This window comes from Pantoea pleuroti (assembly GCF_014156615.1).
Classification (GTDB): Bacteria; Pseudomonadota; Gammaproteobacteria; order Enterobacterales; family Enterobacteriaceae; genus Pantoea; species Pantoea agglomerans.
In genome coordinates this window covers 403,351-461,021 of sequence record NZ_SBFD01000002.1, presented here as the reverse complement: position 1 = coordinate 461,021, position 57,671 = coordinate 403,351, and the positions used below count along the sequence as shown (strand labels likewise).

51 protein-coding genes and 1 riboswitch (1 of these 52 running past the window's edge) are annotated in these 57,671 nt (G+C 57.4%); of the genes, 29 read left to right on the top strand and 22 right to left on the bottom strand.

Going from position 1 to position 57,671, the window contains the following annotated elements; translation table 11 throughout:
- Together modF and modE are read right to left on the bottom strand one after the other, a co-directional pair.
- Window positions 1-1,272, bottom strand: partial view of a molybdate ABC transporter ATP-binding protein ModF gene (modF, locus tag EPG66_RS06120; protein ID WP_182686256.1) — the 5' portion only. The gene continues 201 nt to the left of window position 1, outside the view; 1,272 of the gene's 1,473 nt are visible here — the first part of the coding sequence; it begins with the start codon at window positions 1,270-1,272; its stop codon lies beyond the left edge, outside the window.
- 69 nt (window positions 1,273-1,341) lie between these two features.
- Window positions 1,342-2,124 carry a molybdenum-dependent transcriptional regulator gene (modE, locus tag EPG66_RS06115; RefSeq protein ID WP_022626025.1) on the bottom strand — a complete coding sequence of 261 codons (783 nt, stop codon included), beginning with the start codon at window positions 2,122-2,124 and terminating at the stop codon, window positions 1,342-1,344.
- A gap of 136 nt (window positions 2,125-2,260) precedes the next feature.
- Here modE and EPG66_RS06110 point away from each other — a divergent pair, with 136 nt between their 5' ends.
- From EPG66_RS06110 to modC, 4 genes are all read left to right on the top strand, one after another.
- A complete protein-coding gene (locus EPG66_RS06110) occupies window positions 2,261-2,416 on the top strand; it encodes an AcrZ family multidrug efflux pump-associated protein (RefSeq protein ID WP_010260183.1) in 156 nt (51 codons plus the stop codon).
- Window positions 2,417-2,560: 144 nt separating this feature from the next.
- Window positions 2,561-3,334, top strand: a complete 774-nt coding sequence (gene modA / locus EPG66_RS06105; protein ID WP_182686254.1) for a molybdate ABC transporter substrate-binding protein — start codon at window positions 2,561-2,563, stop codon at window positions 3,332-3,334.
- Window positions 3,331-4,020, top strand: a complete 690-nt coding sequence (modB, locus tag EPG66_RS06100) for a molybdate ABC transporter permease subunit (protein ID WP_031593830.1) — start codon at window positions 3,331-3,333, stop codon at window positions 4,018-4,020. Before modA ends, modB begins: the two co-directional genes overlap by 4 nt.
- Complete coding sequence (gene modC / locus EPG66_RS06095; protein WP_031593831.1) at window positions 4,020-5,078, top strand: molybdenum ABC transporter ATP-binding protein ModC; 1,059 nt, start codon at window positions 4,020-4,022, stop codon at window positions 5,076-5,078. The genes modB and modC overlap by 1 nt, the downstream gene beginning before the upstream one ends.
- Here the strand turns inward: modC and EPG66_RS06090 are convergent, their stop codons facing one another.
- Entirely contained in the window at window positions 5,079-5,897 is an 819-nt protein-coding gene (locus EPG66_RS06090) for a pyridoxal phosphatase (RefSeq protein ID WP_182686252.1), read from the bottom strand. It lies immediately after the preceding gene.
- 155 nt (window positions 5,898-6,052) lie between these two features.
- On the opposite strand from EPG66_RS06090, the gene pgl reads away from it, so the two are divergent.
- Window positions 6,053-7,054 (top strand): 6-phosphogluconolactonase, encoded by a 1,002-nt coding sequence (pgl, locus tag EPG66_RS06085; protein ID WP_022626021.1) that lies wholly within the window; start codon window positions 6,053-6,055, stop codon window positions 7,052-7,054.
- Window positions 7,055-7,099: 45 nt separating this feature from the next.
- On the opposite strand, the gene EPG66_RS06080 is transcribed toward pgl, so the two are convergent.
- Complete coding sequence (locus tag EPG66_RS06080; RefSeq protein WP_013357177.1) at window positions 7,100-7,576, bottom strand: kinase inhibitor; 477 nt, start codon at window positions 7,574-7,576, stop codon at window positions 7,100-7,102.
- A 75-nt stretch (window positions 7,577-7,651) separates the two neighbouring features.
- Window positions 7,652-8,956 carry an adenosylmethionine--8-amino-7-oxononanoate transaminase gene (gene bioA, locus EPG66_RS06075; RefSeq protein ID WP_182686250.1) on the bottom strand — a complete coding sequence of 435 codons (1,305 nt, stop codon included), beginning with the start codon at window positions 8,954-8,956 and terminating at the stop codon, window positions 7,652-7,654.
- Window positions 8,957-9,041: 85 nt separating this feature from the next.
- On the opposite strand from bioA, the gene bioB reads away from it, so the two are divergent.
- From bioB to bioD, 4 genes are read left to right on the top strand one after another with little or no spacing between them, the layout of a single operon-like run.
- Window positions 9,042-10,073 (top strand): biotin synthase BioB, encoded by a 1,032-nt coding sequence (gene bioB, locus EPG66_RS06070; RefSeq protein ID WP_115758776.1) that lies wholly within the window; start codon window positions 9,042-9,044, stop codon window positions 10,071-10,073.
- On the top strand, window positions 10,073-11,224 hold the full coding sequence (bioF, locus tag EPG66_RS06065; RefSeq protein ID WP_182686248.1) for an 8-amino-7-oxononanoate synthase: 1,152 nt from the start codon (window positions 10,073-10,075) through the stop codon (window positions 11,222-11,224). Before bioB ends, bioF begins: the two co-directional genes overlap by 1 nt.
- Window positions 11,208-11,963 (top strand): malonyl-ACP O-methyltransferase BioC, encoded by a 756-nt coding sequence (bioC, locus tag EPG66_RS06060; RefSeq protein WP_115758775.1) that lies wholly within the window; start codon window positions 11,208-11,210, stop codon window positions 11,961-11,963. Before bioF ends, bioC begins: the two co-directional genes overlap by 17 nt.
- Window positions 11,960-12,631 (top strand): dethiobiotin synthase, encoded by a 672-nt coding sequence (bioD, locus tag EPG66_RS06055; protein WP_064704682.1) that lies wholly within the window; start codon window positions 11,960-11,962, stop codon window positions 12,629-12,631. The genes bioC and bioD overlap by 4 nt, the downstream gene beginning before the upstream one ends.
- Window positions 12,632-12,775: 144 nt before the next feature.
- Here bioD and EPG66_RS06050 read toward each other — a convergent pair whose 3' ends face one another.
- Entirely contained in the window at window positions 12,776-13,498 is a 723-nt protein-coding gene (locus tag EPG66_RS06050; protein WP_010260222.1) for an ABC transporter ATP-binding protein, read from the bottom strand.
- Window positions 13,499-13,681: 183 nt separating this feature from the next.
- Here EPG66_RS06050 and EPG66_RS06045 point away from each other — a divergent pair, with 183 nt between their 5' ends.
- Window positions 13,682-13,960, top strand: a complete 279-nt coding sequence (locus EPG66_RS06045; protein ID WP_069025960.1) for a hypothetical protein — start codon at window positions 13,682-13,684, stop codon at window positions 13,958-13,960.
- Between the two features lie 431 nt (window positions 13,961-14,391).
- Window positions 14,392-16,413 (top strand): excinuclease ABC subunit UvrB, encoded by a 2,022-nt coding sequence (gene uvrB / locus EPG66_RS06040; protein ID WP_010260230.1) that lies wholly within the window; start codon window positions 14,392-14,394, stop codon window positions 16,411-16,413.
- Here the strand turns inward: uvrB and EPG66_RS06035 are convergent.
- A complete protein-coding gene (locus EPG66_RS06035; RefSeq protein WP_010260233.1) occupies window positions 16,397-17,320 on the bottom strand; it encodes a gluconeogenesis factor YvcK family protein in 924 nt (307 codons plus the stop codon). The genes uvrB and EPG66_RS06035 overlap by 17 nt on opposite strands.
- 204 nt (window positions 17,321-17,524) lie before the next feature.
- Window positions 17,525-17,658: riboswitch (molybdenum cofactor riboswitch) on the top strand.
- Between EPG66_RS06035 and moaA the strand changes: the two genes are divergently transcribed.
- The 5 genes from moaA (at window position 17,648) to moaE (ending at window position 20,344) form a co-directional block, all read left to right on the top strand.
- On the top strand, window positions 17,648-18,634 hold the full coding sequence (moaA, locus tag EPG66_RS06030; protein WP_039391210.1) for a GTP 3',8-cyclase MoaA: 987 nt from the start codon (window positions 17,648-17,650) through the stop codon (window positions 18,632-18,634). (Overlaps the previous riboswitch by 11 nt.)
- 14 nt (window positions 18,635-18,648) lie before the next feature.
- Window positions 18,649-19,164 (top strand): molybdenum cofactor biosynthesis protein B, encoded by a 516-nt coding sequence (gene moaB / locus EPG66_RS06025; protein WP_022626013.1) that lies wholly within the window; start codon window positions 18,649-18,651, stop codon window positions 19,162-19,164.
- A gap of 2 nt (window positions 19,165-19,166) precedes the next feature.
- On the top strand, window positions 19,167-19,652 hold the full coding sequence (moaC, locus tag EPG66_RS06020; protein ID WP_182686246.1) for a cyclic pyranopterin monophosphate synthase MoaC: 486 nt from the start codon (window positions 19,167-19,169) through the stop codon (window positions 19,650-19,652).
- Window positions 19,645-19,890 carry a molybdopterin synthase sulfur carrier subunit gene (moaD, locus tag EPG66_RS06015; RefSeq protein WP_022626012.1) on the top strand — a complete coding sequence of 82 codons (246 nt, stop codon included), beginning with the start codon at window positions 19,645-19,647 and terminating at the stop codon, window positions 19,888-19,890. Before moaC ends, moaD begins: the two co-directional genes overlap by 8 nt.
- 1 nt (window position 19,891) lies before the next feature.
- A complete protein-coding gene (gene moaE / locus EPG66_RS06010; RefSeq protein ID WP_083068657.1) occupies window positions 19,892-20,344 on the top strand; it encodes a molybdopterin synthase catalytic subunit MoaE in 453 nt (150 codons plus the stop codon).
- A gap of 105 nt (window positions 20,345-20,449) precedes the next feature.
- Here the strand turns inward: moaE and EPG66_RS06005 are convergent, their stop codons facing one another.
- The gene (locus EPG66_RS06005; RefSeq protein ID WP_182686244.1) at window positions 20,450-21,235 is read right to left on the bottom strand and encodes an OBAP family protein; all 786 of its coding nucleotides are present in this window, start codon (window positions 21,233-21,235) and stop codon (window positions 20,450-20,452) included.
- Window positions 21,236-21,341: 106 nt separating this feature from the next.
- On the opposite strand from EPG66_RS06005, the gene EPG66_RS06000 reads away from it, so the two are divergent.
- Complete coding sequence (locus EPG66_RS06000; RefSeq protein ID WP_182686242.1) at window positions 21,342-22,436, top strand: DUF1615 domain-containing protein; 1,095 nt, start codon at window positions 21,342-21,344, stop codon at window positions 22,434-22,436.
- Between the two features lie 246 nt (window positions 22,437-22,682).
- The gene (locus EPG66_RS05995) at window positions 22,683-23,390 is read left to right on the top strand and encodes a Bax inhibitor-1/YccA family protein (RefSeq protein ID WP_010260256.1); all 708 of its coding nucleotides are present in this window, start codon (window positions 22,683-22,685) and stop codon (window positions 23,388-23,390) included.
- Between the two features lie 50 nt (window positions 23,391-23,440).
- Here EPG66_RS05995 and EPG66_RS05990 read toward each other — a convergent pair whose 3' ends face one another.
- From EPG66_RS05990 to EPG66_RS05980, 3 genes are read right to left on the bottom strand one after another with little or no spacing between them, the layout of a single operon-like run.
- The gene (locus tag EPG66_RS05990) at window positions 23,441-24,406 is read right to left on the bottom strand and encodes a lysylphosphatidylglycerol synthase domain-containing protein (RefSeq protein WP_115758772.1); all 966 of its coding nucleotides are present in this window, start codon (window positions 24,404-24,406) and stop codon (window positions 23,441-23,443) included.
- Complete coding sequence (gene clsB / locus EPG66_RS05985; RefSeq protein WP_031594394.1) at window positions 24,406-25,650, bottom strand: cardiolipin synthase ClsB; 1,245 nt, start codon at window positions 25,648-25,650, stop codon at window positions 24,406-24,408. The genes EPG66_RS05990 and clsB overlap by 1 nt, the downstream gene beginning before the upstream one ends.
- On the bottom strand, window positions 25,647-26,408 hold the full coding sequence (locus EPG66_RS05980) for an endonuclease/exonuclease/phosphatase family protein (RefSeq protein WP_031594395.1): 762 nt from the start codon (window positions 26,406-26,408) through the stop codon (window positions 25,647-25,649). Before EPG66_RS05980 ends, clsB begins: the two co-directional genes overlap by 4 nt.
- A 179-nt stretch (window positions 26,409-26,587) precedes the next feature.
- On the opposite strand from EPG66_RS05980, the gene EPG66_RS05975 reads away from it, so the two are divergent.
- From EPG66_RS05975 to EPG66_RS05960, 4 genes are all read left to right on the top strand, one after another.
- Window positions 26,588-26,980, top strand: coding sequence for a YbhQ family protein (locus EPG66_RS05975; RefSeq protein ID WP_031594396.1), 393 nt, complete (start codon window positions 26,588-26,590; stop codon window positions 26,978-26,980).
- 217 nt (window positions 26,981-27,197) lie between these two features.
- Entirely contained in the window at window positions 27,198-28,577 is a 1,380-nt protein-coding gene (gene rhlE, locus EPG66_RS05970) for an ATP-dependent RNA helicase RhlE (RefSeq protein ID WP_022626008.1), read from the top strand.
- 2 nt (window positions 28,578-28,579) lie between these two features.
- Window positions 28,580-29,530, top strand: a complete 951-nt coding sequence (gene dusC, locus EPG66_RS05965; RefSeq protein ID WP_182686240.1) for a tRNA dihydrouridine(16) synthase DusC — start codon at window positions 28,580-28,582, stop codon at window positions 29,528-29,530.
- 70 nt (window positions 29,531-29,600) lie between these two features.
- Complete coding sequence (locus EPG66_RS05960; RefSeq protein WP_182686239.1) at window positions 29,601-30,788, top strand: MFS transporter; 1,188 nt, start codon at window positions 29,601-29,603, stop codon at window positions 30,786-30,788.
- 21 nt (window positions 30,789-30,809) lie between these two features.
- Here EPG66_RS05960 and EPG66_RS05955 read toward each other — a convergent pair whose 3' ends face one another.
- The 4 genes from EPG66_RS05955 to EPG66_RS05940 form a co-directional block, all read right to left on the bottom strand.
- Entirely contained in the window at window positions 30,810-32,411 is a 1,602-nt protein-coding gene (locus EPG66_RS05955) for an inorganic phosphate transporter (protein WP_115758770.1), read from the bottom strand.
- 187 nt (window positions 32,412-32,598) lie between these two features.
- The gene (locus tag EPG66_RS05950) at window positions 32,599-33,720 is read right to left on the bottom strand and encodes a L,D-transpeptidase family protein (protein WP_010260287.1); all 1,122 of its coding nucleotides are present in this window, start codon (window positions 33,718-33,720) and stop codon (window positions 32,599-32,601) included.
- A 214-nt stretch (window positions 33,721-33,934) separates the two neighbouring features.
- Window positions 33,935-35,749: a glycoside hydrolase family 15 protein gene (locus EPG66_RS05945; protein ID WP_039387692.1), complete on the bottom strand. Its 1,815-nt coding sequence runs from the start codon at window positions 35,747-35,749 to the stop codon at window positions 33,935-33,937.
- Between the two features lie 231 nt (window positions 35,750-35,980).
- Window positions 35,981-36,562: a DedA family protein gene (locus EPG66_RS05940; protein ID WP_083068646.1), complete on the bottom strand. Its 582-nt coding sequence runs from the start codon at window positions 36,560-36,562 to the stop codon at window positions 35,981-35,983.
- A gap of 205 nt (window positions 36,563-36,767) precedes the next feature.
- On the opposite strand from EPG66_RS05940, the gene EPG66_RS05935 reads away from it, so the two are divergent.
- The 3 genes from EPG66_RS05935 to EPG66_RS05925 all read left to right on the top strand — a co-directional run bounded on the left by EPG66_RS05935 (window position 36,768) and on the right by EPG66_RS05925 (window position 41,155).
- Window positions 36,768-37,355 carry a Yip1 family protein gene (locus tag EPG66_RS05935; RefSeq protein ID WP_010260296.1) on the top strand — a complete coding sequence of 196 codons (588 nt, stop codon included), beginning with the start codon at window positions 36,768-36,770 and terminating at the stop codon, window positions 37,353-37,355.
- Between the two features lie 178 nt (window positions 37,356-37,533).
- Window positions 37,534-38,481 carry a D-alanyl-D-alanine endopeptidase gene (pbpG, locus tag EPG66_RS05930; RefSeq protein ID WP_010669685.1) on the top strand — a complete coding sequence of 316 codons (948 nt, stop codon included), beginning with the start codon at window positions 37,534-37,536 and terminating at the stop codon, window positions 38,479-38,481.
- Window positions 38,482-38,707: 226 nt separating this feature from the next.
- Window positions 38,708-41,155 (top strand): DUF3772 domain-containing protein, encoded by a 2,448-nt coding sequence (locus EPG66_RS05925; protein WP_182686237.1) that lies wholly within the window; start codon window positions 38,708-38,710, stop codon window positions 41,153-41,155.
- Between the two features lie 388 nt (window positions 41,156-41,543).
- Here the strand turns inward: EPG66_RS05925 and EPG66_RS05920 are convergent, their stop codons facing one another.
- From EPG66_RS05920 to dld, 3 genes are all read right to left on the bottom strand, one after another.
- The gene (locus EPG66_RS05920; protein ID WP_182686235.1) at window positions 41,544-44,195 is read right to left on the bottom strand and encodes a beta-N-acetylhexosaminidase; all 2,652 of its coding nucleotides are present in this window, start codon (window positions 44,193-44,195) and stop codon (window positions 41,544-41,546) included.
- 48 nt (window positions 44,196-44,243) lie between these two features.
- Window positions 44,244-45,641, bottom strand: coding sequence for a chitoporin ChiP (chiP, locus tag EPG66_RS05915; protein ID WP_182686232.1), 1,398 nt, complete (start codon window positions 45,639-45,641; stop codon window positions 44,244-44,246).
- A 290-nt stretch (window positions 45,642-45,931) separates the two neighbouring features.
- Entirely contained in the window at window positions 45,932-47,635 is a 1,704-nt protein-coding gene (dld, locus tag EPG66_RS05910) for a D-lactate dehydrogenase (RefSeq protein ID WP_010260312.1), read from the bottom strand.
- 155 nt (window positions 47,636-47,790) lie between these two features.
- Between dld and bglX the strand changes: the two genes are divergently transcribed.
- Both bglX and EPG66_RS05900 read left to right on the top strand, forming a co-directional pair.
- Entirely contained in the window at window positions 47,791-50,088 is a 2,298-nt protein-coding gene (bglX, locus tag EPG66_RS05905; RefSeq protein WP_033779533.1) for a beta-glucosidase BglX, read from the top strand.
- Between the two features lie 96 nt (window positions 50,089-50,184).
- The gene (locus EPG66_RS05900) at window positions 50,185-51,057 is read left to right on the top strand and encodes an oxygenase MpaB family protein (RefSeq protein ID WP_182686230.1); all 873 of its coding nucleotides are present in this window, start codon (window positions 50,185-50,187) and stop codon (window positions 51,055-51,057) included.
- A 219-nt stretch (window positions 51,058-51,276) separates the two neighbouring features.
- Here the strand turns inward: EPG66_RS05900 and EPG66_RS05895 are convergent, their stop codons facing one another.
- Genes EPG66_RS05895 through EPG66_RS05885 form a run of 3 tightly spaced genes read right to left on the bottom strand, consistent with a single transcriptional unit; the run spans window position 51,277 to window position 54,074 of the window.
- Window positions 51,277-52,137: an SMP-30/gluconolactonase/LRE family protein gene (locus tag EPG66_RS05895; RefSeq protein WP_182686228.1), complete on the bottom strand. Its 861-nt coding sequence runs from the start codon at window positions 52,135-52,137 to the stop codon at window positions 51,277-51,279.
- Window positions 52,138-52,194: 57 nt separating this feature from the next.
- A complete protein-coding gene (locus EPG66_RS05890) occupies window positions 52,195-52,662 on the bottom strand; it encodes a DMT family transporter (protein ID WP_182686226.1) in 468 nt (155 codons plus the stop codon).
- Window positions 52,663-52,676: 14 nt separating this feature from the next.
- Entirely contained in the window at window positions 52,677-54,074 is a 1,398-nt protein-coding gene (locus EPG66_RS05885) for an amidohydrolase family protein (RefSeq protein WP_182686224.1), read from the bottom strand.
- Between the two features lie 130 nt (window positions 54,075-54,204).
- Between EPG66_RS05885 and EPG66_RS05880 the strand changes: the two genes are divergently transcribed.
- Complete coding sequence (locus EPG66_RS05880; protein WP_010259086.1) at window positions 54,205-55,122, top strand: LysR family transcriptional regulator; 918 nt, start codon at window positions 54,205-54,207, stop codon at window positions 55,120-55,122.
- 94 nt (window positions 55,123-55,216) lie between these two features.
- Here EPG66_RS05880 and EPG66_RS05875 read toward each other — a convergent pair whose 3' ends face one another.
- Window positions 55,217-56,407 carry an MFS transporter gene (locus EPG66_RS05875; protein WP_069026582.1) on the bottom strand — a complete coding sequence of 397 codons (1,191 nt, stop codon included), beginning with the start codon at window positions 56,405-56,407 and terminating at the stop codon, window positions 55,217-55,219.
- An 87-nt stretch (window positions 56,408-56,494) separates the two neighbouring features.
- Here EPG66_RS05875 and EPG66_RS05870 point away from each other — a divergent pair, with 87 nt between their 5' ends.
- Window positions 56,495-57,289, top strand: coding sequence for an AraC family transcriptional regulator (locus tag EPG66_RS05870; protein ID WP_182686215.1), 795 nt, complete (start codon window positions 56,495-56,497; stop codon window positions 57,287-57,289).
- The last annotated feature ends 382 nt before the right edge of the window (window positions 57,290-57,671 follow it).

The window sequence follows — 57,671 nt, the reverse complement described above, 5'->3', positions numbered from 1 at the left end:
TATCAGCAGCGTCGGATGCTTAACCAGCGCGCGGGCAATCAGCACCAGCCGCTGCTGTCCCCATGAGAGCGAGTGGAACGGGGCATCGGCCTGTCCGTTATCCATCCCCAGCAGTGCCAGCCACTGCTGCGCCAGCGCTTTTTGCCGGTCAGAAGCTGCCTGATAGAGACCAATAGAGTCGAAGAAGCCCGACAGGATCACCGTGCGCACATTGGTGCTGACGCGATAATCGAGATGCAGGCTGCTGCTGACATAGCCAATATGCTGCTTGATATCCCAGATGGTTTCGCCACTGCCGCGACGGCGGCCAAACAGGGTTAAATCATTGCTGTAGCCCTGAGGATGATCGCCGGTCACCAGGCTGAGCAGGGTCGATTTTCCGGCGCCGTTCGGACCGGTGATCTGCCAGTGCTCGCCGGCGTTGACCTGCCAGTTCAGCCCCTGAATTACTGGCTTATCGTTATACGAGACGGTGCCATTGCGCAGGATAACGCGCGGCGCATCATCCGCCAGCGATGGCAGCTGATCCGGCACATCCGCCTCAGGTAACGCCATTCCCATCAGCTGTTCACTGTGTGCCAGCTGCGCCACCAGCGCTTCCGTTAAAATGGCCTGGCGTGGCCCGCTGTGGGTGAGGGTGCACTCTGCCAGCACGCCAACCTGCTGAATGAAATCGGGGATATCGTCAAAGCGATTGAGCACCAGCACCAGGGTAAATGTCGGCTGCTGCAGGCCGCGCAGCGTGTCGGTCAGGCTGGCGCGCGACGCCACATCGAGCCCGTCAAACGGCTCATCCAGAATCAGCAAATCTGGCTGGTTCATCAATGCCTGACAGAGCAGGGTTTTGCGGGTTTCGCCGGTAGAGAGATATTTGAAGCGGCGTGAAAGCAGCGCTTCGATGCCGAACTGCTGTGCCAGCTGCTCGCAGCGCTCGGGCTGCTTCACCTCCGCCTGAATCACCTCTGCCACGGTCAGCCCGGTATCCTCTTCACCTTCGCTGAGCATATCGGTGTTGTTGCGCTGCCACTCCTGCGCCACCAGGGTTTGTAGCTGCTCCAGCGACAGCCGGACCGGCCGTCTGAAATCGCTGCTGACTGAACCGGCCAGCGGCGGAAGTTCACCAGAGAGTGCGCGCGCCAGTGATGATTTGCCGCTGCCGTTGGCACCGACAAACGCCCAGCTTTCGCCGCGCTGCAGTTCCACCTGATTCAGGCTCAGTATCCGGGTATCGCTAAGACGAAACGTGCCTTGCGAAATGTGCAATGAAGCCATCTTATGTTCCATTTTTTGCATCGTGTCACTGAGTTGTAACCATTGCCCGTAATGAAGTCAAATCAACGGCTAGAGCAGGGTGGCGACGATGGCGTGTTCCGCATTGAAACTGGCGATCACGGCGTCGCCGGGCTGCAGCCTGAGTTGCTGCAGCTGATCGTTGCTCAGGGTCGCGCACAGGGTTTCGCCGCTGGCGAGCTTCATCAGCACTTCACTCATCTGCTCGCCGGGTTCGATGGCACTGACCGTCGCTGCCAGCTGATTGTCATCCTGTGCGGCGTCACGACTGATGCGGATCCACGGCGCTTTGATCAGCACCAGCACCTCTTTACCCGCGGCCAGTTGCAGGCGATCGGCGCTGCGCTGGGTCAGCGCCACATTAAGCTGCGTGACGCCATCGGCCAGTTGAATCAGCAGATGCTGGACCACCTGCTGCGCATCGTTACTGACGACGGTACCAAACAGCTGGTTACGGGCGCTGGTCTGCAGCGAGAAGCGGGCGATGGCCGCCAGCAGACTGTCGAGCGGTAACGTATCCTGCTGCAGCGCATCAAAGGCTTTCTGCTGGATCTGCTCCATCAGCTGGAACAGCTGAATCAGGCGTTCACCGTAGCGGGTCAGCGTTGCGCCACCGCCGCCTTTGCCGCCGGTGGCCCGCTCTACCAGCGTTTCATCCGCCATCTGGTTCATCTCATTAATCGCATCCCAGGCACTTTTGTAGCTGATGCCGGCCAGCTTCGCACCCTGACTGATCGACCCGGTCTGCTGTACGCGTTTCAGCAGTTCAATACGTCGCGGATCGGCAAACAGTTTCTGTTGTAAACGGATATGAAGGGACAGTTCGGCTTCCATGACAGCTCCGGCAAAGGGTTAAGGCGAAGGCCGATGATAGCGGCGTTTTGTGACCAAAGTAAAAGCACGAAAAGGGCTGCGCAAAATTTTGCTGACCCGTTACAATCTCTTTTTTGTTAGCAGAGTGAGACTCTCCATGCTGGAATTACTTAAAAGCCTCGCCGTCGCCATACTGATGGTGCCTGTGGTGATGGCGCTGATGCTGGGTATGATTTATGGCCTGGGTGAAGTGTTTAACGTCATCTCTAAAATTGGTCATCGCGAAAAATCCTCAGCCCGTTCGCACAATTAATTGCTGCCACGCCCGCCATCTGCGCGGGCGTGGTTGTTTTTAACTCACCTGATTTAACCTTTTGTTCCCCCTGCCGATAATTTACTGAACCTCACTGACATTGCGCTATATTATCCGCTACACAACGAATAGCCGGAGAAAATCATGTCATTTAAACACTATTGCTGGGGCGTCGCGGCCCTGATCACCGTTTCGCTGGCCGGACAGGCTGTGGCCGCCGACAACATTACTGTGTTTGCCGCGGCTTCACTGACCAACGCGATGCAGGATATTGCCAGCCGTTACAAGCAGGAAAAGGGGGTGACGGTGGTCTCTTCATTTGCCTCCTCTTCAACGCTGGCGCGCCAGATTGAGCAGGGTGCACCTGCCGATCTCTTTATCTCTGCCGATCAGCAGTGGATGGATGATGCGGTGGCAAAAAAAAGTGTGATTACCAGCAGCCGCTATACCCTGCTGGGCAACGATCTGGTGCTGATTGCGCCACGCAGTGCCGCAGCCAAAGCGGTGACGCTGGATCCGAAGACTGACTGGAAAACATTGCTGCACGGGGAGCGTCTGGCGGTCGGCGATCCGGACCACGTTCCTGCGGGCATCTACGCCAAAGAGGCGCTGCAAAAACTGGGTGCCTGGGAAGGCGTTGTGCCTTCGTTAGCGCCAGCCAATAATGTTCGGGCAGCGCTGGCCCTGGTCGAGCGTAATGAAACGCCCTATGGCATTGTCTACGGTTCTGACGCGGTCGCCAGCGACAAAGTGCAGGTCGTCGGGCATTTTCCGGCAACCAGCCATAAGCCGGTGGAATATCCGATGGCGATAGTTAACGATCACGACAATGCCGCCGTTAAAGCGTTTTATGATTATCTGAAAGGGCCTCAGGCCGCGGTTATCTTCAAACATTACGGATTCACACCGACGAAATGATACTCAGCGATCCCGAATGGCAGGCGGTACTGCTTAGCCTTAAAGTCTCTGGCATAGCCGTGATGGGCAGCCTGCCGTTTGGCATCCTGATGGCCTGGATTCTGGTGCGCTGCCGTTTTCCTGGTAAAGCGCTGCTCGACAGCCTGATCCACCTGCCGCTGGTGCTGCCGCCGGTGGTGGTGGGGTATCTGCTGCTGATTAGCCTGGGGCGGCGCGGCACCATAGGCGAAAAGCTTTATGACTGGTTCGGCTTCAGCTTTGCTTTCAGCTGGCGCGGTGCCGCACTGGCCTCTGCCGTGATCGCCTTTCCGTTGATGGTGCGTGCCATCCGGCTGGCGCTGGAGGCGGTGGATAACCGGCTGGAGCAGGCGGCGCGCACGCTGGGTGCCGGACGCTGGCGGGTCTTTTTCACCATCACGCTTCCGCTGACGTTGCCTGGCGTCATCGTCGGTACGGTGCTGGCGTTTGCCCGATCGCTGGGTGAGTTCGGCGCCACCATCACCTTTGTTTCCAATATTCCCGGCGAGACGCGCACGCTGCCGCTGGCGATGTTTACCCTGATAGAGACGCCCGGCGCGGAAGGGGCGGCGGCACGGCTCTGCGTCATCGCGATCGTGCTGGCGCTGGCGTCACTGCTGGCGTCGGAATGGCTGGCACGTGCAGGCCGTAAGCGGATGGGAAACTGATGCTATCACTCAACTTTATGCAGCAGCAGGGCGATCACGTGCTGGAGGTCGACCTGCAGATCCCGGCCAAAGGGATCACTGCTATTTTCGGCGTGTCAGGCGCCGGAAAAACCTCGCTGATCAACGCGATTAGCGGATTGACTCAGCCGCAAAGGGGACGGATCCAGCTACACGATCGCCTGCTGTTTGATGCGGAGCAGAAGATTGCGCTGCCGCCGGAAAAACGGCGTATCGGTTATGTCTTCCAGGATGCGCGGCTGTTCCCGCACTATCGGGTCCGAGGCAACCTGCAATATGGCATGGCCCCGGCGATGAAAGCGCAGTTCGACAGTCTGGTCTCACTGCTGGGTCTGGAGGCACTGCTGCCGCGCTTTCCGCTGTCGCTGTCGGGCGGGGAAAAGCAGCGGGTCGCGATTGGCCGTGCGCTGCTGACCGCACCGGATATGCTGCTGCTGGATGAGCCGCTGGCGTCACTGGATCTGCCACGCAAACGTGAACTGATGCCGTATCTGCAAAAGCTGGCGAAGCAGGTCGATATTCCGATGCTCTACGTTTCGCACAGTCTGGAGGAGATCCTGCAGCTGGCTGATAACGTGCTGGTGCTGGATGCGGGCAAGGTCAAAGCCTTTGGTCCGCTGGAGCGGGTCTGGAGCAGCAGCGCGATGCGGCCCTGGCTGCCAGTGAGTGAACTGACCAGCGTGCTGCGGGTGCAGGTGCTGGAGCAGCATCCCGACTATCCGATGACCGCGCTGTCGCTGGGCGATCAGCACATCTGGGTCAGCCGGGTGAATCAGCCGGTTAAAACCCCGCTGCGTATTCGCATTGCCTCGGCCGATGTCTCGCTGGCGCTGCAACCGCCGCAACACAGCTCCATCCGCAACATTTTACCGGCACAGGTGGTGGAATTGCTGGAGGTCGGGGACCAGGTTGAGGTGAAGCTGCGCATCGGCATCAGCGAACTCTGGGCGCGCATCACGCCGTGGGCGCGGGATGAGCTGGGCATCCGGCCGGATCAGTGGCTCTATGCCCAGATCAAAAGCGTCTCTGTGACGCCCTGATTACAACACGTACTGATAGAGGGTATCGGCAATACCGGTTTCAAGGTTGGTGCCGATGACCATTTTCGCCCGCGCTTTAATCGCCTCATCGGCATTGCCCATCGCCACGCCCAGTCCGGCCGTTTCCAGCATGCTGAGATCGTTATAGTTATCACCGAACGCGATCACATCGGACATACTCAGCCCCAGTGATTCAACCCACTGCGCCAGTCGTTTGCCTTTGCTGTTGCCGCCTTTGGCGATATCCACCTGATCGTGCCACGACCATTCACAGGCCAGCCCCAGTTCCGCTTCCACCCTGGTGGCGAACTGCTGCAGTTCCGGGATGTTGTTGTGCGACAGGGCAAACTTCCAGATCGAACCGGCGTCGCGTGCCGCCTGGGCCAGGTCGGGCACCTGGCGGAACAGTGGACGCTGGTGGGCAGGCAGCGATTCGGCCCATTTCAGGGTGCGCATCACGTGGCCGGTCGGGGTCTGATAGAGCATCGCATCATCCACGTAGAGCAACCCGTGAATCTGCTGCTGATTCAGCATCTCAATTACCTGCAACGCCAGTTGCGGGTCGAGAGGATCGGACGCCAGCACCTTTTTCGCCTTGTAATCATACAAATAGGTGCCATTACAGCAGATTGCGGGTGTATCCAGCTGTAACGCCTGATAAAAAGGGTGGATAGCGCAGTGATGGCGTCCGGTCACGATAGCGACATGAACGCCCGCCTGGCGTGCCTGATTTAGCGCTTCGATTGACTGCGGCAGAATCGTTTTGGCTGGGGTCAGCAGCGTGCCGTCGAGGTCGAGGGCAATTACACGGTAGCTCATTAATCCTCTCGTTTTTCCTGGTTTGCAGGGGCTGAAGTCTACACCTCACCACGGTCCGGAGACAAAAAACAGGGCACAAATGATCCCAGCGTAGGGCAATAAAACAGGCTACAGTGATTCACAGATCATGATCAGGCAGCAAAAAAGGAGAATGCATGAAACAAGTTGTCTACACCGCCAGTCCCGAGAGCCAGCAGATCCACGTCTGGCAGATGAATGATGAGGGTGGGCTGACGTTGCTTCAGGTGACCGATGTCGCCGGCCAGGTTCAGCCGATGGTGGTGAGTCCGAACCGCGATTTTCTCTATGTCGGTGTGCGTCCCAATTTCCGCGTGCTGGCGTTTCGCATTGCCGCCGATGGCACGCTGACCGAAGCGGGGCAGGCGCCGTTGCCCGGCAGCCCGACTCACATTTCCACCGATCGCCAGGGCAGGTTCCTGTTCTGCGGCTCCTACAATGATGCCTGCGTCAGCGTCAGCCCGATTGGCGATGACGGCATTCCGCAGGCCCCGCTGCAGGTGATCAGCGGACTGGATGGCTGTCACTCGGCCAACATCGATAATGACAACAAGACGCTCTACGTGCCGGCTCTGAAGCAGGACCGTATCTGTCTGTTTAAGCTGGGCGAAGACGGTCAGCTGACGCCGCGTAAACAGGCTCAGGTCACGACAGTAGAAGGCGCTGGCCCGCGTCATATGCAGTTCCATCCGGGCGGCCAGTACGCTTACTGCGTGAACGAGCTCGACAGTACGGTTGAGGTCTGGGCATTAAATACGGGCGAAGGTGAAGCAGAAAGCGTGCAGACGCTGGATATGATGCCGCCTGACTTCAGCGGTACGCGCTGGGCAGCCGATATTCATCTGACGCCGGATGGCCGTTTCCTCTATGCCTGCGATCGCACCAGCAGCACGCTGGCAGTCTTCAGCGTCAGCGACCTGGGCGATGAGCTGACCCTGGAAGGGTTCCAGCCGACGGAAACGCAGCCGCGTGGATTTAATATCGATCACAGCGGACGCTATCTGGTGGCGGCGGGACAGAAATCTCATCACATCGAAGTTTATGCGATTACCGAACCGAAAGGGCTGTTAAAGCCGCTGGGACGTTATGCGGTGGGGCAGGGCCCGATGTGGGTTGTGATTCATCAGTTACAGGCGTAACCCGCTACGAAAAACGCCTCTCCTGCTCAGGAGAGGCGTACTGAATTACTGATAATTCACGGTCAGCGAGGCGCTCGCCAGTGCGTGGAAATGCACATTAAAGCCGACCATTGCGCCACTGGCGCCTTCATCTACTTCAATCGTCTCCACATCCAGCGCATGCACGGTGAAAATGTAGCGATGGGTTTCGCCCTGTGGCGGTGCCGCGCCACCGTAGCCCGCCTGACCGAAATCGGTACGGGTCTGGATTGCGCCTGCTGGCAGTGACGCTTTGCCGGAGCCGGCACCCTGCGGCAGTGACGTCGTGCTGGCCGGAATATTCGCCACCACCCAGTGCCACCAGCCGGAACCGGTTGGGGCATCAGGATCGTAGCAGGTCACCACAAAACTTTTGGTGCCTTCCGGCGCCGCTTCCCAGGCAAGATGGGGAGAGATATTCTCGCCCTGATAACCCATGCCGTTGAAAACATGCTTTTCAGGCATCTTCTCGCCGTCATTAAAATCCTGACTAAAAACGCGCATCACATCTCCTTAATTGTCGATGAATAGCCTGCCATCATAACTAAAAGTGTCGCCAGTGCCAGCGGTCAGCCTGCTTCAGGCGGCAAAATGTTGAGAATGCTCCAGCGCGCCGCCAATCGCCTGCACCAGCCTGCTCAGCGCCTGTGGTGTGATGATGTAGGGTGGCATCAGGTAGATCAGCCGGCCAAAAGGCCGGATCCAGACGCCCTGTTCAACAAAGAACTGCTGCAGCGCCGCCATATTAACCGCCTGATGGGTTTCCACTACGCCAATCGCGCCCAGCACGCGCACATCGGCCACCTGCGGTGAACTGCGCAGCGGCAGCAGCTCAGCCCGTAACTGCTGTTCGATCGTCGCCACCTGGCGCTGCCAGTGACCTTCCGCCAGCATGGTCAGGCTCTCCGCCGCTACCGCACAGGCCAGCGGATTGCCCATAAAGGTCGGGCCATGCATAAAGCAGCCCGCCGCGCTGCGGCTGATGGTGTCCGCGACCTCGCGGGTAGTCAGGGTCGCCGCCAGCGTCATCATGCCACCGGTCAGCGCTTTGCCGACGCAGAGAATATCCGGGGTAATGCCCGCATGCTCGCAGGCAAAAAGTTTGCCGGTACGGCCAAACCCGGTGGCGATCTCATCCGCAATCAACAGCACGCCATAGCGATCACAGGCTTCCCGTACCTGCTGCAGATAGCGCGGATGGTAGAAACGCATGCCGCCCGCACCCTGCACAATCGGCTCCAGAATGACGGCTGCCAGTTGCCGGTGATGCTGTTCTATCAGCCTGGCAAAATCATCGAAATCAGGCTTGTGCCATTCATCATCAAAGCCGCAGGCCGGGGCCGCCGCAAAGTGATGCTTGGGCAGATAGCCGCGCCACAGGCTGTGCATCGAGTTCTCGGGGTCGCACACCGACATCGCTGCAAAGGTATCGCCGTGATAGCCGCGTTTCAGCGTCAGGAACTGCTGACGCGTCTCGCCACGCCCCAGCCAGTATTGCAGCGCCATCTTCATCGACACTTCCACCGCCACCGAGCCTGAGTCGGCCAGGAAGACGCACTCCAGCGCCTCAGGCGTCATCGCCACCAGCTGACGGCAGAGCGCTACCGCCGCCGGATGGGTAATGCCGCCAAACATCACGTGCGCCATCTGTGTGACCTGCTCTGTCAACGCCCGGTTCAGGCGCGGATGGTTGTAACCGTGAATCGCCGCCCACCACGAGGACATCCCATCCACCAGCTCACGGCCATCGGCTAGTTGCAACTGAAAACCCTGTGCGGCGACCACCGGATAGCAGGGCAGCGGATCCTGCATGGAGGTGTAGGGATGCCAGATATGCTGGCGGTCAAAGCGGGCATCGTCTGAGGAGAAAACGGGGATAGTCATCGGAGTTGTAAACCAAAATAAAAAAATATAGTTTACAAGTATAACCCTGCTTTTCGTCGGGATGACACCCTTTTTGGAGTAAGTAATGGCTCAACGCTGGACAATTGCACAGGCGCAAGCGCTGTTTGATCAACCTTTTCTTGAACTGATGTTTAACGCACAGCAGGTGCATCGGCAGCACTTCGATCCGCGCCAGGTGCAGGTCAGTACCCTGCTGTCGATTAAAACCGGCGCCTGTCCGGAAGATTGTAAATACTGCCCGCAGAGTGCGCGCTACAAGACCGGCCTGGAGTCGGAGCGGCTGATGGAAGTGGAAGAGGTGTTGACCTCAGCGCGTCAGGCCAAAGCCGCCGGTTCAACCCGTTTCTGCATGGGTGCCGCGTGGAAAAATCCGCACGAGCGCGATATGCCCTATCTGGAGAAGATGGTGGAAGGCGTGAAGGCGATGGGAATGGAAACCTGCATGACGCTGGGCACGCTCAGCGACGGCCAGGCGCAGCGACTGGCGGGCGCGGGTCTCGATTTCTACAACCATAACCTCGACACCTCACCGGAATTCTACGGCTCCATCATCACCACCCGCAGCTATCAGGAACGTCTGGATACGCTGGGCAAAGTGCGCGACGCCGGCATCAAAGTCTGTTCGGGTGGCATTGTCGGCCTGGGCGAAACCGTTAACGACCGCGCCGGTCTGCTGGTTCAGTTAGCCAACCTGCCAACGCCGCCGGAGAGTGTACCGATCAACATGCTGGTGAAGGTTAAAGGCACGCCGCTGGCGGATAATGATGATGTGGAACCGTTCGATTTTATCCGCACCATCGCGGTGGCGCGCATCATGATGCCGACCTCGCATGTGCGCCTCTCTGCGGGCCGTGAGCAGATGAGTGAGCAGACCCAGGCGATGTGCTTTATGGCCGGGGCGAACTCGATTTTCTACGGCTGCAAACTGCTGACCACGCCGAATCCGGAAGAGGATAAAGACCGGGTGCTGTTCCGAAAACTGGGTCTTAACCCGGAGCATACTCACACTCAGCACGGCGATCAGCAGCAGGAGCAGCAACTCAGCGAGCAGCTATTCCATGCCGACACTGAACAGTTCTACAACGCGGCGCTGTAATGAGCTGGCAGCAACGTATCCGTCAGGCGCTGACGCAGCGCCGGGCGGCCGATGGCTGGCGGCAGCGACGGGTGATCGATCAGCAATCGACCCGCACGCTGCACAGCGGCGGCCGCAGCTATCTCCACTTCTCCAGCAATGATTATCTCGGCTTAACCCAGCATCCGGCGGTGATTGCGGGCTGGCAACAGGGCGCGGCGCGGGCGGGCGCAGGTGCGGGTGCTTCAGGGCATGTCACGGGTTATCACCGTCAGCACGCCGATCTTGAGGCGCAGCTGGCCGACTGGCTCGGCTACGACCGTGCGCTGCTGTTTATCTCTGGCTTTGCGGCCAATCAGGCGGTCATTCATCTGCTGGGCGAGAAAAACGATCGCATCCTGGCCGATAAACTCAGCCACGCCTCGCTGCTCGACGCCGCCAGCCATAGTCCGGCACAGCTACGACGTTTCCATCACAACGCGCCGGAGAGCCTGGCATCCCGGCTCGCCTCTCCCTGCGAGGGCGAAACGCTTGTGGTGACGGAAGGTATTTTCAGCATGGATGGCGACAGTGCGCCGCTGGCCGCCCTGGCGCAACAGACGCGACAGGCAGAGGGCTGGCTGCTGGTGGATGATGCGCACGGCATCGGCGTGGTGGGTGAGCAGGGGCGCGGCAGCTGCTGGCAGCAGGGCGTTAAACCGGAACTGCTGGTGGTCACCTTTGGCAAAGCCTTTGGCGTCAGCGGTGCCGCGCTGCTGTGCGACGCAGTCACCGCCGACTATTTCCTGCAGTTCAGCCGACATCTGATCTACTCCACCGCGATGCCCGCGGCGCAGGCTAGCGCGCTGCAGGCGTCGCTGCGTGAAGTTCAGCAGGGCGATGCCCTGCGCCAGCAACTGCAACAGAACATTGGCCATTTCCGGCGCGGTGCGGCCTCGCTGCCGTGGCAACTGATGGACTCCGGCAGCGCGATTCAGCCGCTGCTGGTGGGCGAAAATGGCGATGCGATGGCGCTCTCACAACGGCTGGCTGAGGCGGGTTGCTGGGTCAGCGCGATCCGACCACCGACCGTGCCGCCGGGGACGGCCCGGCTGCGCATCACCCTGACCGCGGCTCATCATCCTGAGGATATTGACCGGTTACTGGAGGCGCTGCATGACGCTGCGGGTTGACAAACAGGCGGTGGCACGCGCCTTTGGCCGGGCGGCCAGCCATTACGATGCCCATGCTGCGCTGCAACGCCTCAGCGGCGATGCCCTGCTGGCACAGGCGCCCGCACAGAGCGGTCTGCAGCTGCTGGATGCCGGTTGCGGCACCGGCTGGTACAGCAGGCTGTGGCGCGAACGTGGCAAACAGGTGACGGCGCTGGATCTCTCTCCGCAGATGCTGCAACAGGCGCGGGACAATGACGCGGCGCAGCACTATCTGGCCGGTGATATCGACGCGCTGCCGCTGGCGGATAACACGATTGACCTGGTGTGGAGCAACCTGGCGGTGCAGTGGAGCGAGGATCTGCCCGGCGCGCTGAGCCAGTTCCGGCGGGTGCTGCGGCCCGATGGCACGCTGCTGTTTTCCACTCTGGGCGACGGTTCGCTGCAGGAGGTTCATGAAGCCTGGTCCCATCTGGATGCGCTGCCTCACGCCAACCGCTTTCTCAGCGAGCCACAGATTGCGGCGGCTTGCCACGCAGAGCACCTGCGCTGTACCTCAGAGGTGGTGACCCTGCATTTTCCCGATGCGCTCAGTGCCATGCGCTCCCTGAAAGGGATTGGCGCGACCCATCTGCACCAGGGGCGTGACGGGCAGGTATTAACCCGACAACGGCTCAACCAGTTAGAGGCGCACTGGCCTCGCGATCGACACGGCTATCGCCTGAGTTACCATTTAATCTATGGAGTAAGTGCATCATGAAACGCCTGTTTATCACTGGCACCGACACCGAGGTCGGTAAAACTGTTGCCAGCGGCGGGCTGCTGCAGGCCGCAGCCGCAGCGGGCTATCGCTGTGCGGGCTATAAGCCGGTTGCCTCAGGCTGTGAGATGACGCCAGAGGGCATCCGTAACAGCGATGCCCTGGCGCTGCAGCGCTACAGCAGCGTGCCGTTAACCTATCAGCAGGTCAATCCGCTGGCGTTTCTCGAGCCGACTTCGCCGCACATCGTCAGCGCCGAAGAGGGCAGGCCGATCACCCATCTGGCGCTGTCGGCGGGTCTGGCGGCGCTGCAACCGCTGGCAGACTGGATTCTGGTAGAGGGCGCGGGCGGCTGGTATACCCCGTTGTCGGAGACGCACACCTATGCGGACTGGGTAGTCAGCGAAAAGCTGCCCGTGATTCTGGTGGTGGGGATTAAGCTCGGCTGCATCAACCACGCCATGCTCACCGCTGACGCGGTGCGGGCAAGCGGACTGCCGCTGGTGGGCTGGATCGCCAACACCGTTGAACCCCCGGGTAAACGCTATCAGGAGTATCTCACCAGCCTTAAAAATAGGTTACCTGCGCCCTGTCTGGGCACCATCCCATTTCTCACTGATGCGTCGCAGCAGGCGTCCTGTGGTCAATACCTGACGCTGCCGGAGTAACCGCCTGGCCTGGCTATTTTATTTGTCACGCTGAGTCCGGGCAGTGCTCACCATCCTCGCGCTGTGTATGCGCTCCGGTGGTTCTGCGCGCTCCATCTCCAGCCTGCCTGCAACCGTTACGCCCGGTGGGGCAGGCGCCAGGTGTCAGGCTACCGTCAGCCATTTATCGACGGTGTGGTCATCAAGCTGTTCCATGCTGCCCTGCGCCACATTGCGACCGCGGTGCAGCAGCAGAAAATAGTCCGCCACGCGACGGATCAGCGACAGGCGCTGCTCGAGCAGCAGGATGGTCAGCCCGTAGTCGAGGTTAAGCCGACGGATCAGATTGCCCATCTCCTCTTCCAGCCACGGCGACATCCCGTCGGTCGGCTCATCCAGAATCAGCAGTTTGGGCTGCAGCACCAGCGCGCGCGCCAGGGCCAGCTGTTGCTGCTGATCGATCGGCAGATCGCCGCTGCGCTGCTGGCGCAGAGAGTAGAGCGCCGGGAAGAGGTCGAACACCATTTCGGGAATGGCGCGATGGCGGTCGCGCTGGCTGGCACCCGCCAGCAGGGCAATCAGCAGATTATCTTCCACGCTCATCTGAGTAAAAATATGGCGGCCCTGCGGCACATAGCCAATCCCCATCTGCGCCCGCTGTTCAGCCGGTTGCAGCAGCAGATCTTCCGGCGGCGAGCCATCCTCTTTCCAGGAGATGGAGCCGCTGTTAATCGGCAATCTGCCCATGATGCAGTTCACCAGCGTGGTTTTACCCATGCCAGGACGGCCCAGAATGCCGGTGCAGGTGCCAGGCGACAGATCCAGGTCCACATCCCATAGAATATGGTTTTGACCGTAAAATTGATTTACCGAACGTAAACTCAGCATCTGACACTCTCCTTCCCGATCATTAGCCTGATTGCTTCCGCGCTCTGTCGTCTGGCAAACAAGTCATCAGCAACGGCAGCCTCGCCATTGCAGCACAGTGCGCGTTCAGCGCGGTAACGCTACTGACTCCTGCAATTCCCAGGCCAGATCTAAAAACGGCCCTGTTTCCTGCCGGAGCGCCTCGTGTCAGGGAAGAAAGGTGAGAAAAACTTATCAATTCCCCACGGTGATAACGCGTCTGCACTTTTGCAGTGCCTCGGGGCGCTGTTTCTGGTGCAGACGTACTCTGACGTGGCAGCAAGTCCGATTAAGAATCTTAGTATGAGGCGTGAAAATTTGCGTGCGGCACCCGGTGACAGATTAAAATTGCAGAATAATCCGGCAGCAGGCGACGCGAAATTTAACGCAAAAAAAAATATTTTCACGGTGGTGAGAAGGCAGGGAAAAATTATACACAGCTGATGGCGTCGGGGCTGCCATCACTTATCCACCATTCCTGTGGATAACCTTGTGCATTAGGTAATGAAAACCAGTTGGAAGCGAGGAAATACGCGGCCTGGTAACATAATGACGAGAATCTGGCCTCATAGCCTTATTTCAATAAAATCAGTTTGTTATCAAAAAACAAGCCTGAGAATTATCTGTCAGGTAACCGTACTGTAATTTTGTGACACTCTATTGACAAATGTTAAATCAGATCTCTGCCTGGGGATAACATTGCGCAACAAGCTGAGCGATAACGCTGCCAGCCTGCAGGGACAGCAGGTGCCATCCTGCTGGCGTTAACATTGCACCAATACTGTTTTTATATCCAGTATTATTTTCTGGCAAAATCACCATAGCAGAGTAAAATGAGTGCCTGCCCGCCGACTTCTCCAGCAGGAACTGCATTCATGAGCAAAGCCTTTAAATTGAACTCCGCCTTTAAACCTTCGGGCGACCAGCCTGAGGCGATACGTCGCCTGGAAGAGGGGCTGGAGGATGGACTGGCCCATCAGACCTTATTAGGCGTAACCGGCTCTGGTAAAACGTTTACCGTCGCCAACGTGATTGCCGACCTCAACCGTCCGACCATGGTACTGGCGCCCAACAAGACGCTGGCCGCCCAGCTCTATGGCGAGATGAAAGAGTTTTTCCCGGATAACGCCGTCGAGTTTTTCGTCTCATACTACGACTATTACCAGCCAGAAGCCTATGTGCCGAGCTCCGACACCTTTATCGAAAAGGATGCGTCGGTGAACGAACATATCGAACAGATGCGTCTGTCGGCCACCAAGGCGCTGCTGGAACGGCGCGATGTCATTGTGGTGGCGTCGGTTTCGGCTATCTACGGTCTGGGCGATCCCGATCTCTATCTGAAAATGATGCTGCACCTGACCCGCGGCATGATTATCGATCAGCGCAGTATTCTGCGCCGTCTGTCAGAGTTGCAGTACACCCGCAACGACCAGGCGTTCCAGCGCGGCACCTTCCGGGTGCGCGGCGAAGTGATCGATATCTTCCCGGCGGAGTCGGACGATATTGCGCTGCGCGTCGAGCTGTTTGACGAAGAGGTTGAGCGTCTGTCGCTGTTTGACCCGCTGACCGGCCAGATCGATTCGGTCGTTCCGCGCTTTACCATCTACCCCAAGACGCACTACGTGACGCCGCGTGAGCGTATTCTGCAGGCGATGGAAGATATCAAAGTCGAGCTGGCGGACCGCCGCCGGGTGCTGCTGGAGAACAATAAGCTGCTGGAAGAGCAGCGCATTACCCAGCGTACCCAGTTTGACCTGGAGATGATGAGTGAGCTGGGCTACTGCTCCGGCATCGAGAACTACTCACGCTACCTCTCCGCACGCGGACCGGGCGAAGCGCCACCGACGCTGTTTGACTATCTGCCCGCCGATGGCCTGCTGGTGGTGGATGAGTCGCACGTGACCATTCCGCAGATTGGCGGCATGTATAAAGGCGACCGGGCGCGTAAAGAGACGCTGGTGGAGTATGGCTTCCGCCTGCCGTCGGCGCTGGATAACCGTCCGATGAAGTTTGAAGAGTTTGAGGCGCTGGCACCACAGACCATCTATGTTTCGGCGACGCCGGGCAAATATGAGCTGGAAAAGTCGGGCGACGAAGTGATCGATCAGGTGGTGCGTCCTACCGGTCTGCTGGATCCGATCATCGAAGTGCGTCCGGTCGGTACCCAGGTCGACGATCTGCTGTCAGAAATCCGTCAGCGCGTGGCGATCAACGAACGTGTACTGGTGACGGTGCTGACCAAACGCATGGCGGAAGATCTCACCGAATATCTGTCTGAGCATGGTGAGAAGGTGCGTTATCTGCACTCTGATATCGACACGGTAGAGCGTATGGAGATTATTCGCGACTTACGTCTGGGCGAGTTTGATGTGCTGGTGGGCATTAACTTACTGCGTGAGGGGTTGGATATGCCGGAAGTGTCGCTGGTGGCGATTCTCGATGCGGATAAAGAGGGCTTCCTGCGCTCCGAACGCTCGCTGATTCAGACCATTGGCCGTGCGGCGCGTAACATCAATGGTAAGGCGATTCTCTACGGCGATAAAATCACGCCGTCGATGGCGCGTGCCATTGAAGAGACCGAGCGCCGCCGTGAGAAACAGCAGCTGCACAACGAAGAGAACGGCATCGTGCCGCAGGGCCTGAATAAGAAGATCACCGATATTCTGGAACTGGGCAAAAACGTGGTGAAAACGCGCGGCAAAGCGAAACCAGCCCGCCCTGGCGAAGCCCAGGCGCTGGCCGATTTCCAGCTGTTAACGCCGCAGGCCCTGCAGAAGAAAATCCACGAGCTGGAAGGGCAGATGCAGCAGCATGCGCAGAACCTGGAGTTCGAACAGGCGGCCAACGTGCGCGATCAGCTGCATGAACTGCGAACGCTGTTTATTGCGGCCTCGTAGCGCCGTTAAAGCCCTGAATGGCGTGTTCCAGCGCCACCCGTAACAGCTGGCGGTCGTGACGATATTGGATATCGGCGGCCTCCAGCGGTTCACGGACAATCAGCCGGTTTTCAATGCCACGGGTGTCCACCGCCGGGCTGACGACCAGCGCATCAATCACCCGCTTGCCGATATAACGCTCCATCATCTGCAGCTTATCAGCCACTGAGAGACTGGCGGCGGCAGGACTCAGCTCGCGGCCCAGATTGCCAATAAACACCATGGTGGCAGGGGTGCGACGCAAGGCCTGCGCCATCTCTTCCATCAGCAGAATCGGCATCAGGCTGGTGTAAAAGCTGCCGGGTCCAATCAGGATCAGATCCGCTTCACCAACCGCCTGCAGCGCTTCCCGCGTTGGCTGGACGTTGGGATGCAGCATCAGCTCCTGCGGCGGCTGCTTCATCTCGTCAATTGCGGTTTCGCCATAAACCATGTTGCCTTCAACATCCATCGCCACCAGATCCACCGGCTGCTCCGACATCGGAATTAAAAAAGCGTCGACTTTAAGCAGGTTACGGATGATGTTGATCGCTTCAAGCGGTCGAACGCTGAGATGATCCAGCGCCCGCAGCATCAGATTACCCAGGTTGTGTCCGGCCAGTTCGCCGTTACCGGCAAAACGGTACTCAAACATCGCCGAGGCGACGCTGGGTTCAGCAATCAACTGGTTAAGGCAGTTACGCATGTCGCCCCAGGCGATGCCGCCTTCTGAGCGACGAATACGGCCGGTTGATCCGCCGTTGTCGGTGGTGGTGACGATGCCGGTGAGACGCGAGCCCAGCGGGGAAAGGGCAGACATGACGCGGCCTAAACCGTGTCCGCCTCCCAGTGCCACAACGCGATCAAGATCGGCCAGTGTGCGATTCATACTTCTCCTTAATATCTCTTCGCGTGGCGTGGCTCTAATCGCTAAGCCCGCGCGAATGACTTACGTCAAAATCTGGATCGCATTTTAACGTATCCTGTCGCGAAAATGCGGTGAAAATTCGATATGTATAAGAATATATAGCGAAAACAGCAAATGGAAGAGTGGCGAAAATCACGCTACCATCATGCTTACCGCGCTGATCAACGGGTCAGCGTACACTCAAGCCTGAATGCCTACGTCTGCGGATAGGGGGTTCAGGCCGTAGCCATTGAGCTGCCAGGGTGCAGGAAGAAATGACTGCATCTCCCAATCTGGAAAGGTGTTCTGGTGTCACAATTTACTGATGCATACGCGCGTAAGTTCTATTACCTGCGCCTGTCGGTCACGGATGTTTGTAATTTCCGCTGTACCTACTGTCTTCCTGACGGCTACAAGCCACAGGGAATTCGTAACAAAAGCTTTCTCTCGCTGGATGAAATCCGCCGCGTCACGCGGGCCTTTGCCGCTGCCGGAACGGAAAAAGTGCGGCTTACCGGCGGTGAGCCGTCGCTGCGCCGTGATTTCACCGACATCATTGCGGCGGTGCGCGAAAACGCCTCCATTCGCCAGATCGCGGTAACCACCAATGGCTACCGGCTGGCGCGCGACGTGAAGCAGTGGCGTGACGCGGGGTTAACCGCACTCAACGTCAGTGTCGACAGCCTGGATGCCCGTCAGTTTCACGCCATTACCGGTCAGGATAAATTCCATCAGGTGATGAGCGGCATTGATGCCGCGCTGGACGCTGGTTTTCGCCAGGTCAAAGTCAACAGCGTGCTGATGCGCGATCTCAACAGCCGTAATCTGGCCACGTTCCTCGACTGGATCCGTACCCGTCCGATTCAGCTGCGCTTTATCGAACTGATGGAGACCGGCGACGGTGGCACGCTGTTCCGCGATCAGCACGTTTCCGGCATGGTCATCCGCGATCAGCTGGTCGCCCAGGGCTGGCAGCGTCGTGAGAGCGGACGCAGCGACGGCCCGGCGCAGGTCTTTTACCATCCCGATTATGTCGGCGAGATTGGTCTGATCATGCCTTATGCCAAAGATTTCTGTGCCAGCTGCAACCGTCTGCGCGTTTCGGCGCACGGTAATCTGCACCTTTGCCTGTTTGGTGACGGCGGTGTGCCGCTGCGCGATCTGCTGGCGTCAGACGACCAGCAGGCCGAACTGCAGGCGCGCATCGCCAGCAGCCTGGGGCAGAAAAAGCAGACGCACTTTCTGCATCAGGGCAACACCGGCATCACACAGAATCTCTCTTACATTGGCGGCTAATTTCAGGAGGCAGTATGGGTAAACCAGCCAGCGAATTTCAGGCAGTGCAGATTGCGGTGATGACAGTGTCAGATCGTCGCGATGCCAGTGACGATACCTCCGGCGACTATCTGCGCGAAGCCGCCGCGGAAGCGGGACATGAGGTGGTCGATCACGCCATCGTGCCGGATAATCTCTATCGTATTCGCGCCACCGTGTCGCGCTGGATCGCCAGTGAAGATGTTCAGGTCGTGATTATTAATGGCGGAACCGGCTTTAACCTGAAAAACAGCACGCCGGAAGCGCTGCTGCCGCTGTTCGACCGCGAGATTGATGGATTTGGCGAACTGTTCCGGATGATCTCCTATGAAGAGATTGGCGGTTCGACATTGCAGTCGCGCGCGATTGCCGGTCTGGCTAATCAGACGCTGATCCTGGCCGTGCCGGGTTCCACCAGCGCCTGCCGCACCGCCTGGGAACGCATTATCGCTGACCAGCTTGATGCGCGAACCGCGCCCTGTAATTTTGTCTCACATCTCAAGAAACGGTAAGTATGTCTCAACTCACACACATTAACGCCGCGGGCGAAGCGCACATGGTGGATGTCTCCGCCAAGGCAGAAACCGTGCGCGAAGCACGGGCAGAAGTGCTGGTGCTGATGCAGCCGGAAACGCTGCAGATGATTATCGAAGGCAGCCACCACAAAGGGGATGTCTTTGCCACCGCGCGCATCGCCGGTATTCAGGCGGCGAAACGCACCTGGGAATTGATTCCGCTCTGTCATCCGCTGATGCTGAGCAAAGTGGAAGTGAACCTGGAGGCTGAAGCTGACCATAGCCGGGTTCGCATCACCACGCTCTGTCGCCTGACCGGCAAAACCGGCGTGGAGATGGAAGCGCTGACGGCCGCATCGGTTGCCGCGCTCACCATCTACGACATGTGCAAAGCGGTGCAGAAAGATATCGTTATCGAACAGCTGCGCTTAATCAGCAAGAGCGGTGGCAAAAGCGGCGATTTCCAGGCGGTCGCGCATGATTAAGGTGCTGTTTTTCGCCCAGGTCCGTGAGCTGACCGGCACCTCATCGCTTGAGGTCGGTGCCGATTATCCGGATGTGGCCGCGCTGCGCAGTGCGCTGGCAGAGCGCGATGACCGCTGGGCGCTGGCGCTCGAGTCAGGCAAGCTGCTGGCGGCGGTTAATCAGACGCTGGTGCCGATGAGTCACCCGCTGCACGCCGGTGATGAAGTGGCCTTTTTCCCGCCCGTGACCGGAGGCTAAGATGGAAACGCAGATTCGCGTCGGCCCCGCGCCCTTTGATATGGCGGAAGCCTATCGCTGGCTGGCGGCCTGTGATGAAGATGGTGCGGTCGTGACCTTTACCGGCAAAGTCCGTAACCACAATCTGGGCAACGACGTCGCGGCACTGACGCTGGAGCACTATCCCGGCATGACCGAAAAAGCGCTGCAGGAGATTGTTGATGCGGCGCGCGAACGCTGGCCGCTGCAGCGCGTCACGGTGATCCATCGCGTGGGCGAACTGTTTCCCGGCGATGAAATCGTGCTGGTGGGCGTGACCAGCGCCCATCGCGGCAGCGCCTTTTCCGCTGCAGAGTTCATCATGGATTACCTGAAAACCCGTGCACCGTTCTGGAAGCGAGAAGCGACAGAGCAGGGCGATCGCTGGGTGGATGCCCGCGACAGCGACCACCAGGCGGCTCAGCGCTGGGAGTAAGCTGCGTTAACGGCTTAGTGGGCAAAGGTATCTGCGCCCGCTGAGCCGTTAACCGCAGACACGCCGCTGCCCGCATCACCACGCATCACGACGCCTAGCGCGGGATTAAGGCTGCTTTAGCTGCTCAGCCGGACCAAAACCGGTCTGACCGTGGCTGTGTTCGCCGCCGCCGGCGGTGCGCTTCAGCTGAATGACCTGGCCCTGTTGCCAGGCGTTGGCACCTGCCGCGGCAGGATGCGCCACGATATCCGCACGCTGGGCGCGGATCTTTTTGCTGTCGACGTCAAAACGACGATCGCGGTCCGCCAGCAGTCGCGAGTCCATCTGACCATCCTCCGTAAAGCCCATCATCAGCGCCGGAATGCCAATCGGCAGCGTTTTGTCGCGATCGGTGTGCCAGGTGTGCCAGGTTTTCCCGTAGGTGTTCACAATGCGCTTCATCAGGGCGTGGTCGGCGGCTTCCGGTAAGCCTGGTGCAATCAGCGTGCCCGATTTCACCTCATACTGATGGCTGTGCCAGAGCTTCTTCTCTTCAGGCGGCAGGGTGTTAAACAGCCGTTCGCTGATAATGTACTCCACGCCCATCAGCCGTGCGTCGCGCGTGTTGCCGTCGTAAATCACCGCCTGCATCACATCGTCGTTCAGTACAGTGACATAGTGGTGCGCCTCCATCTGACCGTTCTTATCGCCGTTATAAAAATGGAATCCGTCGAGATAGGTATTGATGGCGTCGATGGGCGGACGTGACTGCATCACGCTGGCGCCGCTCTCCAGCACCTTAAGCGAGGAGGAGGTGGGTGCGCCCGGCGATTTTACCTGGGCAGGCGTATTATTGGCGCCGCAGCCGGTTAAGAACAGGCTGAACGCCGCAACAGGCCAGAGTTTAAACATCGTAAGTTCCTTTAACGGTAAAAAAGATAACCTTAGTTCAGTTCTCGCCTGCCTGTGAAACTCTGGCGATGGTAGAGTAGAGCTTTGGTTCATTCTGAGGACAGGCATGTCATCCACCCCGATTCTGCAACGTCTGACACTGGTCGCCGCACTGGTGCTGGCAGGTTGTAGCAGCAAGAAAACCCCTGAGGCGCCGGTGCGGCAGCCTGAAGATGTCAAAGCGCAGATCCAGCGGCTGCTGCCATCGCACGTCAGCAATAAAGCGGCGTGGAGCGACGATATCTACACCACCTTCCGCACTCAGCAGCTCGATCCCAGCGCCAGCAACCTCTGCGCGGTGATCGCCGTGGCGGATCAGGAGAGCAACTTCAGCGCAGAGGCCGCCGTACCGGGTCTGCCAAAAATCGCCTGGGGCGAGATCAACCGCCGTGCGGCGCAGGTGCACGTCCCGGCATTCCTGGTGCGTACCGCGCTGCAGATCAAATCGCCCACCGGTGAAAGCTACGCCGCCCGGCTGGACAAAGTGCGCAGTGAGAAAGAGCTGAGCGCTATTTTCGATGACCTGATCGATATGGTGCCGATGGGCCAGACGCTGTTTGGTAATCTCAATCCGATCCACACCGGCGGGCCGATGCAGGTCAGCATTGCGTTTGCCGAAGCGCATGCCAAAGGCTACCCGTGGCCGATCGATGGCACTATCCGGCGTGAAGTCTTTACCCGCCACGGCGGGATCTACTTCGGGACGATGCACCTGCTCGGCTATCCGGCCGGCTACAGCCAGCCACTCTACCGCTTTGCCGACTACAATGCGGGCTGGTATGCCAGCCGCAATGCGGCCTTCCAGGCGGCGGTGTCGCGCGCCACCGGCATGAAGCTGGCGCTGGATGGCGATCTGATTCTTTATGGATCGGATGCGGCGGGCGGCACCGAACTGGCGGTGCGCACGCTGTCGAAGCAGATCGATATGAGCAACAGCGACATTCGCCGCGATCTGGAGAAAGGGGAGAAAGCGTCGTTCAGCGACAGCGAACTCTGGAAACAGGTCTTTACCCTGGCGGATAAAATGGCGGGTCGAAAGTTACCGCGTGAAATGCTGCCGGGCATCAAGCTGGAAAGCCCGAAAATTACCCGTAATCTCACCACGGCGTGGTTTGCGCAGCGTGTCGACAGCCGTTATCAGCAATGCCTGTCGCGACGTTAAGCGGCATGTTGTGGCACAGTTGAGCTGAGCTGTGCCACACTTAGAGCCAGTTCCGGGCGACTTTTATTGTTATTCTGGCCCTGAACTGTGCGCATCCTCATAAGACCGTACGGGCCCGTGGCGGTTGTGTCGCGCTGTCGCTGGCCCAACGGGCTGAAACAGAAACAACGTATGCCTGCCAGACCAGGTTATTCATCCGGTTCCCTGTGTGGAGCCGGTCCTAATCCGTTTAACAAGAGGTGCATCATGGACCGATATCCACGAAATGATTCCATCGTTCAATCCGCATCTCGCGGTTTACAAGCCTATATGGCGCAGGTTTATGGCTGGATGACCTGCGGTCTGTTACTGACGGCGTTTGTCTCCTGGTACGCTGCACGCACGCCAGCGATCATGGAGCTGGTGTTTGCTAACCGCATCACTTTCTTCGGACTGATTATCGTGCAGCTGGGGCTGGTCTTCTTCCTGTCAGGTATGGTGCATCGCCTGAGCGGGGCCGTGGCAACCGGGCTGTTTATGCTCTACTCGGCGCTGACCGGCCTGACCATGGCGAGTATCTTCCTGGTTTACACTAACTCCTCGATCGCCAGCACCTTCTTTATCACGGCGGGGATGTTTGGCGCGATGAGCTTCTACGGCTATACCACCAAACGCGATCTCAGCCGTTTTGGCAGCCTGCTGTTTATGGCGCTGATTGGCATCGTGCTGGCGTCGCTGGTGAACTTCTGGCTGAAAAGCCCGGCGCTGATGTGGGCGATTACCTACATCGGGGTGGTGGTGTTTGTGGGGTTAACGGCCTATGACACGCAGAAGCTGAAAAATATCGGTGAGCAGATCGATGCCCGCGATACGGAAAACCTGCGTCGCTACTCGATTATGGGCGCACTGACGCTGTATCTCGACTTCATCAACCTGTTCCTTATGCTGCTGCGGATTTTCGGCAACCGCCGTTAAGTCTGAGGGAGTAGCGGGGGAGGCGCACTGTCTGCGCCTCCCCTTTTTTATTACGACTTCTGCAACTTCTGCTCATTCTTCTGGCGCAGATGTTTCGCCCGACTCTCCAGCCCCAGATAGAGCACCAGCGCTAGCAGCAGCGGCAGGATAAAGTAGAGCACGCGATAAGCCAGCAGCGCCGCAATGATAGTGCCATGCGAGGCGTGCTGACCGCTAAGCAGCGCCAGGAAGACCGCTTCCAGTACGCCAATGCCCGCAGGAATATGAATGATTACCCCGGCAATACTGCTGATCAGCAGCACGCCCAGCACCATCGGATAACCGACGTCTCGTCCCAGCAGAAGCCAGATAATCGTTCCCATCACCATCCAGTTGGCACAGGAAACCGCAAACTGCAGCAGCGCCATGCGCAGCGAGGGCAACTGCAGCGTCTGGCCTTTGATCGTCCAGCGACGCTGCTTTGAAAAGGCACAGGCCCAAAGGTAGACCGCCACCAGCACCAGCAGAGCGCCACCAATCAGCCGCAGGGTGGTTTCACCAATAAACCAGCCGCTGGGGATCGACACCATGCCCGCACTGAATACCACGCCCGCCAGCAGAATATAGCCCAGCCAGTTAGTGGCGATGCTCAGAGAGAAGATGCGGGTAATGGTGCCGCTATCCAGCCCTAACCGTGAATAGAGCCGGTAGCGCATCGCGACGCCACCTACCCAGGTGCTTAGCGTCAGGTTGAAGGCGTAACAGATAAACGACACCAGCATCACCTGCCGCTTCGCCAGCTTATGGCCGCAGTAGGCGCGTCCAATCAGGTCATAGCAGCCATACACCAGGTAACTCAGCACCACCAGTCCGGCGGCGGTCAGTACCACAAAGCGGTTGTAGTTAACGATGACGTCATAAACATCTTCCCAGTTCACTTTGCGGGCATAGACCACCAGCAGAACCACCACCGCGATGAAAAAGAGCACGGTGAGAATTTTTTTCGCCAGTTGCCAGCGTGGATGTTTTTTTGCCATCAGGATTTTGCTCCCGGGTTATCAGTTTCAACGCGATCCTGCGTCTCCATTTCAGGCTGTACCGGCTCACCCACCTGGGCCAGCAGTGGCGTATGCGCCGGCAGCCAGCCAGCGATGGCCGGGAAATGGCGCAGGAAGTGGAATACCACCACGCTTTTACTCAGTTGCCACCAGTTGCGCGGCGGTAAGCGATCTTCCTGCACGCGCTGGCAATCGTTGGCCAGCAGCGCTTCCAGGTTATCACGCAGCGTCTGGTTAAACGGCCTGTCGTGGATGATCAGGTTGGCTTCAAGGTTAAGTGACAGGCTAAGCGGATCGAGATTGCTGGAGCCGACGGTAGCCCAGTAGTCGTCTTTTACCGCGATCTTGCCGTGCAGCGGGCGACGGATATATTCGTAGACTTCGACGCCGCCATCGACCAGATAGTTGTAGAGCAGCTCCGCGCCGACTTTCACAATCGGCATATCCGGCTCGCCCTGCACAATCAGTCGCACCCGGACGCCACGCTGCGCGGCGTTGCGCATCTCACGCAGCAACCGGTAACCCGGGAAGAAGTAGGCGTTGGCAATAATCACATCCCGCTTCGCCTCGCGCAGCATCTCCAGGTAGTGGACTTCGATGTCGTCGCGATGCTCATCGTTATCGCGATATACATAGAGCACCTGAGCATCGCCGGGCGTGGCGTTCACCGCCGGACGATGAGAGCGCGATCCCCACCAGCGGCGGGTATTCTGTTCGCTGCCAATCGCCTGTTGCAGATAGCGGGCGATGTCATCCACCACCGGGCCTTTGACCTGCACCGCATAATCCTGTTTGGCTTCCGGGCCATAATCGGTGTTGTGCTCGGCCGAGAAGTTAATGCCGCCCACAAAGGCCACCACATCATCCACCACCACGGTTTTGCGGTGCAGACGGCGGAAAACGTTGGTGCGCATCCCCATCACCAGCGGACGCGGATCGTAATAGATGAAACGCACGCCAGCGCTGGTCAGGCTGTTAACAAATTTGTCGGAGAGTTCGGCAGAGCCATAACCATCGACCATCACTTCGACCCGCACGCCGCGCTGGGCTGCCGCCAGCAGTTCGCGGTGCAGGGCGTTGCCCACGTCATCCTCAAACAGAATAAAGGTTTCGATTAATACCGTACGTTCCGCCCGCTGGATCGCGCCAAAGACCCGCGGGAAAAACGCTTCGCCATTTTCCAGCAACAGCAGCCGGTTGCCTTCCTGCCAGCTAAAATTCATAGGTGAATCTCCACCGCCAGCGGCGCATGGTCGGAAAGATGGGACCAGGGCTTGCGCGGCAGCGCCCACGGATGACTGACGGTGGCGTTGCGGACATAGATGCGGTCAAGCCGCAGGATCGGGAAGCGCGCCGGGAAGGTGCGCGCTGGGCGTCCGGTTTTCATGCTGAATACCTCTTTCAGGCCTGCGCCATGTTTCAGAATGGAGTTAGCGCGTCGCTGCCAGTCGTTGAAATCGCCCGCCACCACCACCGGCGCGTCGGGCGGCAGTGAGTTAACCATTTCACATATTTTCTTCATCTGCGCGTGACGATGCGCCTCTTTCAGGCCCAGATGAACACAGATGACATGCAGCGTGCCGTGCGGCTCGGGCAGGGCGATCTGGCAGTGCAGCATGCCGCGGTTTTCACTGCCCGCCACCGAAATATCCCGGTTCTCATAGTCGGCGATCGGGAAGCGAGACAGCACCGCATTGCCGTGATGCCCCTCCGGATAGACCGCATTACGCCCATAGGCGAAATCGTTCCATATGGTGTCGGCCAGAAACTCATAATGAGGAGACTCGGGCCACTCCTCATGGTTAAGGGAGTGGATGGCATGCGTGCCCATCACCTCCTGCAGAAAGACCACATCCGCCTCCGTTGCGCGAACGGCATCGCGTAATTCGGGCAGGATGAAGCGGCGATTGAAAGGGGCGAAACCCTTGTGTGTATTGATCGTCAGGACTTTTATTGAAAATCCTTGCTTGTTTTGTGGCATACTCGCGACGCACTCCTTTTCATCATCAATAGAATCAAAGTGTAGTCTTTGTCACAAATGGGTGGTGAAAGAGGGCGAAAATTAGGGCGTTATCCGAAAATTGTTTTACATTGAGGAAATCGTTTCCGGCTTGTGCCGGTAGCACTTGGGCGACCTGTTGGGTCTGCCAGGAGAACTGAATGAAATGGTCTAATCGTATTCAAATCATCACGGGTCAGACGTTGTTGCATATTGCTATGCATCTGCTGGTCATCGCTGCACTGATCTGGGGCTGGAAACACAAAGCGCTGGTTGATGTCTGCAGCACGCTGGTGGCGATGTACGCACTGGTTTTTGTTGCCATGCTGGTGACACAGCGCATTGCCCGTTTACGTACTCTCGGCGATTATCTTGAAGAAGCGACCACCACTTACTACTTTGGCGCCGCCATGATGACACTGTTCCTGGTGTCGCGGATTTACCACAACAACCTGCTGCTGGCGTGTCTCGGCGTAGTGATGTTGCTGGGTCCGGCGCTGGTCTCGCTGCTGGCGAAAGAGCCACCGCGACGAATCGAAAACAAACGTAGTTAAGTTGAAGGCCACCGGAAGGTGGCCTTCCTGTTTTCAGGCGGTTAAGTTGTGTCAGGAAATGTGAGCTATCTCGCACACTTCTCTTAAAGCTGTTACACTCGCCCGCTTACGCATCGTAGTTTGCGCCCTTTTCACGCGTCAGCCCTGGCTGGCGTCACTATCCCTCTGAAAACTACACCGTGAATCACGGTCAGAGCGGACCGGAGTAAATCACTTAATGTCTTTTGACTCTCTCGGCCTGAGTGCCGATATTTTGCGCGCGGTCGCCGAACAAGGCTACAGCGAACCCACACCTATCCAGCGCCAGGCGATTCCTGTTGTGCTGGCAGGCCGCGATCTGCTGGCGAGCGCCCAGACCGGCACCGGCAAAACAGCCGGCTTTACCTTACCTATGTTACAAAAACTCTCTGCCACTGCCACGCCCATCCGCGGTCGTCGCCCGGTGCGCGCCCTGATCCTGACCCCAACCCGTGAACTCGCGGCGCAGGTCGGCGAAAACGTCAGCGACTACAGCAAATATCTCTCGCTGCGTTCTATGGTGGTGTTTGGTGGCGTCAGCATCAATCCACAGATGGTCAAACTGCGTGGCGGCGTCGATATCCTGGTGGCAACGCCTGGACGCCTGCTGGATCTGGCACAACAGAATGCGGTTGACCTGTCACAGGTCGAAATTCTGGTGCTGGATGAAGCGGACCGTATGCTGGATATGGGCTTTATCCACGACATCCGTCGCGTACTGGCGCGTCTGCCGGCTAAACGTCAGAACCTGCTGTTCTCTGCCACCTTCTCTGATGAGATCAAAGGCCTGGCTGAGAAACTGCTGACCAACCCGGAAATGATTGAAGTGGCCCGCCGCAACACCGCCTCCGAGCAGGTCGCGCAGCAGGTGGCTTTCGTTGATAAGAAGCGTAAGCGTGAATTGTTGTCGCAGCTGATTGGCGAAGGCAACTGGCAGCAGGTGCTGGTCTTCACCCGGACCAAACACGGCGCGAACCACCTTGCCGAGCAGCTGGGCAAAGATGGCATCTCCGCCGCCGCGATCCATGGCAACAAAAGCCAGGGAGCACGTACCCGCGCGCTGGCCGACTTCAAATCAGGCGGTATCCGCGTCCTGGTTGCCACCGATATCGCGGCCCGTGGCCTGGATATCGAAGAGCTGCCACACGTCGTGAACTACGAGCTGCCTAACGTCGCCGAAGATTACGTTCACCGTATTGGCCGTACCGGCCGTGCAGCTGCGACCGGTGTCGCACTGTCGCTGGTTTGCGTCGATGAGCATAAACTGCTGCGTGATATCGAACGTCTGCTGAAGCGTGAAATCCCGCGTCTGGCCGTTGAGGGTTATGAACCCGATCCGAGCATCAAAGCGGAGCCGATCATCAACGGTCGTCAGCAGCAGTCTCGCGGCGGTGCAGGTGGCGGTGGCGGCGGCCGTGGTCGCAGCCAGGGCGGACAGGGTGCAGGCGCATCGCGCTCATCTTCATCCGGCGAAAAGCGTCCTCAGGCGCGTCGTCAGAGCCAGGCCGCTCCTCAGGGCGATAGGCCCGCAGCCCGTCCGCGTCGTCCGGCAGCAGCGAAGCGTACCGGAAACGTCTGAGTATGAGGGTTTTACTGGCACCGATGGAGGGCGTGCTGGATTCACTGGTGCGCCAGCTGTTATCGGAAGTGAACGACTACGATCTCTGCATTACTGAGTTTTTGCGCGTGGTCGATCAACTGCTGCCGGTAAAATCTTTCTACCGTCTCTGCCCCGAACTGCATAACGCCAGCCGCACGCCTTCCGGCACGCGGGTGCGTATGCAGCTGCTGGGGCAGCATCCCAAATGGTTAGCCGAGAACGCCGCACGTGCGGTGGAACTGGGCTCATGGGGTGTGGATCTCAACTGTGGTTGTCCTTCTAAACTGGTTAACGGCAGCGGAGGCGGCGCAACTCTTCTTAAAGATCCCGATCTGATCTATCGCGGCGCGAAAGCGATGCGTGAAGCGGTGCCTGCAGATTTGCCGGTGACGGTGAAAGTGCGGCTCGGCTGGGACTCCAGCGCCCGCAGTCTGGAGATTGCCGATGCGGTGCAACAGGCCGGTGCCAGCGAACTGGTGGTGCATGGGCGGACCAAAGAAGAGGGCTATCGCGCAGAGGCGATCAACTGGCAGGCGATTGGCGATATTCGTCAGCGGCTGCGCATTCCGGTGATTGCCAATGGCGAAATATGGGACTGGCAAAGCGCGCAACACTGTATGGCGGTAACCGGCTGCGATGCGGTGATGATTGGCCGTGGCGCACTGAACATCCCCAACCTGAGCCGGGTAGTGAAATATAACGAACCGCCGATGGCCTGGCCTGATGTGGTGCGGTTATTACAGAAATACAGCCGGCTGGAAAAGCAGGGTGATACCGGCCTCTACCACGTGGCGCGTATCAAACAGTGGCTCGGTTATCTGCGCAAAGCCTATGGCGAAGCCGATGGCTTATTCAGCGAAATCCGTGCGTTAAAATCGTCGGGCGACATTGCACAGGCGATCGATCGTCACGCGCATGTTCATGGTTTGTGATAAAAAATCAGGCGACCCCTTAGCGGCCTGACGGTATAGTGGGAAAAATTTCCTGGACCCCTTGCCTGCTATGTCTGAATCCGCTGTGTTGAGCAACAGCCAGCTCAACAAACGAATCCTCTCCGTTATTATCTTCACTTTCTTCTGCTATCTCTCTGTCGGACTGCCGCTGGCCGTGCTGCCAGGCTTCGTCAAAAATCATCTTGGCTTCAGCTCCTTTATCGCCGGACTGATTATCAGCATTCAATATTTTGCGACGCTGCTCAGCCGTCCGCAGTCGGGCCGTCTGGCCGATCGCCTTGGGCCAAAGCGGGTGGTGATGCTGGGACTGCTCTGCTGCGGCATGAGCGGGGTGCTGACTATCGTGGCTGCACTGCTGAGCGGCTGGCCGTGGCTGAGTCTGGCGCTGCTGGCCATCGGGCGGCTGTTTCTCGGCGTGGGTGAAAGCTTCAGCAGCACCGGCTCTACCCTGTGGGGTATGAACATCGTCGGGCCGATGCAGACCGCGCGCGTGATCTCCTGGAACGGTGTTGCGACCTATCTGGCAATGGCCGTCGGTGCACCGCTGGGCGTGCTGCTGAACAGTGAATTTGGTATGAGTGGATTTGCCGGGCTGATTGCACTGATGGGTGTGGCGGGCTATCTGATGGCCAGCCGCAAACCGGCGGTGACCGTCAGCGTGGGCGAGCGCATTCCGTTTCACCGCGTCTTTTCGCGCGTCTGGCTTTATGGCCTGGCGCTGGGCTTCGGCACCATCGGTTTTGGTGTTATCGCCACCTTTATCACCCTCTATTTCGCCAGCCGTGACTGGCAGGGCGCGGCCTATGCGCTGACGCTGTTCAGCCTGGGGTTTGTGCTGGTGCGTCTGGGGTTTGGTCGCTTTATTACCCGTTTCGGCGGGCTGCGCGTGTCGCTCTTCTCTTTCCTGCTGGAGTGCCTGGGACTGCTGATTATCTGGCAGGCGGACAGCGCCTGGCTGGTAGGGGCGGGCGCATTCCTCACCGGCAGCGGATTTTCGCTGGTCTTTCCGGCGCTGGGGGTTGAGGCGGTTAAACGGGTTGAGCGTCAGGATCAGGGCTCTGCACTGGGCACCTATTCCGCTTTTCTCGATCTGGGCCTGGGCTTAACCGGCCCGGTGGCGGGATTGCTTATCGGACACTGGGGGATGCAGTCAGTCTATCTGGCGGCGGCGTTGATGGTGCTGGGGGCGCTGCTGATTACCCTGCGGCTATACTGGCAGCAGCGGCTTATCGCCTGAATGACGATAAGCCGCAAACCGTTAGAAATGGCTGAACACCCAGTAGAGAAGGGCAGAGAGCAGAATAGAAACCGGCAGCGTTAAAATCCAGGCGACGGCCAGGTTACGCAGCGTCGAGAGCTGCAAGCCGGAACGGTTCGCCGCCATGGTGCCCGCCACGCCGGATGAGAGCACGTGGGTGGTAGAAACCGGTAAACCGAAACCGTCTGCCGCGCCAATGGTCATCATCGCCACCAGTTCGGCGCTGGCGCCCTGGGCATAGCTCAGATGGGTTTTACCGATCCGTTCTCCCACAGTGACCACAATCCGGCGCCAGCCGACCATGGTGCCCAGTCCCAGCGCAATCGCCACCACCACTTTCACCCACATCGGAATAAAACGGGTGGCGCTGTCGAGTTCCGTTTTCACTGCCTTGAGATTGCGTTCCGTCTCCTGCGGCAGTCTGACCTCGGCGCTCTGCAGATGCTTGATCGATTCTGACGCCAGATACATCTGGTTGCGGGTATTGGTCACCGCCTGAGCTGGAATGTTTTCCATTGAACCGTAACGACGAATCTCATCGCCGACTTCGCGCAGCGTCATCGCCAGCGCGGGCAGCACGTCGGGATTCATGCTGTTGCTGCCAACAAAGCCGGTCAGTACCTCACGGGCCGGTGGAGGATTGGCTGACGCGGGCTGCAGTTGCAGCAGCTGATGGGCGGTCACTTCGTTCAGCGCCGCGACGCGCGGGATCTGGTCGGGTGGCAGCGATCGGTTCAGGGCGTAGGCGATCGGCATGGTGCCCACCAGGATCAGCATAATCAGCCCCATCCCTTTCTGACCATCGTTGGAGCCGTGCGCAAACGACACGCCGGTACAGGTCAGGATCAGCAGGCCGCGGATCCAGACCGGTGGCGGCTGATTGCTTTCTGGCGCCTGATAAAGCTGGCGATTGCGGATAAACAGTTTCATCACCCACAGCAGCAGCCCGGCGCAGACAAAGCCGACCACCGGGGACAGCAGCAGTGCATAGCCGACCTTCAAGGCCTGATCCCAGTCAACCCCGCTCAGACCGCTGCGTCCGTGCAGCATCGCATTGGCAACGCCGACGCCGATGATTGAGCCGATCAGCGTATGGGACGACGACGACGGCAGCCCTAAATACCAGGTGCCCAGGTTCCAGATAATCGCTGAGAAGAGCAGCGCATAGACCATGGCAAACCCGCTGCCGCTGCTGGCCTGCAGGATCAACTCCACCGGCAGCAGTGAGATAATGCCAAACGCCACCACGCCGCTGGAGAGCAGCACACCCAGAAAGTTACAGAAACCGGACCAGACCACCGCGACGCCGGGCGTCAGCGAATGGGTGTAGATCACGGTCGCTACGGCATTGGCGGTATCGTGAAAGCCATTCACGAACTCAAAGCCGAGCGCAATCAGCAATGCCAGCCCCAGCAGAAAGAACGGCAGATAGCTGGTGACCGGCATATTGGTCTCTTCAACATCGCTGACCAGATTGAGGCCAGCGAACGCCAGTCCGGCAACCAGCAGAATAAAGAACAGCGGTTTACTGAAACGGCTATTTTTGCCGTGGAAATCGGGGCGACCTCGGGCTGATGAGGAGGAGAGACTATTTTCGCTCATGGTGTACCTCTGGTGGCTGATGCCGGCTGCTGATTTGCACCGGGTCAACGCAGTGTGATACGCGCTTTATATGACAGATTAATGATCGTCGGACGGGGCATTCTGAGCGGAGTGCGCGGGAAAACGCGGAAACGCAGGCAATAAAAAAGCCAGCGACAGGCGCTGGCTTCTGAAAGCAGGGCGGCAATTACGAGCTGGTATTGGCCGCGGCTGCAGGTGCTGCTGGTGTTACCGGAGCGGCCGGTGCGGCTGGCTCAGTGGCCGGCTGCTGTGGCTGCGCGGCATCACTGTTTGCACCCTGAGAGGTGACCGGCGTCATTGGCTCTTCCTGTGGCACAGCCTGCGGGTTTTCCGGCATCGGAACTGGCGCAGTCTGGATGTTGTTCTCCACGCCGTTCACTTTTACTGGCATACCGGTACGGCCCTGAATCGCGCCATTAACCTGATCCTGATTGACGCTGGCATCAACCAGAACTTTGCTCACCGCCTGATTCAGCGTAATCGGCACCAGCTCACGCGAGTTGAACTGCTCTTCGGTGGTCGACAGCGGGTTATGCACTTCTACATACCGTGAACCGTCTGGCTCCACGGTCGCTTTTACCGGCTGATCAACGAACTGTACGCGCGTACCGACCGGCACGTTCTGATACAGCCATTTGATATCGTCAGCGCGCAGACGCACACAACCATGGCTCACGCGCAGGCCGATACCGAAGTTGGCGTTGGTGCCGTGAATCGCATAGAGGCGACCGATATAGAGCGCATACAGGCCCATCGGGTTATCCGGGCCTGGCGGGAAGACCGCTGGCAGGGTTTCACCGCGCGCCGCGTAATCCGCATGCATGCCTTTGGTTGGCGTCCAGGTCGGGCCATCTTTTTTACGTTCTACCGCTGTGGTCCAGTTAATCGGGGTATCTTTACCCAGTTCACCGATACCAATAGGCAACACCACCACGGTTTTGCTGCCTTTCGGGTAGTAGTAAAGACGCATCTCCGCGCTGTTAATCACAATGCCTTCACGCGGTGCGTCCGGCAGGATCAGCTGCTGTGGGATGATCATTTTGCTGCCAGCCTTAGGCAGATAAACGTCAACGCCCGGATTGGCTTCCAGCATATTGCTGAGGCCCATCTGGTACTGCGCCGCAAAAGCTTCCAGCGGCAGTTTGCTGTCTTCAGGGACAGTAATTTCGATATTTTCGCCGATCAGACGGCTGTTGGCCGGCGGTAACGGGTAAACCACAGCAAAGGCTGACTGGCTGAAGGCCGCCAGAGCCAGTGCGATTGAAGCGAAAGCGCGAATGATTTTCATATTTTACAATTCTTTATCGCCATATTTCAGGCTGTTCAGTGTGTCGAATTCATGCTGGCCAATGTGACCTGCTGCGCATTATATGTTCATTAATCTGACGTTGTGAATCGGGATTTTAACCTGCCTGCAATACTTTACGTAAATTCACCGCGGATGTTAGCGCATTTCCGGAAAGCAGGGCGCTAAAAATGGGGCTTTCCGGGGTTATCCCTGACTAAGGTTGCCACTGCGTTTGTTCGCCGCTGAGTTTGCGGTTCAGGAAAAAGGCGGCACTGATTAACGCCAGATGGGTCAGCGCCTGCGGCGTGTTGCCCAGCGCATGGCCGTGGCTGTCAAACTCCTCCGCGTAGAGGCCCAGTGGATTGGCGTAGCTCAGTAACTTTTCAAATTCAAAATGCGCTTCCTGAATCCGGCCCGCGCGCGCCAGACACTCGACATACCAGAAGGAGCAGGCTCCGAAGGACCCTTCTGAGCCTTTCAGGCCATCGGCGGGCGTCTCATGCGTATTGTAACGGCGCACCATACCGTCGCTGACCAGATTAGTTTTGATCGCATCCAGCGTGGCAATCCAGTCCGGGTCGGTGGCTCCCACAAAACGCACCAGCGGCATCAGCAGCATTGAGGCGTCGAGATGTTCGCCATGACGGGTCGAAGAGAAGTGACCCCGCTCACTGTTCCAGAAGTTAGCCCAGATATCTTCGCGGATCTCCCGGCGCGCCCGATCCCAGCGTTCATAAGGCATCGGCAGCGATCGCTTCATGCCCAGACGCAGCGCGCGATCCATCGCAACCCAGCACATCAGACGTGAATGCAGGAAATGTTCCGGTTCACCGCGCATCTCCCAGATACCGGCATCAGGCTGATTCCAGTTGTCACACAGCCAGTCGATCATTTTGACGACATGTTCCCAGCCGCGCTGGGAGATCGCCTCACCATATTTATTGGCCAGATAGACCGCATCCATCAGTTCGCCATAGATATCGAGCTGGGTCTGCTGCCAGGCGTCATTGCCGATGCGCACCGGACGGGAGTCGGCATAGCCGGAGAGATTCAGCAGCTCCATCTCGTGTAGCTCGGTGCCGCTGTCCAGCCGGTACATGACCTGCAGGCGCATCTCATCGTGATGGCTGTTTTCAACGCAGCGACCAACCCAGTGGGTAAAGTGTTTGGCTTCATCGGTGTAGCCCAGCCGCATCAGGGCATACATGCTGAACGAGGCGTCACGGATCCAGGAGGCGCGATAGTCCCAGTTGCGTTCGCCGCCCAGCTCTTCGGGCAGGCCAAAGGTTGCCGCCGCCGCAATAGAGCCGTGCTGATGTGAAGTCAGCAGTTTGAGGACCAGCGCCGAACGCTGCACCATTTCGCGCCAGCGTCCCTGATAGTTACTGTGGGCGCTCCAGCGTCGCCAGTAGTTCAGCGTCTCTTCAAAGCAGTGTTCGGTGGTCAGGGCTTCGATATGCGCATCATCCACGCTGCCAAATTCAAACTGCGCATGTTCACCGGGTTGCAACGTGAAGAGGGCGGTAGCACTTTCATCTTCCAGCGTCATCACCACGCTGGCGGCGAGGCGTAGCGACGGCTGGCCTTCAGCATGAAAATCGATACAGCCGTTGTGCGCCTCTGCGCGGGTCTGCGCCCGGGCATAGTCGTGGCGCGGTGAACAGCGCAGGCTAAAGGTCGCGCTGCCGCGTACCATTTTGACCCGCCGGATCAGACGCGGCAGCTTGTCCTTGTCATCACAAATCGGCATGTAGTCGGTGATCTCCGCCACGCCTTCATCATCCAGCCAGCGGGTCTGCAGGATGTTGGTATCGGGCAGGTAGAGCTGCTGACGTCGCGCATTGGGCCAGTCTGGGGCCAGGGAGAAAAGCCCGGCATCATCGCTGTCGAGCAGGGCGGCAAAGACCGACGGGCTGTCGAGTTCCGGCCAGCAGAGATAATCAATGGTGCCATCATTCGCGACCAGTGCGCAGGTGCGCAAATCTCCGATCACGCCATGGTCTTCAATCTTACGTTTTACCTTACTCATCCTCATCTCCCTGTCAGTGTCCATCCTAACTATAGCTGAGCCATCTGATGCGGCTTCGTTTGGGCACAGATGGTTAACGTACGGTTGAATGAGACAGGGAAGGGGTGAGGGCGGGTGAGACATGGGAAATCGTCAGCAGGGTCCCCAGGCGCTGCTCAGCGTCGGCGACCTGTGCCACCGGTCAGCTCACTCTCATAGCCGGTGGCGTCTGCTGGCGAATCCGTGGTTCATTTATTCCTGATCGGCACGACGGTTGTGCCAGCGGCGGATCACCCAGCGCAGCGCAAAGGCGAATACCACTGCGCCGACCAGCCACAGCAGATGCTTCAGATGCTGGTCGAGTTTATGCAGCCACGGCGCGATGATGCCGCCCGCGAAATAGCCCAGGGTGACAAAGATCAGCGCCCAGATGGCCGCCCCGATGACGTTAAGAATAAAAAACTTCATTGGATTGAGGCGGCTGGCCCCGATGATGATTGGGCCAATCAGTCGAAAGCCATACATAAAGCGCACGCCAATCACAAACAGGCTGGGATGGCGTTTAATCAGGCGGTTCGCCTTGACCACTTTATCCTGATGCTTTTTAAAGCGGCGCAGGATCTGCGTGCCCCAGCGGCGACCGACCCAGTAGAGCAGTTGATCGCCGACAATACCGCCACCCATGGCGGCCAGCACCACCCCCACGTAATGCAGCAGCCCCTCATGCGCGGCGACGCCACCCAGCAACGTAAATGTTTCCCCCTCGGCGATACAGCCAATAAAAAGTGCCAGATAACCGTACTGCGTAATTAATGCGTTGATATCCAGATGCAAAATGACCCTCCCTGTTCAGTGACAGTTTCTTCCAGTCTATACGCGATTTGGCTTCGCTTCCGCCCGTGCCTCACGGGTCCGTTTATTTATGCTGTTTTTTTGTCCGGTCACCACGAAAGTTTCGCTGCCGTTTATACTTGAGAGGACGCTGCCCCCAAAGACGGATGCATCATCGGGCGGCCCACTGCATCAGAGGAGTGAATCTATGAATCATGTCTGGGGTCTGCTGGCGCATCCGAATCAGGAAATGCGTCATATCAAGCAAGAGAATGAGAGCGTATCGCACCATTACACCCACCATGTTCTGCTGATGGCGGCGATTCCGGTAATCTGCGCCTTTATTGGCACAACTCAGCTGGGCTGGAATCTGGGCGAGGGGCAATATGTGCAACTCAACCTGTTAACCGGGATTGGGCTTGGCATTCTGTTCTATCTGATTATTCTGGGTGGCGTCGCGGTAATGGGACGCGTGATTCACTGGATGGCACGTGATTATCCGCAGCGCCCTGGCGTACAGCGTTGTACGGTGTTTGCGGGCTATGTGGCCACGCCGCTGTTTCTCAGCGGGCTGGTGGCGCTCTATCCGCTGGTCTGGCTCTGCGTGCTGGCGGGCGCGCTGGCGCTGCTCTACACCGGTTATCTGCTCTATATCGGCATTCCACTGTTTCTGAATATCGACCGCGAAGAGAGTCTGCGCTTTTCCGGTTCAACGCTGGCCATCGGCGTGCTGGTATTTGAAGTGTTACTGGCATTAACCGTGGTGCTGTGGGGATATGGACCGCATCTGTTCTGACCGACCGCTGCCGCCGCTCTGGCGGCAGTTCTCTTTTTACGCCCGGAAACACTCTCACCAGGAAATTTCTTAACCTTACGGGTATGATATCGCCGCCAGCCCGCGCTCCGACCTCACTGAAGCGGGCGGCCTGTGTCGGTCTGACACAGTACATATTCATAACCGGGTTTTTTCTACGATGCCTGCAAAAATTCGTTCCACCCTGCTTTCGCTGGCGCTGCTCGTTTCAGGGCAGATTGTTTCACTTCCGGCGCAGGCAACGACGTCGCTGTCGCAACTGGCGCCTATTGCTCAGCCGCAGATCGCCTCTGGCAGTGCGATGATTGTCGATCTCACGACCAATAAAGTGCTGTTTTCCAGCCACCCTGATCGGGTCAGGCCCATTGCCTCCATCACCAAGCTGATGACCGCTATGGTGGTGCTGGATGCGCATCTGCCGATGAACGAGATGATAACTGTCGATGTCAGCCAGACGCCGGAAATGCGGGGTGTCTTCTCACGCGTTAAGCTCAACAGCCAGATTAGCCGCCGTAATATGCTGCTGCTGGCGCTGATGTCCTCGGAAAACCGCGCCGCCGCCAGCCTGGCTCATGCTTATCCGGGCGGCTATAACGCCTTTATCCGGGCGATGAACGCGAAAGCGCGGTCACTGGGCATGAAACAGACCCGCTACGTGGAGCCAACCGGCCTGTCGACGCAAAACGTCTCCAGCGCGCAGGATCTGGTTAAATTACTCAAAGCAACGCGGGAATATCCGCTGCTTGGCGCGCTCAGCACCACTAAAGAGGAGACGGCGGTGTTTGCCCATCCGAGCTATGCGCTGCCGTTCCGCAACACCAACCATCTGGTCTATAAAGATGACTGGCACATTCAGCTGACTAAAACCGGCTACACCGATGAGGCGGGCCACTGCCTGGTGATGCGCACCATGATTAATAATCGTCCGGTGGCGCTGGTGGTGCTGGATGCCTTTGGCAAATATACCCACTTCGCCGACGCTAACCGTCTGCGCAGCTGGATTGAGACCGGTAAAGCGGCTCCGGTGCCGGCCGCCGCGCTGGCGTATAAAAAACAGAAATCGGGCCAGGTTGCCAGTAATGGGGCCAGCAGCGCCGACGTTGAGTAGAAAATGGCCGGTGTTACGCGCTGCGGACACTGGCATTACCTGCAGGCTGAGCGGGTATCCGGGATGATGCAGGCAGAGGCGTACAACGATTTTCACGTCTCTGTCTGTGCCGAATTAGCCCGAAAAATGCCCGTTATTCCTATATTGCCATCCCTTGCAAAGCCCTACACTACGCGCGACTGGCGAGGGACGATCGCCTGATTTAAGCTGCCGGAATCTTACTCATATGTTTAAGCTACGATCCTTTTTTGCATTGTTAATGCTGGCGCTGGTGGCATTTGCCCCGGCGCTGACGCTGGCCGCGGATGATAAGGCCACTGCTGCTCAGGAACAGGATGCGCCGCCGAAGCTGAATGCTGCGGTTGAACTGCCGAAAATGCAGAAGATCCTCGATAAAATCAAAAGTCAGGTCTCCGTTGATGCTGGCGAAAACAAGCTGACTCAGCTGAATGAAATGGCGCTTGAGCTCTCAGGCAGTGCCGACACGCTGGGCCAGGCGCTGCTCCCCGATCGCCAGCAACTGGACGCCCAGTTGCAGGTACTGGGACCGGCACCTAAAGCCGACAGCGGCGTAAAAGAGACGTCGGAAGTGACGCGCAAGCGTAACGCGCTGGAGAGTCAGAAAAGCAAACTCGACGATCAGATCAAACAGGCCGAAGGCATTAAAAATGGCGCGCTGATGCTCTCCTCGCAGATTGTTAACCTGCGCCGCGATCAGCTGAAAAGCCAGCTGGCGCTGAACTCCGGCACCATTCTGGGGCCGCGCTTCTGGTCACCGCTGCTCAATAGTCAGGATCTGGATGGCGAGAAAATCGGTGAATTCCTGCAGGAGTTGCAGGACACCGCGGCACTCTCATGGGAGCCGGGCTGGCGCGTGGGCAGTGTCTTCTGGCTGCTGGCTGCCATGCTGGTAATGACGGCTGGCCGTCGATACAGCGAAGAGTTTCTGGCCTGGATCAGCATTCACAAACTGCCGGAAGGGAAGCTGCGCCGCAGTTTCCTGGCGGCAGCGATAGCCCTGACCACCCTGGTGGCTGTCGTCCTCACCTTTAACTTTATCGCCCTGGCCTTTACCCGCCGTGATGAGGTTTCTGAAAACGTTCAGGACTTTGTGGATCAACTGGTTCGGCTCAGTGTCTTTTGTGGCCTGATTGCCGGACTGGGACGCGCTTTCCTTTCTACCCGTCGCCCCAGCTGGCGTTTACCGACCATCTCCAATGAAGTGGCGATGGCGTTAAAACCGTTTCCACCGATTACCGCCGTGCTGGTCTTTATCTTCCAGACGGTCGAGGCGTTTAACTACAGCGTCGGCACCAGCCTGAATACCACCATTTTTGCCAACGGGCTGACGGCACTGCTGATTGGTTCTACCGCGCTGGCGATCAGCATGCGCACCAACCGGGTTCGTCGCCGTATGACCCTGGCGGGCACACCACCGGAGGCCCGTTCCACGCTGGTGGGACTGATCCAGATGGGCCTGACGCTGACCGGCATCGCCATTCTGGTGTCGCTGCTCATCGGTTACGTCACGCTGGCGCGCTTCCTGAGTTATGAAGTGATCTGGTGCGGCCTGCTGTTTGGTTCGTTCTACTTCCTCAGTCATCTGCTCAACGATGGCTGTGAGAGCCTGTTCTCGACCAGTAACGCAACCGGTCGCCGCATTCAGAGTTCGCTTAACATCAATGAGCGTCATCTGCAGCAAACGGCTACGTTGCTGACGGCCATCGGTAAAACCTTCCTGGTGCTGGTTGTGGCGCTGGCGCTGGTCAACGGGACCTTTGCCTCTTCAACGCCGATTGAGCTGCTGCAAAAAGTGATTGAGTTCTGGGGCGGTAAAGGACTTGAATCCCTGAATATCGTCCCGGCGCATATGGTGAATGCGATAATCTGCCTGATCGTCGGCATCTATGTGCTGCGAACGGTGCGCCGCTGGCTCGACACCGATTTTCTGCCGAAAACCACCATGGATGTGGGCATGCGGGTGTCGCTGGTGACGCTGTTCAGCAACATCGGTTATGTACTGATTATCCTGCTGACGTTGTCGATCATGGGCCTGCAGTGGAATAAGCTGGCCTGGATCGTCAGTGCCTTGTCGGTTGGTATCGGTTTTGGCTTACAGGAGATTGTGAAGAACTTTATTTCGGGGCTGATTCTCTTGACCGAGCGGCCAGTGAAAGTTGGCGATCTGGTGAGCATCAGCGGTATCGAAGGGGATATCCGCCGGATTAACGTGCGCGCCACCGAGATCCAACTGGGCGATAAATCCACGGTAATTGTGCCGAACTCGCAGTTTATCTCGCAGAACGTGCGCAATGCCACCATGGGTAATGCGCAGGGGGTGGTCACGATTACGCTGACTTTCCCGCTCGACATCGATCCGGCAAAAGTGCGCGATATCCTGCTGGAGGTCTACAACGAAAATGAACGCATTCTGGAGACGCCAGAGCCATCCGTTTCGTTTAAAGATCTGACTCAACAGGGAATTATACTGAGCGTCACCGGTAACGTGGCGGGTCAGCGCCAGATCGCAGGGGCGAAGAGCGACCTGCTGTTCGATATTCTGACGCGTCTGCGTAAAGAGGGCATTCTGCTTTCCACACCGCAGACCATGATTATCGAGCGCCGTCAGCAGATGGCGGGTGCGGAGCCGGTCCCCGAAGAGAAGCTGGTTTAGGTGTGTAAAGGCCGACTTCTGTCGGCTCTGATGGTAAATACAGTGTAGCCCGGTTAGCTGTGTAATCGAGCTGGCACAGGGAACACGGTCAGATCGGAAAGACGCAAAAGCTGTCATCCATGACATGCTCGGCCCACGCAATTACGCACCTCATCCCTGAGGTGCGCCCGTAGCCGGGCCAACGCTTTGCGTTGTTCAAAAACGCTCCTGACGTTTTTGTCCATGGCGTGGGACGCTTTCCTCTTCTGACCGTGTTCCCAGCGCATTAAGTTTCTTCATTGCTGCCAGATTCACCCTGCTTCAGGATTGGCAGCAATCAAAGGGCTGACTTCTGTCGGCCTTTTTCATATTCAAACGCTGGCTTTTCAGCCCGTTCTCACTCCGTTTTCTACAGAGATTCAACGCGGCTGGTGTGCTGCCCGTCGCGGCTCACCGAGCGAATTGCCACTGCACCGCTGACCTGCGGCGGTCTGTTGACATCGTAGCGCTGCCAGTTTGTGCCCTTGTCCAGACTGTACTCCAGCGTCACGCCCGGTAAGGCCACATTCATCGACAGGATGCCATCAACGATTCTGGCTCCCGGCACCGGCAGGCGATAATCGATGCCCGCCTTATCCAGCTTCGCCAGTTCCCGCTGTCCCAGCAGATTGGCAAATCGCTGCCAGTCATTCAGGCGCGCCTGCTGATCGACCAGATGGGTTTTACCCCCCGCATACTCCTGACCCGCCTTGTAATCCTGCTCCCAGCTGGCGAGGTGCCAGCTTCGTTCCGCTACCGAAAACAGGCGAGGGTAGATCATGTGCTCCATTTGAGCGTCAGTGCGCACCGTTTCGCTCCACAGCTGGGCCGAAATGCCGTAAGCACCGCTCCAGGGCTTCTCTGATTTGGCGCTGAAAAAGTTGCCGTCGCGATCCACCGAGGTTTCAGCATTCTGCGGCAGGTTGTCCGGCGCGAAGCCAAAGATTTTGCGCTCGTCGTTGAAGCGCGTGCCCCAGTAATAGCCGCGCTCCAGCGGGTTAACTTCATACGGAAAATCCAGATAGAGATAGTCGGGGCTGGAGATCACCACGTCGTAGCCTTTCTGTGACCAGTCACTGGCTGTGTCAAAACCGCCCCAGTAGAGGGTGTCCCAGAAGTTGACCGCGACGCGCGGTGTGGCAAAGGCTGCTGAATCTTTGGCATGTTTTAAACCATCCTGCCAGGCCTGCATTTTGCCAATACCGTGCCGGTTAACAATGTCACTGACGGTCAGGGCAAAGTAGCTCGGCAGGTGCGCCAGATCGTCCACTTTGCCGCTCTTCACCAGCGCCTGACAAACCTGCGATTTCGCCCACGGCAGATCTTCTTTACTCCAGTCGCGCAGACCGGTGCCCGATTTAGGGTCGCGTTTATCCGAGTAGCCAGCACCCAGCCGGATATTCTTCGCTTCATCACCGCCAAAATGCCAGACGCCGAGCGGCTGTCCCGCTTCCCGGTGCATTGCCTGAACCTCACCGATCACTTTATCGACAAACCGCTGAGAACCCGCAATGCAGGGATTGAGATAGCTGGTGCGGTCATAGAGCTGCACCGAGGTGGTATTGGAGTCGTCAGTGGGATCGATCAGGCGATACGCACTGGCCTGTTCAGCTTCTCCCTCCTTCATCAGCCGCTGATAGCGCGCTTCCATGGCGATGACGGCGGCACGGGCATGGGCGGGCATATCAATTTCCGGGATCACCTGGATGTGACGGGCCTGCGCATACTTCACAATCTCGATGTAGTCGGCACGGCTGAAATAGCCGCTGCCGTTGTTATCGCTGAACGGACCGGAACCGAGTTGCGGCAGCAGGCAGCGCTGTTCGCTCAGGTCATGGCAGCGTTTAGCCCCCACGTCAGTCAATTCCGGTAAGCCGGGAATCTCAATCCGCCAGCCCTCATCGTCACTGAGGTGAAAGTGGAAGCGGTTCATCTTCCATGCTGCCATCTGATCAAGCAGCCGCATGACCGCCTGTTTACTGTGAAAGTTACGGGCAACGTCGAGAAACGCGCCGCGATAGGCAAAGCGTGGCGCATCATAGGCTTCCAGCGTGGCAATACGCGGCGCGCCTTCTGTAGGAATCAGCGAGAGAATCGACATCAGACCATAGAACGCACCGGCAGCATCGTAGCCCACCACAATGGCGCGGCGGGGAGTGATATCCAGATCGTATGCGCCCGGTTTAGCCTGTTTGCCGCTGAAGTGACCCGGTTTGATCTGTGTCCTGATGGCAAATCCATCAGGCGCTTCTTTCAGGCCAAGCAGGGCCAGACGCTGCTTTACCGCCTCACCGGTTTCGCGGGTCAGCCCGGTCAGAGACAGACTGACGCCACGGCTGAGATCGGCATCCTGCGGACGCAGTTTCACCTCAAGCGGCGTGGGTGTGATTTGACCGCGCAGCGCGGAAGCGGGCAGGGTGGCAACATCGCTGTTTTTATCAAACCGGCTGGCGGGTTGCATCAGGATATTCCGGTCATCGGCACTGCGACGCCAGTTATCCCCCAACGGCAATACAAATTGACTGGGATCTTCATGATCGGTGCTGGCAATAATTTTGGGGGTGGCCTGCCCGGACGTCACATACCAGCGCGGCATCACATCCGTGACAAACAGCTGCCAGTATTCGTTAACGATCGGAATCTGCACCGATTCGCCCGCGCCAATGCCGGTGAATTTGTCAGTCGGCTCCAGCCGGGTCAGGTCGCCGACCAGATGGGTCATTTTAAACTGATCGTTATCGACCCGCAGCGTCTGGTGGACGTTGCTCATGTAGATTGCCCAGTGTTTGTCGGTCAGGGCTGGGCCGTTATTGGTCAGGGTAATGGTGGCGCGATTGCAGGCGGCATAGTCGGCACCCAGCGCGGCGCAGTCGGTGCCATGCAGGGCGGCCTGATTATCGTTCACCTGATAAGTGACGCCAAACTGACTGATCTGTTTCACCACCTGCTGCGCTGACGAGCTGGCGTGGCCTGTGGCTGCAGCGCCCAGCAGAGTGAGCGCGATAAGGCTTAACTTAAACATATTGATTCATCCTTGCTGCTGAAGAGATATCCGGGAATCTGCAGGGCGTCAGAACAGTGTAAACGGCACGATAACCATAAATTTGATGTCCTTCTCGTCCTGAAAAATGTTGCCGTAACCGCCGCTGTAACTGGGCAGATTGCTGTGATTGTCGTAGCGGGTGTAATGCAGTCTGAACTGGGTATCTTTGGCGCGGCCCTGCTGGATTTGATAGATCAGATCAAGGTTCCAGGCGGACTCTTTCAGCCGCTGGCTCTGGTCAACGGTGGGCAGCGTGGCGGGTCTGGCATCCCAGCCCCAGACATACGATGCGCCCACTTTCCATCCCGCCAGTTGCCACGGCGTTAAGTCGAGCATCGCCCCGGCAAAGATCGCTTTTTCGCCATTGGCGTTCCAGTCGGAGCGGGCATCCCACCAGATATCCAGTCGTCCATTGGAGCTGGCGTAGCCTGGCGTCATGCGCTGCAGGAAGAAGCCCTGATTCCCCTCTGCTTTGACCCAGCTGCCTTCCAGGCGCAGATCAACCGGGCCGACGGTGTAACCGACCGTGATCGCCTGTAACCAGGCCAGGCCGTCATAGACATCACGGGGATTAGCGGCACCGCCCGCTACTTTGTCGTGCGCCCCGTAAAACTGATAGCTGGTGTAGAGTGCATTGCCGCCAGGCGTGGCTGACCACGAGGCTTTGGCAAAATATTGATCCATATAATCCGCCGCCTGGCCAAATGCGCCCTCAAGCACCAGGTTATTCCTGAAGTCATATTTCATGCCGAACGAATGCAGGTAGCTGACAGATGTTTTGCCATCAGCCTGGCGAAAATTATATAAATCACGATACCAGGGCGCTTTATATTTGTCGCTCCACATCCAGGAGAGCGATAATGCACCGGCTTGATGGAAATCATACAGCGCACCGACTTCGACGCCGCGATAGGTTCCGGGTAAGAAACTCCAGTGTGGCGCAATAATTGTCTGGCCGGTTGGCTGAATATAACCGGCGCGCAACCAGTAATCGTTATATTTTACTTTCAGTGCGGCTTTATAAACAGAAGCACCACCGCTGTCGCCATTCCACTTTTCATCCCAGCGGGTATGCGCCTTACTGAAGCCAATTTCATTGGGTGCGGCGGGGCCGCTATTGGAAAGCTCAGCAGCACCAAAAATGGCGAGGTCCAGACCAATCCACTCCCCGGCATAGCCTGACTGATAGTCAAGATTACTGTTGAGCGAGGCATGATGTAAATTAGCCCGATACTGCCCCTGATATTCACTGGCGGGATCGGTGTCTCTGCGATCTCGCTGACGCTGCCAGTAAAAAACATTGCCTTTTAGCGATGAGTCCTCAATAAATCCGCTGGCGTAAGCCGGTGATGAACTTATTGCAGTTAACGCTATTAATACGGTGGCTATTTCAACTAACGCTAACGCGTAATTAATTTTTCGCATGATCATTCCTCCCTGAATGCAATCCGGATAATTAAGCAGAATATTATTGTGGCGGTAATCTATTTTTCGCGACGCGAATTATCAATTAGTAGCGTGGTGATTTGTGAACTATTGCGCAGAACCCGATGAGATAAAATAAAGCAGGTGCGATATGAGAAGGGGAATTAATTATTTGATAAAGATGTTAGTCATTTGCAGGGCCGCTGCAACGGGAGGCTGGCGGTGTGAACGGGCTTCCCGGTTGTATGACAATCAGCCTGCTCAGATAAGCAGGCTGACCGATAAGGCGATTAAACCTGCTTCACTGCCCATCCCTTTTGCTTGCTGGTTTTGCCAATCCCAGGATTGAAGCTGTTGGTGGGATCGAGCTGGCGATAGAACGCCGCCAGCTGCGGTTTGGCCTGATAGAGATGTCCGACGTTATGTTCAGCGGGATATTCCGCGCCACGCGCCTGAAGAATCTCCAGCATCTGCGCTTTGAGCGCATGCACATCGACGCCTTTTCTGACGATGTAATCCTGATGAAACACATGACAGAAGAAGTGACCATAGTAGAGACGATGGCTCAGCGAGGCGCGGATCTCATCGGGCAGGGTTTCGAACCAGTCCGCATCGTTACGACGCAGGGCGATATCCAGCGCCAGAATGTCCTCGACCTCATCAGAATGCACCGCGTGGTAGCGCACCGCCGCACCCGCCGCTGCAAAGCGATGCAGAAAGGCGTGCGCACCTTCTTTGCCTTCACACTCGAAGAATTCGCCGCCGCCTTCACGGAAGTAGTCGCGCAGATAGTTACGCGCTTCAGCCACGCCGTCGCCAGACATCTTCAGCATCAGATGGTGTTCATATTTATCGCGATACTGCTTCATGCGTTTCGGCAGATGCGCCGGGAACAGTTTACTCAGGCGCTGCAACAGGCGATCGCTGAAGTGCGGTTTAACGAAGGAGAGTTTGCTCAGCCAGGCATCAACCCGCCCCTTGAGCGTGAAAAACAGCGGCATCTTGTCGGTGCCCAGCTTGTCGATCATCAGGAAGGTATCTTTGCCGTAGACTTCCGCAATGTCATAGATGTCGCGGTGCATATATTCGCCCGCCACAGGCAGATGGGTGAAATGCGCCAGCATATGACGGCGGATATCGCTGAGAACGCCGGGCTCGTTGGTGCCGATGTAAAACACCTGCTGCTGCGGTTCGCTGGCGAAGGTATCGAGTCGCACCGCGAAGACCGCCAGCTTCCCGGCACAACCGGAGGCTTCAAACAGGCGACGCGCATCGGCGTTGTAACGGGCGGGCGTATCCGCATCCACTTCACGAACCCGGTCGGCATATTCATGATCGGAGGCGTGACGGCCATCGTGCTGCACATCTTTGGGCTGCCAGCGGTCATCATCCAGCCGCCCCAGAATCTCTTCCGGTGACGTCCCAAGATCGATACCGAGATGGTTCACCAGCTTCAGTTTTCCCTGCGCATCAATCTGGGCAAACAGCGCCATTTCACTGTAGGCCGGTCCGCGTTTGATCAGCGATCCGCCGGAGTTATTACAGATGCCGCCCAGCACCGAGGCACCAATACAGGAGGAGCCAATCACCGAGTGGGGTTCACGCCCCAGCGGCTTCAGCGCTTTTTCCAGCTGATAGAGTGTGCTGCCGGGGAAGGCCAGCACCTGCTGGCCTTCGTCGATCAGCTGAAGCTTATCCAGCCGCAGGGTGCTGACAATCACCAGCGGACGATCGTAATCGTCGCCATGCGGCGTCGAGCCTTCGGTCAGGCCGGTATTCGCCGCCTGCATCAGGATAATGACATCGGCATTTACCAGCGTTTGCAGTACCCGCCAGAGTTCCAGCAGCGTACCGGGAAACGCCACCGCCAGCGCCTCGCCTTCGCCGGAGCGAAAGCCTTTGCGATAGCGCGCGGTCTGTTCAGGTTCAGTCAGCAGATGGGTGGGGCCGACCAGGCGGCGCAGGTCAGAAAGCAGGGCAGAGGTTTGTATCATGAGCAATTCCCTTGTCTTATCAGTGCGTCCTAACTGTAGCACGTCAACTCACCTCAACGCAGTGTGACAGCGGCAGCTACCTGCTATTCTCATCTTGTGGCACACTGCCGCCTGTTTATTCGATATTGCGCAGTTACTTAAGAGAACCCAACCTGATGAAATGGATTTACTCTGTTAGTCTCGCTGTCTCCCTCGCGATGCAACCCGCATTGGCTGAGACAGTGCCAGGTAACCACCCGATGACCGAACAGGCGCGGGATGCCTTCGTCAACCAACTGCTTAAAAAAATGACGCTGGACGAGAAGATCGGCCAGCTGCGTTTAATCAGCGTCGGACCTGATAATCCGAAAGAAGTGATTCGCGACATGATTCAGAAGAGTCAGGTTGGCGCGATTTTTAATACCGTAACCCGTCAGGATATTCGCGCGATGCAGGATCAGGCGATGCAGCTCAGCCGCCTGAAGATCCCGCTGTTTTTCGCCTACGACGTTATTCATGGTCAGCGCACCATTTTCCCGATTCCTTTAGCCCTGGCGTCAAGCTGGGATCTGGATGCGGTGAAAGAGGTGGGGCGCGTCTCTGCCTATGAAGCAGCCGATGATGGCCTGAACATGACCTGGGCGCCGATGGTGGATGTCAGCCGTGAACCGCGCTGGGGCCGTGGCTCCGAAGGCTTTGGTGAGGATACGTATCTCACCAGCGAAATGGGTCGCAGCATGGTGCAGTCGATGCAGGGCAAAAGTGCTGCCGATCGCTACAGCGTGATGACCAGCGTGAAGCACTTCGCACTTTATGGCGCAGTTGAAGGCGGACGCGATTACAACACCGTGGACATGAGCCCGCAGCGCATGTTCCAGGACTATCTGCCGCCATACAAAGCTTCACTGGATGCCGGCAGCGGCGGCGTGATGGTGGCACTGAACTCGATCAATGGCGTACCCGCCACGGCGGACAGCTGGTTGCTGAAAGATCTGCTGCGCGATAAGTGGAAGTTCAAAGGCATCACCATCAGCGACCACGGCGCAATCAAAGAGCTGATCAAGCATGGCGTCGCCAGCGATCCGCAGGAAGCGGTGCGCATCGCCCTGAAGTCGGGCGTCGATATGAGCATGAGCGACGAATATTACAGCAAGTATCTGCCCGCTCTGGTGAAGAGCGGCGCCGTCACCATGGCGGAGATTGATGATGCGGCGCGCCATGTGCTCAACGTCAAATATGACATGGGCCTGTTTAACGATCCCTACAGCCATTTAGGTCCGAAAGAGAGCGATCCGCAGGACACCAATGCGGAAAGCCGTCTGCACCGGGCTGAAGCGCGCGACGTCGCGCGTAAAAGCATCGTGTTGCTGAAAAACCGCCTGGAAACGCTGCCGCTGAAAAAATCGGGCACCATTGCCCTGATTGGTCCGCTGGCAGACAGTCAGCGCGACATTATGGGCAGCTGGTCCGCCGCTGGCGTGGCGAAGCAATCCGTTTCGCTGCTGCAGGGCATGCGCAATGCCACCGAAGGCAAGGCTACGCTGCTCTATGAGAAGGGCGCCAACGTCACCGACAACAAAGGGATTCAGGACTTCCTGAACCTCTATGAGCAGGCGGTTTCCGTGGATACGCGTTCACCGCAGCAGTTGATTGATGACGCGGTCGCCAAAGCGAAGCAGGCCGATGTGGTGGTTGCCGCCGTGGGCGAAGCGCAGGGTATGGCGCACGAAGCCTCCAGCCGCAGCGACCTGGTGATCCCGCCGAGCCAGCAGAAGCTGTTAGCGGCACTGAAAGCCACCGGTAAACCGCTGGTGATTGTGCTGATGAACGGACGCCCGCTGTCAGTGGTGAATGAAGATCGGATGGCCGATGCGATGCTGGAAACCTGGTTCAGCGGCACCGAAGGCGGCAACGCCATCGCCGATGTGCTGTTCGGCGATTACAACCCGTCGGGCAAACTGCCGGTTTCCTTCCCGCGTTCAGTGGGTCAGATTCCGATCTATTACAACCATCTGCCAACCGGTCGTCCTTACAACTTTGCTAAGCCGAACAAATACACGTCGCACTACTATGACGCGGCTAACGGTCCGCTCTATCCGTTTGGTTACGGCCTGAGCTATACCACTTTCACCGTGTCGCCGGTAAAAATGTCCTCACCGACCATGCCGCGTAACGGCAGCATTGAAGCCAGCGTGACCGTGACCAACAGCGGTAAACGCGACGGCGCGACGGTGGTGCAGATGTACCTCAACGATCCGGTCGCTTCCATCAGCCGTCCGGTGCAGGAGCTGCGTGGCTTTAAGCGCATCATGCTGAAAGCAGGCGAGTCGCAAACCGTGACCTTTAAAATTGACGTGGATGCGCTGAAGTTCTGGAACCAGCAGATGCAGCATGTTGCAGAGCCCGGCAAATTCAACGTGATGATTGGACTCGATTCCGTTCGTACCGAGGATGGGCAGTTCAACTATTTATAACCGTCAGCCTTTCCCCTGACGTCAGGGGAAGGTGATGCGGCGCGTCGTTAGCGTCCTGCTACGGCGCGCCGCGTCATATCCACTATCAGAGCCGCCATGATTAATCTGCGTGACCGCATTCAGCAGCAGGTATTCCGCCTTAACGGCCTGTCGATGAATGAATTTGACCTTTCTCAACCGCCTGGCGATCCCGGCCTGTTTGGCCCGGACAGCGTGATCTGGCGCGTCCACGGTGACTTCACCTCCATGATGTGTGGCGGGATCAGCGCGCTGCTGTTGCAGATGCTGCATCCGGCGGCACTGGCGGGCGTCTGGGATCACTCTAATTTCCGTGAAGATATGATGGGCCGCCTGCGGCGCACCAGTCAGTTTATCGCGGTGACCACCTACGGTAATTCGCAGGATGCACAGACGCTGATTGACCGGGTGAAACGCATTCACCTGAAAGTCAGCGGCGTTGATAGCGAAGGCAAACCCTATGCCGCCAGCGATCCGCATCTGCTGACCTGGGTGCATGTGGCGGAGACCAGCCGTTTTCTGGCCGCCCATCTGCGCTACAAAAATCCACACCTCAGCCGCGCCGGGCAGGATCAGTACTATCAGGAAGCGGCGCAGATTGCCGAAGCGCTGGGGGCGGAGAAGGTACCGAAAAGCGTTGTTGATGTTGCGGATTATCTGCAACAGATGCGTTCAGAGCTGCGCTTTGATCATCGCACTGCCGAAGTGACGCGATTGCTGATGAATGCTCCCGCACCCAGCTGGCAGGCAAAACCGGTGATGAAAATCATGCTTAAGTCAGGGTTCGGGCTGATGCCAGCCTGGGCGCAGGCAATGTCCGGTACTGAGATCGGCCGCTTTCAGCAGGCGATCATTGACCGGAAGATTAATGCGATTGCGGTGGGATTAAGGTGGTCGATTCAGCGCGGTGCCTGGTATCGGGCAATGTTGAGGATGGGAAGGGTGGGGTGAGGTGTTTAGTTGTAAAAGGATAGATTGATGTAGCCCATAAAAGATTACGCAACTGGAGTAGTTGATATCTGCACCTGGATAAGTGCTTTGTTAAGGCAGTCAATTTGTCGGAGTTAGGTACAATTGGCTGATTGAAGTAGATACCAACGTCCGCTTTGTGCCAGAAGCGGACATTTTCTTTGAGCCTGAACTAGCAAAATTCTGTCAGTATCAAAACCGTTAAACTGTGTGTGCCGCAAAGCGATTTTCAGGTAAGCCGGGGCTGACATCAGATTCAGCTTTCAGCAATGCACCGTCATATTCAGACAGCGCAGTGAGTCCCACTGTAGCCGTGGTGCAATAGAGACGGGTAAAACCCTCACCGCCGAGTGTCGGACAGGTGCTCTGGATTCCAGGTGACGTCAGAATAGCGTCTGTGGTCCCATCCGGGCGGTAACGGACAACACGGTTTCCTCCCCATTCAGCATTCCATAGATAGCCCATCTCATCCACGCAGGAGCCGTCAGGCGCGCCGCTGCCTTCGATTTCGGCGAACACGCGCTGGTTCTGCATCAAGGGGTAATCACAGCACATTATCCGACCCTGCATCGAGTCACAGTAATAGAGCGTACCACCATCGGGGCTGAAACAGATGCTGTTCGGTATAGCGACATCGGGCAGTGCAAGCGTCTCAACAGTCAGCGTTGCCGCGTTGAGTCGATGAAACTTACCGAGGACTTTAACGGGATAACCGTCATCCATCGTCCCGAAGACAAAATTACCGGCACGGTCACATCGTCCATCACCTATGCGGGTCCCGATGTCTCCCGGTGAAGCGGCCACTGGGGTAATTAAACTGCTGTTGAGATCATAGAAAGCCAGCCCTGACGCGAATCCCATCAGCAGAATGTGACTTTGTTCAGTCAGTGCAAAGGAGCCAAGGCGTTCAGGCAGCGACCAGCGCATCACTGCATCATTGCCTTCTTCTATGGCGAGCAGTTCACTGGCTTCAATGTCAGTCCAGTAGAGTCTGCGGGTTCTTTCACACCAAAGCGGGCACTCTCCAAGCGTATTCCTGACCTCAGCTGCAATTGAAAACATGTTAATCCTCCGGATATAAAAGGTCGAACTGCACGATGGCAAAAGTGGATAACGCAGTTACTGCAGAAAACGTGCAGAGAGCTGATCGCCGAAAAGCATGACGGCAAGTCCGATCAGCATGACAACCATCCCCCCCAGCCTGAGTAACGAAACCGGCCGACGCACAGCCCCCAGCAAGCCAAAATGGTCAATCATCTGCGAGGAAAGTAACTGTCCGACAATCGCCAGCCCGAGCAGAGCTGAAAACCCGATTTTCGGCGCAAGCACGACATAGCTGAACAGGGCACATGCGCCTATCATTCCACCCGTCAGACTCCAGAGGGGTTGCGACGGGATCGCCGCCAGCGATGTCATCAATCCTCCCCTCATCAGCGCGTAAATCCCCAGACTTAACGCGCCCGCCGTAAAGGAAAACAGCGCCGCAGTGACCGGGTCGCCGCCCAGTCCCTTTGCCAGCTGGCTGTTCAGGGTCGTCTGCAGAGTGATCCCGAGACCTGCGGCAAAAGCGATTACGTAATAGATCATGCTTTTCATTCCTTTCAGTCTGCCTGCTCCAGCGGCAGGAAGGTGTTAGCAAAATTGTCGGGCTGGTAGCCAGAGGAGGCAAACAGGTGCTCACGTGACTCGTCAATCGCCGCCCGCAGTCGCGTGCTGTCCACGCCCAGCACCTTACCGTTTTGCTTAACGATGCGTCCGCCGATCATGACGGTGTCGATATTGCTGCGCTCGGCGGCATGAACCACCGTACCAAAGGCATTGCCGGACGGGTAAAGATTGATATCACTGGTATTAATCAGCACCAGGTCAGCCTGTTTGCCTGGCGTCAGGCTGCCCACTTTGTCCTGCATCCCTGCACAGGCCGCGCCATCAAGAGTCGCGGCTTTAAGGAGCTGCGCCGCCGGAAGCGTTTTCAGCGTATGTTCAGAATCGCAGCACTGCTGCTGATGCATGCCCATCACGCGCTGCAGGTAAAAGGCGACGCGCATCTCCATAAACATGTCGGTGCTGTACGACGTTTCATTGTCTACGCTCAGGCCAGGATTGATGCCATGACGCTGCGCGGCCTCAATGGCGAACATTCCGCTTTCGATGCCATAGTGCGAATCTGAGCGCGGGCAGACGTTCACCCGGACACCGGCTTCGCGCAGAATTTTCCATCCCTCGTCAGGCAGCGCCGTGCAGTGATTAAAAATATTGTCCGGACCCAGCAGCCCCTGCTGATGCAGTGATTTAAGTTCAGCTCCCATCTCCGCACCAAAGAACTCAGTGACAATCGACAGTCCCAGTCTGCGGGCCTCGGCCCACAACTCCGGCTCCAGCTGTGCCATGACGGCGAGAGAGACCAGGCTTTCAGGGTTGTCGTTGAAATACTTGTCCTGCAGACGCTGCCAGTTTCCCGGCCAGTGCGCTTTATCCCATTCGCCAGCTACCGGTGCGCCGGAAGCATGAATGGCACGAATGCCGGTATCAAGCAGGGCCTCGACGGCGGCATCGGAATGCGCTGCGGTTCGGCTGTTGTGCGAGTTATCGATCATCGTGGTGATGCCCGCGTCAATAGCGCCAAGCGCCGTCAGCAGGTTGCCAACATAGATATCGGCAGGACGGTAATATTTAGCGAACGAGAAGTGTGTGGCATTGCTGTAGTCGTCCAGGCAGGTAGCGTTTGGGTTAATGCGGCGCAGCTGTCCTTCCCATGCGTGACGATGAGAATCGACCATTCCCGGCATGGCGATCATGTTAGTGGCATCAATGACATGCGCACCCGGTACATCAAGGTTCTGGCCAACGGCGGTAATCGTTGAGCCGTTGATGAGAATATCGCCACGCTCAATGTTACCGACGTTCTCGTCCATGCTCAGTATCGTCGCGCCACGAATCAACGTAGCCTGTAAAGTGACATTCTGATTGTTAACAATATTTCTGATGTAGTCGGTCATTAAACCTGCCTCTTTCCTGATTAATGGGGAAACGATACGTCACGTAATTACCCTGAAAAAGATGCTTAAAGCGTTTTCATAATTCATAATTAGCGAATAATCAGACTCACTTTTACCCAGGAGCAGGACGATGGATCGGATTCAGGCTATGCAGGTTTTCACGCGGGTTGCTGAAGCCGGGAGTTTTGTACGCGCGGCAGAAACCCTGTCGCTGCCTTCTTCCACCGTCACCAGCACGATTAAAAACCTGGAGAAATACCTGCAGGTGCGTCTGCTGAACCGCACGACAAGGCGGGTCAGCCTTACTCCTGAAGGCCTGCAGTATCTGGCGCAATGCCGGGAGATCCTGTCGCTAATTGAACATAGTGAATCCAGCCTGACTGAATCCATCAGACGCCCTCAGGGGCGGCTGCGGGTTGATATGCCTGGTGGAATTGCCCATTTCATCGTCATGCCCAATCTGAAAGACTTTTACCGGCATTATCCGGATATTTACCTGATGATTGGTGTCAGCGACCGGCAGGTCGATCTTGTTCAGGAAGGAGTGGATTGCGTCATCCGAACCGGGGAATTAACTGACTCCACACTGGTTGCCCGTCCGCTTGGCCGGTTTCGCTGGGTAACCTGCGCCTCTCCGGACTATCTCAGGGAGTATGGTGTCCCTGAGACGCCGGAAGCGTTGTCGCAGCATCGGGCGATTCATTACTTTTCCGGTTCGGTAAGGCGCACTAATGAACTGCGTTTCACACGAGGCACTGAGCCCTTCTCTGTTCAGGTTGAGGGGGATGCAGCCGTTAACGAAACGGGACTCTACATCAGACTGTGTCTTGAAGGTTTTGGGCTGGCACAGCTTGCTGAGAATGTGATTTCGGAGAATCTGCAACAAGGCAAACTGATCGAAGTTCTGGCGGACTGGCAGCCACCCTCCGTGCCGGTGACGATGCTCTATCCGCATCAGCGTTTTCTCTCTCCTGCCGTGCGTGCTTTTGCTGACTGGGTTGCCGGACTTTTCAACGAAGGAGCAGGTGAGAAACGGTCTTCCCGGTAAAAGACGGCTCCGGTAACAGGTAAACGCTTCAGAACGACAATTAATAGCATCCTCAGCAGAGAAACCGATCGTTTCCCCTGCTGTGTCAGCTAATTCACCCCGGCTGCTGTACAGGTTCCAGGTGAGCGTTTCGTCCGGCAGCCATTCCGGTGCAGGCACCTGCGACTGCGATTGCTGCGGTTATCAGTAATGGTACCGTCCAGCCTCCGGACAACTCCTGTACTTTGCCCAGCAACAGCGGACCCATCGCCGCCATCAGATAACCGACACTCTGCGCCATGCCTGACAACGCGGCAGCATCACCGGCGTTTTTAGTACGCAGCCCGATGAAGGTCAGACCCAGCATCATGCTGGCACCTGAGCCAAAGCCGAGAAGCGCAGCCCAAAGCATCGCCAGATTCGGCAAATACAGGATGCCGATAAATGACACCCCGGTTAACAGGCTGACGCCAGCAGCAGCTAATTTCTGATCGTTAAGACGACGCAGCGTGGCTGCCAGAATCAGGCCGGGAATGGCGGTGGTAAGCTGAAGGATGCCATGTACCTCACCAGCCTGAGCTGAAGAGAGTCCACTGTCCGTAAGAATGGCTGGCAGCCAGCCGACAGCAACATAAAACGGCATCGCATTCAGGCCCATAAACAAGGTGACCTGCCATGCCAGAGGCGAGCGCCACACCGCGACGGTCGCCGCTTTTTTCTCACCCGCTACTGGCAGCTGATGCTTCTTCTTTAACTGGGGCAACCATAAAAGCAACGCAAGCAGCGGTGCTAAAACCAGCATGGCTAACGCGATGTTCCAGCCCCAGATCTGCGTCAGAGGAATGACAATGGCAGAGCCAATGGCGCCAGCGGCGCCCATGGTGATGGAATATGCCCCTGTTACGGAAGCCACGTTGCCAGAAAAGTCACGCTTTATAAGGCCAGGCAGCAGGACATTGCCCAGAGCAATCCCGATACCTATCAATATGGTTCCGCCATAAAGCGCCCAGACACTGCCTGTGGAGCGAAGCAGGATACCCCCCGAAATCACGGCCAGGGCACCAAAAAGGGTGCGCTCCAGACCGTACTTCCGGGAAATTGATGCACTCAGGGGAGAAAATGCGGCAAATGCCAGTAAAGGCAGTGAGTTAAGCAACCCAACGGCAGTGATACTTAGCCCAAAATCATGGCGAACGGACTCTAAAACGGGTGCGATAGCGGTAAATGGAACTCGCAGGTTAATGGCAATAAAAAGGATGCCGGTCACAAGTATGATTGAAGACCACCTGTTCGTAGTGTAGGACATAAATTTTGCGTTCTCTGGTAAAAAGAAAGACTTTAAAGGACGCATGAGTTACACAATATAGATAACCTGACAACATATAACTAAATCATGCCAGTTAATAAAAAACCGGTGACCTCACCGGATGAGTTTAATGCCGATGCTTTCAGTCAGGCTGCTATCGCGCTGCATGTATCATCGTCAGGCGAGTATGCAGGTCAGAGTCCGCACGCTCACCGTAAGGGACAACTTATTCTCTCTTTGCGCGGTGCAGTGAGCTGTAAGGTTCAGGATGCGCTGTGGCTTGTTCCACCGGGACATGCTGTCTGGGTTCCGGGAAAAATCCCCCACAGTTGTCGGGTCACGAAGAATGCAGACACCTGCTTTTTATTTATTGAGCCCGGCGCGGCAGCGATGCCGGAAACCTGCTGTACCCTTGCTATTACTCCTCTGGTCCGCGAGCTGGTTCTTTTTCTGGCAGAGCAGGAACATGCTTATTCGCCTGACAGTAAAACCGCGAGGCTGGCAGCGGTGCTGCTGGAACATATACCGGATGTGCCGGTTAAAGCGCTCCACCTGCCTGTATCCGACCATCCTAAAATCCGGAATATGGCTGAGGCACTTTTTAATGATCCTGATGACCGGAGAACGCTAAAGCAGTGGGCTGCGCATCTGGCTACCAGCGAACGATCTCTGGCCAGGCTGATAAAAGATGCGACAGGAATGAGCTTTGGTCGCTGGCGTCAGCAACTGCATTTAATGGTTGCGCTGAGCCATCTGGCAGAAGGCCAATCCGTGCAGCACGTAGCCGGAACGCTGGGATATGATTCGGTCAGCGCGTTTATTACAATGTTCAGGAAAGCGCTGGGTAAATCGCCGACACGATATTTTTCGTCCCTAAACTAATGCAACCCAACACAAACCGGATTTTTACAAAGAACGCCAGCGTCCGCTTTTCGCTCAAAGCGAACATCAATAGAGTTGCATATCACGGAACCGGCAGAAGCACTCATCCTTTCCCAATGGAGATGCATACACTCACTCAGGCGTAATCTTTCATAAGAAATAAAGTTTCTGATAAGCGAACCGATAAAAGCTATGCCTGTCGGTATGATTGCCTCTGTCACTGACAGCGTTTGTCCTTTTAGAAGTGGTTCCCGGCTTTGCTTCAGCTGTGCCGGGATTTTTTATTTCTGTCACCAGACCTGCCGGAGAAACACCGGTTTAATCTTCAAAAAATCATCACAGCATGAATAGGTAAGTGCATCGATATGCATTCCCTGTAGTC

Coding starts and splice junctions, on each gene's coding strand:
- modE (WP_022626025.1), bottom strand. CDS start 2,124: ATGGAAGCCGAACTGTCCCTTCATATCCGTTTACAACAGAAACTGTTT.
- EPG66_RS06110 (WP_010260183.1), top strand. CDS start 2,261: ATGCTGGAATTACTTAAAAGCCTCGCCGTCGCCATACTGATGGTGCCT.
- modA (WP_182686254.1), top strand. CDS start 2,561: ATGTCATTTAAACACTATTGCTGGGGCGTCGCGGCCCTGATCACCGTT.
- modB (WP_031593830.1), top strand. CDS start 3,331: ATGATACTCAGCGATCCCGAATGGCAGGCGGTACTGCTTAGCCTTAAA.
- modC (WP_031593831.1), top strand. CDS start 4,020: ATGCTATCACTCAACTTTATGCAGCAGCAGGGCGATCACGTGCTGGAG.
- EPG66_RS06090 (WP_182686252.1), bottom strand. CDS start 5,897: ATGAGCTACCGTGTAATTGCCCTCGACCTCGACGGCACGCTGCTGACC.
- pgl (WP_022626021.1), top strand. CDS start 6,053: ATGAAACAAGTTGTCTACACCGCCAGTCCCGAGAGCCAGCAGATCCAC.
- EPG66_RS06080 (WP_013357177.1), bottom strand. CDS start 7,576: ATGCGCGTTTTTAGTCAGGATTTTAATGACGGCGAGAAGATGCCTGAA.
- bioA (WP_182686250.1), bottom strand. CDS start 8,956: ATGACTATCCCCGTTTTCTCCTCAGACGATGCCCGCTTTGACCGCCAG.
- bioB (WP_115758776.1), top strand. CDS start 9,042: ATGGCTCAACGCTGGACAATTGCACAGGCGCAAGCGCTGTTTGATCAA.
- bioF (WP_182686248.1), top strand. CDS start 10,073: ATGAGCTGGCAGCAACGTATCCGTCAGGCGCTGACGCAGCGCCGGGCG.
- bioC (WP_115758775.1), top strand. CDS start 11,208: ATGACGCTGCGGGTTGACAAACAGGCGGTGGCACGCGCCTTTGGCCGG.
- bioD (WP_064704682.1), top strand. CDS start 11,960: ATGAAACGCCTGTTTATCACTGGCACCGACACCGAGGTCGGTAAAACT.
- EPG66_RS06050 (WP_010260222.1), bottom strand. CDS start 13,498: ATGCTGAGTTTACGTTCGGTAAATCAATTTTACGGTCAAAACCATATT.
- uvrB (WP_010260230.1), top strand. CDS start 14,392: ATGAGCAAAGCCTTTAAATTGAACTCCGCCTTTAAACCTTCGGGCGAC.
- EPG66_RS06035 (WP_010260233.1), bottom strand. CDS start 17,320: ATGAATCGCACACTGGCCGATCTTGATCGCGTTGTGGCACTGGGAGGC.
- moaB (WP_022626013.1), top strand. CDS start 18,649: ATGGGTAAACCAGCCAGCGAATTTCAGGCAGTGCAGATTGCGGTGATG.
- moaC (WP_182686246.1), top strand. CDS start 19,167: ATGTCTCAACTCACACACATTAACGCCGCGGGCGAAGCGCACATGGTG.
- moaD (WP_022626012.1), top strand. CDS start 19,645: ATGATTAAGGTGCTGTTTTTCGCCCAGGTCCGTGAGCTGACCGGCACC.
- moaE (WP_083068657.1), top strand. CDS start 19,892: ATGGAAACGCAGATTCGCGTCGGCCCCGCGCCCTTTGATATGGCGGAA.
- EPG66_RS06005 (WP_182686244.1), bottom strand. CDS start 21,235: ATGTTTAAACTCTGGCCTGTTGCGGCGTTCAGCCTGTTCTTAACCGGC.
- EPG66_RS06000 (WP_182686242.1), top strand. CDS start 21,342: ATGTCATCCACCCCGATTCTGCAACGTCTGACACTGGTCGCCGCACTG.
- EPG66_RS05995 (WP_010260256.1), top strand. CDS start 22,683: ATGGACCGATATCCACGAAATGATTCCATCGTTCAATCCGCATCTCGC.
- EPG66_RS05990 (WP_115758772.1), bottom strand. CDS start 24,406: ATGGCAAAAAAACATCCACGCTGGCAACTGGCGAAAAAAATTCTCACC.
- clsB (WP_031594394.1), bottom strand. CDS start 25,650: ATGAATTTTAGCTGGCAGGAAGGCAACCGGCTGCTGTTGCTGGAAAAT.
- EPG66_RS05980 (WP_031594395.1), bottom strand. CDS start 26,408: ATGCCACAAAACAAGCAAGGATTTTCAATAAAAGTCCTGACGATCAAT.
- EPG66_RS05975 (WP_031594396.1), top strand. CDS start 26,588: ATGAAATGGTCTAATCGTATTCAAATCATCACGGGTCAGACGTTGTTG.
- rhlE (WP_022626008.1), top strand. CDS start 27,198: ATGTCTTTTGACTCTCTCGGCCTGAGTGCCGATATTTTGCGCGCGGTC.
- dusC (WP_182686240.1), top strand. CDS start 28,580: ATGAGGGTTTTACTGGCACCGATGGAGGGCGTGCTGGATTCACTGGTG.
- EPG66_RS05960 (WP_182686239.1), top strand. CDS start 29,601: ATGTCTGAATCCGCTGTGTTGAGCAACAGCCAGCTCAACAAACGAATC.
- EPG66_RS05955 (WP_115758770.1), bottom strand. CDS start 32,411: ATGAGCGAAAATAGTCTCTCCTCCTCATCAGCCCGAGGTCGCCCCGAT.
- EPG66_RS05950 (WP_010260287.1), bottom strand. CDS start 33,720: ATGAAAATCATTCGCGCTTTCGCTTCAATCGCACTGGCTCTGGCGGCC.
- EPG66_RS05945 (WP_039387692.1), bottom strand. CDS start 35,749: ATGAGTAAGGTAAAACGTAAGATTGAAGACCATGGCGTGATCGGAGAT.
- EPG66_RS05935 (WP_010260296.1), top strand. CDS start 36,768: ATGAATCATGTCTGGGGTCTGCTGGCGCATCCGAATCAGGAAATGCGT.
- pbpG (WP_010669685.1), top strand. CDS start 37,534: ATGCCTGCAAAAATTCGTTCCACCCTGCTTTCGCTGGCGCTGCTCGTT.
- EPG66_RS05925 (WP_182686237.1), top strand. CDS start 38,708: ATGTTTAAGCTACGATCCTTTTTTGCATTGTTAATGCTGGCGCTGGTG.
- EPG66_RS05920 (WP_182686235.1), bottom strand. CDS start 44,195: ATGTTTAAGTTAAGCCTTATCGCGCTCACTCTGCTGGGCGCTGCAGCC.
- chiP (WP_182686232.1), bottom strand. CDS start 45,641: ATGCGAAAAATTAATTACGCGTTAGCGTTAGTTGAAATAGCCACCGTA.
- dld (WP_010260312.1), bottom strand. CDS start 47,635: ATGATACAAACCTCTGCCCTGCTTTCTGACCTGCGCCGCCTGGTCGGC.
- bglX (WP_033779533.1), top strand. CDS start 47,791: ATGAAATGGATTTACTCTGTTAGTCTCGCTGTCTCCCTCGCGATGCAA.
- EPG66_RS05900 (WP_182686230.1), top strand. CDS start 50,185: ATGATTAATCTGCGTGACCGCATTCAGCAGCAGGTATTCCGCCTTAAC.
- EPG66_RS05895 (WP_182686228.1), bottom strand. CDS start 52,137: ATGTTTTCAATTGCAGCTGAGGTCAGGAATACGCTTGGAGAGTGCCCG.
- EPG66_RS05890 (WP_182686226.1), bottom strand. CDS start 52,662: ATGATCTATTACGTAATCGCTTTTGCCGCAGGTCTCGGGATCACTCTG.
- EPG66_RS05885 (WP_182686224.1), bottom strand. CDS start 54,074: ATGACCGACTACATCAGAAATATTGTTAACAATCAGAATGTCACTTTA.
- EPG66_RS05880 (WP_010259086.1), top strand. CDS start 54,205: ATGGATCGGATTCAGGCTATGCAGGTTTTCACGCGGGTTGCTGAAGCC.
- EPG66_RS05875 (WP_069026582.1), bottom strand. CDS start 56,407: ATGTCCTACACTACGAACAGGTGGTCTTCAATCATACTTGTGACCGGC.
- EPG66_RS05870 (WP_182686215.1), top strand. CDS start 56,495: ATGCCAGTTAATAAAAAACCGGTGACCTCACCGGATGAGTTTAATGCC.